Origin of the sequence: Bacillus sp. J33, from assembly GCF_000518885.1 — a bacterium.
Classification (GTDB): Bacteria; Bacillota; Bacilli; order Bacillales; family Cytobacillaceae; genus Cytobacillus.
Map to the genome: position 1 here is coordinate 1 of NZ_JAEL01000041.1, position 47457 is coordinate 47457.

The following is a 47457-nucleotide window of genomic DNA, read 5'->3' on the forward strand; positions in this document are numbered from 1 at the left end:
CTACCAGAAAAAATATAGGACAAGAGCAGAGGCAACAAAGGAAGTTTTTGAGTATATCACTTGTTTTTACAATCCAGAGAGGATTCATTCAACCATTGGATACCAATCACCGATGGAGTTTGAAAAAGCTTACTACTCAAAAATGAAAGTCGCCTAATTTAACCTTTTCCTGGACAAATNATGATGTAACGCAAGTTAGATCATCATTTGTCCAGGTTACCAAGCGATAGCGCGGTAGGAAGAAAGTAAGAAAGTGCCCAATTTAATTTGTCCGTTTTCTTGACGTAGTATCAGAAGTTGCCGATAAAGCACGCTCCCTCTACTAAATAGGTGCTTTAGAGGGAGCTGCATATACAATTTTGCTATCATTTTATCACTTATCGGTCGATATTCTTGAGAAATCGGTCACTTTTCATCATTTCTCGGTCAGATTTTAAATATATCGGCGCTTTATCAGTCACTCCGCATGAAATAACAAAAGACTCCCTAGGTGAGGTGAACCAGTTCCCGCAGCTCATCAGTAGAGAGCTCCGTAATCCAATTCTCGCTCGTAATAATCTGGTCATTCAGGGACTGCTTTTTCTCAAGCATGGCGTCAATTTTTTCTTCCAGCGTTCCGGTCGCGATCATTTTATGGACATGGACAAAGCGCTTCTGCCCAATCCGATACGCGCGGTCTGTGGCCTGGTTTTCAACAGCCGGGTTCCACCAGCGGTCATAGTGGATGACATGATTGGCAGCTGTCAGGTTCAAACCGGTTCCGCCAGCTTTTAGCGAAAGGAGGAATACAGGAAATTCGTGATTCTGGAAGCGGGCAATCATCTGGTCGCGTTCCTGCTTAGGCACGCTTCCGTTTAAAAATGGCACATCGAAGCCGAATTGCTTCTTAAGCAAGCGGGCGATGATGTTGCCCATTTCGATATATTGCGTGAAAATCAGGCAGCTTTCGCCCTGCTCGTGAACAGCGCTGACGAGCTCGCTCAGCTTTTCGAGCTTAACAGAGCGCTCCAGCACATGTTTCGGCTTCTCCTCTTTTAAATAGAGAGCCGGGTGGTTACAAAGCTGTTTCAATCGGCTTAATAATTGCAAAACCAATCCCTTGCGCTCAAAGCCGGACAGTTTTTCAATTTGCGCGAATGTATCCTGGACTAGCTGCTCGTAAAGGGATGCCTGCTCCGCTGTGAGCGGGCAGTATTCCTTTTGCTCCAGCTTTTCAGGCAAATTCAATGCAACCTCTTCATCCTTTTTCGTACGGCGGAGCAGGAATGGGCGAATATAAGCCTGCAGCTGCTTCACTTTATCTTTGTCATCTTCCTTTTCAATCGGCAGAACGAATCGTTTTTGGAATTGGCCGAGGCTGCCGAGGTAGCCATGATTCGTAAAATCGAAAATGGACCAAAGCTCGGTCAGGCGGTTTTCCATCGGCGTACCTGTCAAAGCAATATGGTGCTTGCCCTTTAATTTACGAACGGCCCGTGACTGCTTCGTCTGGGCATTTTTTATATTCTGTGCTTCGTCAATGCTGATGGAGCTCCATTCAATGGTTTCAAAGTCTGCGAGGTCCATATGGGTCAGACCGTAGGATGTCAGCACAATATCAGATTCCATTGCCTTTTCTGAAAAACTCTCGCCCTTGAGGCGGTTCGATCCATAATGGAGATACACACTCATGCTTGGTGCAAACCGCTCAATTTCCTTCTGCCAGTTTCCGAGCACAGATGTTGGACAGATAATGAGCGCAGGGCCGCTATCTTCCTGTTTTTTCACTTTTAAAAGATAGGAAATCAGCTGAATCGTTTTTCCGAGCCCCATGTCGTCTGCAAGAATTGCCCCAAAGCCATACCGGCGCAAAAATAGCAGCCAGCTCATGCCCAGCGTCTGATACGGGCGGAGGTCACCCCGGAAGCTTGCAGGCGCATCTTCAAGCGGCAGGTTTTTAATATCGCGAAGCTGTTTGACCATCTGCTTCCACTGGCGGTTAAGCTCAATTTGGATGCGGGCAAATGCTTTTGGATTGTCGAGTTCGTCCTCTTGCTGATTGTCCTCACCCATTAATTCCTGCTCGATCAGGTCCCGGACATGCAGGCCTTCTTTTTCCGCTTTTTTCATTAAATCCTGGATATGGCGGACGAAGCGAGGATCCAGCTTGATCCAGCGTCCTCTTATATAAACAAGGCGCCTTTTTTCCTCAACCATTCCGCGGAATTCTTCTTCCGTCAAATCCACTCCGTTCATGCTAAAACGCCAGTCATAATCAAGCATGGACTGCAAACCGACAAAGGACGGACGATGGCTGCCAGTTCCTTTGACCTTTGCCTTTACCTTCAGGCTTGCGTTTTTCATTGCCTGCCACCAGGAAGGAAGCAGGATTTCAACATCAAGCGCCAGCAGGGTTTCACTCGCTTCTGTCAGGAATGTCCAGGCTTCATCCTCAGTGAGCTGGGGTGCAATTTGGCCGCTTTTTCCTACAAGCCATGGAAAAAGCTCTAGCCAGCGATGAATTTCTTTTTCAATCGTGTCTTCGTAATCATGCCAGGCACGCGGGTAGTTCGAGTAATCCTTGTAGTCGACAAATACATCAGGATCCTTTTTTCCGCGCAGAAAAATGCTCAAATCCCAGCTTGTATCAATATCAGCAGGTTCCTCAAGCTTCAGGCCAATTGAAAAAGGAGCTTCATTTGATTTAACACCAATCCATTCCTGCCAGCTTTCTTCATCAAAGTAGGCGGCAAGATCGCGAGGGGAGAGATGTTCGCTCCGTAATGCTTCAAGCTTTTCGCCAAATTTGGCCTTTGTCTCACGGTTTTGGTTCATATAGCCGTCCAGGGAGTGATGAAATAAATCCCCAATAAACTCCCTGACAGGCCTGCCTTCAACGGTTTGCTCCCAAAAGCTGGAGCCGAATTCACTGACTACACTTTCAGGGAGTGCCCAGCGGAACTGGTCATTTTCCCAGGCAGTAAAGTCCGGCATCCACTCATTATCAAGAATGGAATCATAAAGGGCATGGGAAGCAGCCAGAAGGATCTGGGCAGTATCATCCCAATCCCACTCCAGAAGCCGGTTAAATTGCTCAGCGGCAAAAAGGGTGATGAGCTGCCAGCCGCTGACTGTGATGCCGTTAATTCCGTCGACATTTTCGGTATCGAGCATCGTCCCGAAGAAGCTCTCTCTATGATGGTTAAAAAGAAGCGGCTTCCATTCCTTAGGGGAAAGGAGACGGCCTTCTTCATTCACGGCAAAAATCAGATACTGATCATTGGTTATCGGTTTGACCTTTACATGGAGAAATCTCGTCTTAAGCATCGATTAGCTTACCCCTTTTGCATTCTTCCTGAAAGGCGCGGAGACGTTTTGTTTTTTCGAGCAGCATTTCAAGGAAAAACTGCCAGTCCTCCTGGCGTTTCAGCTTGTTATAGAGAGTGCGAAGCTTTTTCATTTTCTGGACTGCTTCGCGGTAATGGTCCCTGTTTTTCATATTAATGTGATCCTGGATGGCATGGTGATAGAGCGGCAGCAGGATTGCAGGCTCACTCTTGCTGATTTCTCTAATTCGGTCTTTGCCAAGCGTATCGATGTCAAAGCCAATGAATGCCTGCAAATCCGCCCATTTATCAAATTCGCCTTTTTCAAACAGCAAATACTCATAATCGCCATAGCTGTACGGCAATGTTTCCATAAGAGCCTTCTCATATAAGTCCAGTTTGCTGTTTTCCAGGCAATAAGGAGAAATCGACCTGATCGCCAGCTGTGTAAAATCCATGCAGGCATAATAGTCATCCGATCGTTTCAAGTAATCCCGTAATTTATGGATAAATGCTTCCACATAAGGCCCCATTCGATTCCAATCCTTTTGGGCTGTGAAAAGGTCAAGCCAATAGAGCATGTAAGGCGTCATGATTTCGTTCGGCACATTTAAAACACTGAGTGCCTGGTCATCATTGCGTTCAAGGATATGAAGGTGGACATAGCCTACCATGGATGGCAGATTTGGCGATTCAACTTCTTTATTATAGGAATCTAATTTATTGATCTCGGCTTCACGCCACTCTTTCTTTTTGAAAAAATGTGTCCACAATAGCCGGTATAAATGAGCCCGTTCATATTCCAAGCCAAAAGGCCCGGTAATCAGGCCGTTAGATTCGTCTTTCAGCTTTTCAATAAATTGATCGAAAGCGAAAGGAAGGGAGTGGACCGATAATTTATTCATAATCTCAACCGAATCTTCCATCAAAGACTGATAGAGATGGCGGTAATAGCGATCGATTAATTCTTCCCCATGTCCGTACTTCCTGCTGAGTGCCATCAGTTTTTTAAAAGAAAATACATAGCCGACGAGCAAATATAGCAGCTTCCATTCCTGTTCAACCGGTGCGCCTGCTTTCATTCGCCGCAGGTAAACATGAAACAGTTCTGGAAGCACATATGGGCGCGGTTCACCTTGCTTTTCCATCAGCTCAGTAAAGCTCTCCTCAAATGCTGCAATCCACTGATCATAATCCGTCTTCTGTTTCCCGGAGGATTTGAGGAGATCCTTCGCTCTTTGGATGCCCCAGCTCTTGGCTGTCTGCTTTTCCTTGATCGGCTTCCGCCATTCTTCAATCCACGTCGATACACTTCTCGCTCTGGAAAGAAGCTGCAGAAATACCGCTACCTGATGGCGGCAAAATCCTTCAGCCGGGCAGGAACACTCGCTTAAATGAATATATTCAAGGTCAAGTTCTACTTTGGCCGGTGTCACATCCTGAACTGCAGCCAATACCTTATCAGATTCAAAACGCAGCTGATACACAAGCCCCTGCCGAAAAAGCATCAGCCCCTTCTGCACAAGCCGGGCATGCTCATCATTCTCAGCCCGCAGCAATCCCTTCAGTTCATTCGCTGCAAACTCCAAAGGCTCCAAAAACCGCTCCGGAATCATCCCCATAACCTCCCTGTTGTTCCCGATTGGTACCAGACACCACTCGAGTTTTGTCGAATAATCCAGCGGCATTACCAAGTAAAATCGCCGCTTTGTGGTGGTTTGGCACCCTGTAAAGTACATTCCTTTATTATAACATTTTGTAGGATGGGAATGAAGAGCGGCTGCGAAGGGAAACGTTTTGGCCGTTTGTTCAAAGTGAAACATAATAAAATCTAGATTAGTTATCAGAAAATTTACATAGTTCATGAAACAAGTATGAAAAAATGATATCATGAATGTATTAAATTTAATGCTTTAGAGAAATTGGGTGAAAAAATGGGTGCTGTAACAGCAATAAAAAATGAAAAGCAGAAATATAGCTTCCGCGAGGCAGGCTTTAGGAGAATTATGGTCGCTTTAACCTGTGCATCCATCTTGAATTTTTCTAATTTATATTTCGTTCAGCCTATTATGCCGATGCTGGTTCGTACATATGACATATCCTCAGCAACTGCAGGTCTTTCTTTATCAATAGCTGTCATTTCCATGATCATAGGCCTCTTATTTTTTGGCTTTTTATCGGACCGCATGGGGCGGACGCGTATTATGCATATTACACTCGTTTGCACTATTTTCCCTTTAATCCTGATGCCCCTGGTTTCCAGCTTTGAATTCTTCTTGATGCTCCGGTTTTTGCAGGGATTTTTCATGGCGGGGCTGCCGGCTGCAGCTATTGCCTATATTGGGGAGGAAGTAGCACCGGGAAGCATCAATCTGGGCATCACCATGTATATTGCCGCAAACGGCATCGGCGGAATGATCGGAAGAATTTTTACTGGTTATATAGCAGATCACACAAGCTGGGAGACTTCTGTCTTTGCGCTGATGGGACTGACCCTAATATTGTTTTGTATATACTTCGTTACGCTGCCCAAATCGCACTTCTTCCAGCCAAGTAAAATCTCTATGAAAAAAGATCTTTCAGGCATGATGTCACATCTGAAAAGTCCCACGCTCTTTCCTGCTTTTGCAATGGGAATTCTTCTGCAATTCACTTTCACAGGTATATGGACATATCTTCCGTTCTATCTTGAAAATGAACCTTTTAATCTAACGGTTAAAAATATTTCCTTTACTTATCTAGCATACTGTCTTGGTTTTATAGGTCCAATAATAGCCGGCCGCATTTCGCTCTTTATGAAAAAAACGACCCTTGTATCGATAGGTACGCTGATTTTAATAGGAGGGGCATTGCTAACGAATTTTCATTCGTTAACAGTTGCAGTGCTGGGGCTTTGCCTGACATGTTTCGGCTTCTTCATAGCCCACTCCCTGATGGCGGCCATTGTTAATGAACGGGCTGCTCACCATAAAGGCGGTGCGTCCAGTATTTATCTAGTAAGCTATTACTTTGGAGTGGCAACAGGAGGGACTCTTGCCGGACTTGTTTGGGAGGCTGCTGGCTGGAGAGGAGTGACTGCAGTATCACTAGCTTTAATACCTGCAGTTTTATGGCTGACAGCATCTTACAGGAAGGTGTATCAATGGGTTCGGGGGCGTTAACCAGATAGGGAGGCACGTCCATAATAAATCCAATCAAGGATCACCAAAAGGGTGGGATTGTCTCTTTAAGAGGACAGCCCACCCTTTTGGCTTTTATTAATATTAGCGCGGATCCCTTTCCGCTCCGGTCTTAAGGTCAATAACCTTAACAGGGTTTTCAGGGGCTTTAATGAGTTTGCTGTCAGGCGCTGCTTTGCCGTTTTCCACCCAGTCGACAAGCAAGTCGAAGGACTGGTGAGCGTAAGGCAATAAAGGATGAAGCTCTTTATCCGGATCGGCGGCACCATTCCAGACAAGGCTGTCAACATGGTTGCCGTTCTCAATTGTATATAGGCGGTGAAGCTCTTGCTTTCCGGCTTTTTGAACCAGCTTCTCATATCCTTTTGCATGGATGTCCGGGAAAATCAGGGCATCAAGTGAACCTGTAAAAGAGATTAGCGGTACATCAATATCCCCCGTATTGGCCACTTCTTTAATATTATCCTTAACATCTTTTGGCCTGGTGACGTACTTATAATCTTCAAAAATATGATCATATTTGCGATCTCTCACTCCGTCTGTGAAGTTCAAATATTGGCTCCAATGCGTCCGGCCAGGTGCATCCGGGTCAAAATGATCCCGGTAAATATTCAATGAAACAAACCAGTATACCTGGTCATGATAGGACCACAGTTTTTCTGAGCCTTTTGGCAGGCCGGCTTTATATAGTTCCTTAACGGCTTTTTGCTGTTCGTTGCCGCTTCCGAATAAGGCTTCATCTGCATTATTCACAACGGTTGTCAGGGAACTGATTAAATTAGGTGTTTTTTCTGTCCATAAAACGCCTTCCCAATCGACTCCTCCATCAAACAAACGCGGTTCTCCTGTTTTTTCCGGATCATCATTTTCCAGGGCATAGCGCACCACATATCCGCCATTTGAAATTCCCATCGCATATGTAGGAACTTTGTGCTGTTCCGTAATTAAATCACTTGCTGGATTAGAGGAATCTGCCGGATCAATCAAACGGTCGGAATAATGATTAATTAAGTACTGCTGGGCCGCTTTTGTGATTTGGCGGAAGCGCTGATGCCATTCTGCAACGCTATCATCCTCATCTGCTAAAGCATTTTTAACTTTTGCATACGGGTCAGAAGCATCGGCCTCGCCCTGGGTGCCCTTGTCAATGGCCGCAAAAGCATATCCTTTTTCCAAAACATAATCGCTAAAAAGCAAGTCAGTGGACGTTTCATTTCTTGTGGCAGGGATGCCGGAAACAACAAGCTTGCCATTCCAATGATCCGGAACCCTGATCAAAAACTGCGCATCTTCAAAAACACCGTTCACCTGTGTCCCGGTTACTTCGGCTGGCTTGTACATTTGATGCCAGCCAGTGCCTTCCGCAGCATCTCCCCAAAGATAGGGGGTAAGTCCCAAGTTTCCATACAGGGTTGCCTGCTCAAACTGCTTTGGATTCTTGGTGGTCAGCCAATTGCTGTTTACTCCGTCAAAGTAGGTTTCTGTTACGGAATGTGCACCGGGGATTACCGCCTGGTTTTCCGAAACGGATTGTACAGCAAAACCACTGGCAGGAATGAGTGAAAAGCTCAAAGCAGAAGCTAAAGAGAGCGCTATCAACTTATTTTTCAGATGAATCCCTTCCCTTCTTTTAAACTCATACACTATTTATTCTACTTTTACTAACCTTTGGAATCATGGGACTTATTTATTAATTATTTGAATTTTCAGTATTTTAATGGTTGGTTATTTTCAGAAGAGCTAGCCTTAGTGATTTTATTTCAGAAGAAGGGAATAGTTTTACAAAGTAATTGTAGATTAAGAGATTTACTGAAGCTTAAATGGCTTCATTTTTTTTGAGAAAAAGCCATTTATCAGATTTTTATAGTTCTTTTTTACTGGCTCAAAAGTTATAATTTTATTATGAAATATTTTCTAATGGAGTGGAATATATGAAGAGGTTAAGCGGCAATATTGCCATTTTAATGGCAATTGGAATGATTATTGTTTTAATGGGCAACATCACTATGCTTTATTCAAGCACAAAAAATTCAGTGGAATCCTCTATTCAAAATTATAGTTTAAATTTAGCGGACAACATTGCAGGCAAAATGGATGCAGAAAAATATGGGGAATTTTTACAGAATCCAAGTAAGAATGAAATCTATTGGGACTTAAGGGAACAATTGAATGATTATAGGGAAAAAACGGGGGCATTTTACGTATATACACTAGTGGCAGATTCTAAAGAAAAAGAAGTTTTTATTTTGGTTGATGGACTGCCTAATGACTCTGATATTGCAGCAGACATTATGACACCAACTACCGCTACAACATATGAGGATGTTTCTGCAGTTCTGGATGGAAAAGCATCTAGTTCACCGATTGTCCATGACCCTGAATACGGAGACTATCTATCTGCATTTGTACCCATTAAAAAGGGCGGAGAAGTAATCGGAATATTGGGGGTTGATACCGATGCAAAGGATGTCAATGGCATTGCCGATCAAGTCCTTCTTAAAGTGCTACCATTAAACCTGCTGATTAATATCCTATTGATCTTAGCAGTGATAACTATTCTTGCATGGTCAATCAGGAAAAGGCTAAAACCGCTTCAAAATATCACCACGGCAGCACAATTAATGGCAGATGGTGATTTGCGAGGTGCAGAAGAGACAGTAAAAAGCATTCAGGTAAAAGGAAAAGACGAAATCAGTCTTGTAACAGATTCTTTCAAAAAAATGACTAACCATACAATTAAAATGGTAGAAGACATTAAGATTTCCTCTGAAGCACTTTTGGTGTCTTCAAATAAGATAGAAAACAGAATGGATGAGATCAGCCAGGCCAGTAATCTGATTGTTAAAGGGATTCAGGAAGTAGCTGGTGCTACTGAAACACAGTTGATCAGAAGCGAGGAGTCCGCAAAAGCAATTGAAGAGATGGCCATTGGAATCCAGCGTATAGCAGAAGCTTCAACAGATGTAAGTGAACAATCAAATACGGTTTCACAGCAGGTTAAGGAAGGTTTTAATGAAATTCAATCCATTATCAAGCAAATTAATGTTATTAAAAAGACTGTCAGCGAATCTTCTCTCTATATTGAAGAGTTGGGTATACAGGCAAATGAAATTAGCGAAATTGTAAATCTAATATCAGGAATAGCTGAGCAAACCAATTTGCTTGCCTTAAATGCGGCAATTGAAGCGGCCAGAGCTGGAGAGCATGGCAAAGGTTTTGCAGTTGTTTCCCAAGAAGTGAAAAAACTTGCAGAAGGTTCAAAGGCTTCAGCAGCGCAAATTGCTGAAAAGCTAAACCACTTCAGGACGGCTATCGAACAAGCAGTAGGTAATATGCAAAGCAGCTCGGTCCTAGTCGGGGAGGGAACTGCCTTAGTAAACAGTGCGGGTGAAAAGTTTAACCAGATTCTGCATGCGGTTGAGGGGGTAACTGGCGAAATACAGGAAGTCTCAGCAGTAACAGAAGAGCTGTCCGCTGGGTCGGAAGAGATTTCTGCATCAATTGATGAATTTGCAAACCTTTCAGGAGATACAGCTGAAATATCCCGCCAGGTTGCAGTGTCCACCGATCAGCAGGAAGAAGCTATAGAGAATATTGCACAATTAACGATTAACCTTAGTACTCTTGCAAAACAACTGGAACAATCAGTTGAAAAGTTTAAATTGTAATAACCAAGGCCATTCTCTCTGGAGGATGGCTTTTTCACTTTAAATTCGGGACTAAATACAAAATAATAAAGAGTTCCATTTTATGGTTAAAAATCAGCTCTTTATACCGAGTTTTTCCAAAAAATAAATGGGTAAATACAAGTTGCCAGATATTTTTTGTGTAAGGAGGATAGATTTATAAAATTAGAAAGATTATACATAAGGGAGAGATACGTTTGAAATTAGTAAAGTGGTTAGCAGCATCAATCGTAATGACATTTGTTCTGCATTTAAACGGGCCTGAAGCAGAGGCTTCAGTGCTTAAGACAGGGTCATCAGGAACTGACGTTACATATGTTCAATCATTGCTTCATAAGCTCGGTTATTTTAAAGCTGAAACTACAGGTTATTATGGTCCGATAACAAGAAATGCTGTTGAAAATTTCCAAAGAGACTTTGGATTAAAAGCAGATGGAATGGTTGGAGTAAACACATCAGCCATGCTCAGCAATGTAGATATGATGGCTCACGCAGTGCATGGGGAAGCCCGCGGAGAAAGCTATGATGGTCAGGTGGCAGTGGCAGCTGTCATCTTGAATCGTGTTCATTCCAGTGAATTCCCAAATACCATCTCGAATGTTATTTTCCAAAAAAATGCGTACACAGCAGTCAGCGATGGCCAATACTGGCTTCAGCCAAATGCTGCAGCCTATCAGGCAGTAAGAGATGCTTTTGACGGCTGGGATCCATCCGGCGGCGCTACTTACTATTACAATCCAGTAACAGCTACTGATCAGTGGATTTTTACCCGTACAGTTATTAAGCAAATCGGCAATCATCATTTTGCCTATTAATAGTGGGGCACCTTTACCGCGTTCTGTAAAGGTGCTTTTCTATTGATTATGTAAAAACTAGTAAAATACATTACAAACATATCAAAAACTTTTTAATTTGTAACAAAAAGAGAGTCTTTTTGAAACTTGTTTGTTATCTGCTGATGCTAATATGTTCCTATAAAGGGACATAAAGGAGATAACATGAAGAAACTATTAATCTTTTTCGTTACAGTAATTTTTCTATCGTTTGGATTTTCCAATGTCACTTCAGCCGCGGGAAATACGTACACAGTGAAAAATGGGGATACGCTTTGGGCCATCTCCAAAAAACATAATGTTACCGTTAATCAAATTAAATCCTGGAATAACTTAAAATCTAATACAATCAAACCCAAGCAGGTGTTAAAAGTAGCTGCACCATCAGCAAAGACGGCAGCACCGAAAAAATCATCTGTGAAAGCAGCTTCGACAAACACAGCAAAAGCTGCTCGTGCTTACAAAGAAATTACAGTAAAAGCTACTGCTTATACGGCCAGCTGCAAAGGATGCAGCGGCATAACCTATACAGGGATTAACCTGAAAAAAAACCCGAATGCCAAGGTTATTTCAGTAGATCCAAAAGTCATCCCGCTAGGTTCAAAAGTATATGTGCCCGGCTACGGTGAAGCAATTGCAGGAGATAAAGGTTCTGCAGTAAGAGGAAATAAAATTGACGTCTTCATTCCAAATAAACAGCGTGCTCTACAATGGGGCAGCAAGACAGTGACGATAAAAGTATATAAATGATAAATGAAAGAGAGTTTCCTGTATGAAGGAGACTCTCTTTTTTTATAATTATAGGCTTGACTGAACTTCTATTTGAATGGTTTATAGTCTAAAATAACTATATAAAAACAAGTCTATTTTCTTATTTTTTTAGATTAACTTAATTTTTACAAATATCAGATTGTAAGGTTAATAGAGGAGTGTTTTACTTGTATTGGAGTATTCTGTAAACGTTTTAAATACTAGTAATTGGAGAGGATAATATGATAGGAAGACGTCGGAAGAAGATGTTCAGCCTTGTGAGTATTTTTGCCTTGATTCTTAGTTTATTCGCTCCGTTTAGTTCTGCGAAGGCGGAGGGAGTGAAAACAGTTGCGGAGGCTATTGCGAATAATAGCGGCAGCGCAACGGTGGAAGGCTATATTGTAGCTTTTGCTACTGGTAATGGCATTACGCAAGACCCGACAAAGTTTGGCAATGATTATAACTTTGCCATTGCCGATTCTCCGGATGAGACAGATCAGTCAAACATGCTGGATGTCCAGATTACAGCTGCCTATAGGGCAGAGTTTGGATTAAAGACGAATCCGAATAACATTGGAAAAAAAGTTAGTGTATCCGGAAATTTAACTACATACAATTCGATGCCTGGATTAAAAGAGCCAACCAGCATGGGGTTCATAGCAGATGCGCCAGCCACTCAAGCAGGTGCAGTCAGCGCATCCCCTGAAGCAGGAGCCGTACCTGCAGGAACAGAAGTAACACTGTCAACTGCAACAGAAGACGCAACAATCTATTATGCTCTAAATGGGAATGAAACAGTGACCGAGTACAAAGGTCCTATTAAGGTTACAGAACCAACTGCGATTACAGCTTATGCTGTAAAAGAAGGCTTGGAAGACAGTGAAGTTTCAACCTTTGAATATAGCATACTTGAAGAGAAAACCATTGCTGAGGTTCGCCAGCTTACAATTGGAAGCAATGCGCTTACTACAGGGATAGTAACTGCGGTGATGGGAAAAACGACATACATCCAGGACGATACAGCGGCTATTGCATTATATGGAGCGGAGCTTGATGTAAAGCCTGGAGATGTGGTGAGGGCATCAGGTAAATTAACAGAGTTTGCCAATCTGCTTGAGCTTGAAGTAAAAGCAGAGGATGTAGCGGTAATCGATACTGAAGAGATCCCTCAAGCGGAAGTTCTGACAGCAGCTGAGCTTGGCGAAAACAAAGAAGCAAAGCTAGTTACAGTTCAAAACGTAACCATTCAGTCAAGAGATGGCTCCAATTACACAGCGGTTGATGAAAATGGAACTTCTTTTACAATCAGAACAACAGACTCATCTTTATTGGCAACAGATAAAGAATATGATTTCATTACCGGTGTGCTGGGTGTTTACTACGATAATTATCAATTATTGCCGCGCGGCGCGGCTGATGTTGTAGAGGATGCCAGCAAGGTGCGCCCGGTAACAGCAGATCCAGGCCACTCTCTTGTTGATAGCGGCACTCAAGTCAGCTTATCAACATTAACAGATGGTGCTAAGATCCATTATACAACGGATGGAACAGTACCTACAGAAGCGAGCCCAGTTTACAGCACACCAATTGAGATTACTGAAAGCACAACAATCAAAGCAGTTGCTGTAAAAGAAGGCTTAAAGAACAGCGATGTTTCTGTGTTCAGCTATACGATTAAAAAAGAAGATGCCCGCATTCATGATATTCAAGGAACTGGACATTTTTCTGCATACGAAGGTGCAACAGTAGAAAATGTTGAAGGCATTGTTACGAAGGTAAATGGGAATGAATTTTATATGCAGGACCTGCAGCCGGATAATGACCCTAGGACATCTGAAGGGATTTTAGTTTACGGTCGAAATCATGGTGCAGCCATTGGGGATACTGTTTCCGTAACAGGTGAAGTGAAAGAATACTTTATGGAAGGATATGCAGAGAGATATGATACTGACCTTCCAATGACAGAAATCAGCGCATCTGCTGTTAAAGTTATAGGAACGGGGGATCTGCCTGCACCAGTTGTGATTAATGCAGCCAATCTTCCAGCCGAGATAATCGACAATGACAGCTTCTCTGAGTTCGATCCAGAAGAAGACGGAATCGACTTTTATGAAAGTCTGGAAGGTATGCTTGTTGAGATTAACAAACCAAAAGTAGTCGCTCCGCAAAAATATGGCGAAGTGATTGTCGTGCCGGAGGATGTGCCCACAAATACAACTGCGGGCGGTCTGCGGATTTCTGAAAATGATTATAATCCTGAAAGAATTACGATTGATGTAAATAATAATCATTTTATCGCTAAAATGGGCGACAGCTTTGCAGGCCCGATTCAGGGTGTTGTAAGCTACGGCTACAGCAACTATAAGGTCTTGCCTAACGATGATCTGCCTGAACTGATTGAAGGTCCGAACGAGCGCGAAGTAACAGAGCTTACACAAAAAGAAAACAAATTGACGATTGCTTCCTATAATGTAGAGAACTTTTCTCCAAAAGTAGATGAGGAGAAAGTAGAAGGACTGGCAGAAGCCATTGTAAATAATATGAAGCAGCCAGACATCATTGGCCTGACTGAGGTTCAGGATAATGATGGCCCGACAGACAGCGGCACAACAGATGCAAGTGAAAGTGCAGCCGTATTAATTGAAAAGATCATAGAGTTAGGCGGACCGAAATACATCTATACGGATATCGCTCCGGAACATAAACAGGACGGAGGGCAGCCTGGCGGCAACATCCGTGTCGGCTTCCTTTATAACCCTGAGCGCGTATCCTTAATGGACGCTGAAAAGGGTTCAGCAACAGAAGCAGTTGACTTTGAAGATGGCAAACTCACGCTGAATCCTGGACGCATTGATCCAGCGGACGAAGCATTTGAGGATAGCCGCAAGTCCTTGGCAGCCCAGTTTGAATTCAACGGAGAAAGCGTCATTGTGGTCGCAAACCACTTTAACTCAAAAGGCGGGGACGATCCATTATTCGGACAAGTCCAGCCTCCGATTTTAAGAAGTGAAATCCAGCGAATGAAAATCGCCAATGTCATTAACGGCTTTGTCAAAGACATTAAAGAGAAAGACCCAAATGCCAATATCGTTTTGCTTGGCGACTTTAACGATTTTGAATTCTCCAAACCTTTACAAGTGCTAAAAGGTGAGGAGTTAACCAATATGATTGAAAAAGTGCCTGCTCAAGAACGCTATTCGTACAACTATCAAGGAAATGCCCAGGTGCTGGATCATATTTTAGTATCCAATAATCTGGCCAACAGAACGAAAGTGGATATTCTGCATATCAATTCAGGCTTCATGGAAGAGCATGGGCGTGCGAGTGACCATGATCCGGTTTTGATTCAGACCATCCTGAAAGGTGAGCCGAAACCGCAAAAGCCAAAGTATGACCATGTGTTCAACCTGGTTGACTATCACGCGAAAAAATATGTAGTCGGACCGCATAATGCTTTGGTGACGATGGATGAAAATTCAACGTTGACTCAGGGGCTTTGGCTGAAAAAATCTGCAGCTGTAACAGGAGAAGGCCTGAAAAACACAAGAGTTGTCATCAGTTCTGAAAATAAAGGAGCTGTAATCGATCTGACAGGTGCAGAGATTAAAGAAGTCTTGATTGAAAGTGAAAAGGTAACGGAAATCCGCGGTGCTGAAAATGTCCAAAAGTGGACCGTCGGCAAGAAAGCTGATTCTTCCCATATTATTTTTATAGATTCGGATGGAGAGGAAATGGCTTCTCCTTATGAAGAAGAGGAAGCAGCATAAAAATGAAAGCCGGAATGCAGTTAGTGCAGTTCCGGCTTATAGAACAATAGATTAATAGAATAATCTATACTCTTGAAAGGAGCTAAGTAACTATGAAATTCCCAATCAAAGTTTTATCAACAGTAGCATTGGCAGCAACATTGACAGTGTCCTCGGCTGTACCCGCAGGACTGGTGTCTGCAAACGAGGAGCCAGCAGCAAACTTTACGCTGTCACTGATGCATACAAACGATTCGCATGCCAATCTGGATAACACGGCAAAAAAAGTAACAGCTGTTAAGGAAGTAAGGTCAGCAAAGCCAGATGCGCTTCTGGTTGATGCAGGAGATGTATTCTCTGGAACATTATATTTTAATAAGTTCCAAGGACAAGCGGATCTGGAGTTTATGAATCTAATGGGTTATGATGTTATGACCTTCGGAAACCATGAATTTGATTTAGGTTCCAGTCCGGAGGGACATAAAGCGTTGGCTGATTTTGTAAAAGGTGCCCAGTTTCCATTTGTTAGTTCAAATGTAGATTTTACTGAGGATGCTAACTTACAGGGCTTATTCAGCGATGTTATTTCAAGCGAACCAGCTAATGGAAAAATATATAATGGAATTATTAAAGAAGTTAATGGAGAAAGGGTAGGATTCTTCGGACTGACTACTGCAGAAACTGCTGATATCTCAAGCCCCGGGAATGTTAAGTTTGAAAACTATATAGAGGAAGCGGAAAAAGCTGTTGCAGCATTTGAAGATATGGGTGTTAATAAAATCGTCGCTGTCACACATATTGGCTATGACGATAACCCGAATATGGATAATGACTTAGTATTGGCGGCCAATGTAGACGGTATAGACGTGATTGTCGGCGGCCATAGCCATACTCAATTAAATGAACCAGTTGTTGTAGAGAATGATGAATCAGGAGCTGTAAAAGATCCTACTGTGATTGTTCAAGCAGGCCAGTACAATAGTTATTTAGGAACACTGGATGTACAGTTTGATGAAAATGGAAAGGTGATTGGACAAGCTGGCGAGCTGATTAAAGTCTCTGATAAAGCAGAGGATCCCGAAGCTGCTGCGCTGCTTGGCAAATACTCATCCCAAATAGAAGAATTAAAGAATACTGAAATCGGGGCAGAGGCTTTAGCACCCCTTGAAAATCCTCGTACAAGCGGGGATAGCACACAGCAGAGTGTGCGTAAAAACGAAACAGCATTAGGGAACTTAATTACAGATGGTATGCTTGCAAAAGCAAAACAGTACAACAGCAATGTAATTTTGGCCCTTCAAAATGGAGGGGGTATCCGTGCCGGTATTGACGCTGGGCCAATAACAGTTGGTGAAGTGATTACCGTTCTTCCATTTGGAAACACATTAGCGACAATGGAGGTCACTGGAGCGGAACTAAAAGAAGCCTTTGAAATCAGTGTGGGACAATATCCTGAGGAAAATGGAGGATTCTTGCATGTATCGGGGGCAAAGGTGGAGTTTGATTCATCTAAGCCAGCTGGAGAAAGGGTTGTTTCGGTTGCTTATAAAAATGAAAACGGAACATACACAGAAATCAAAGATACTGAAACATATACCATTGCTACCAATGCATTCACAGCTAAAGGCGGAGATGGATATACAGTTTTCGCAAATGCTTACCAGGAAGGCCGGGTAACTGACCTTGGCCTATCTGATTGGGAGAACTTCGCAGAGCATTTAACCAGCCTGGGGGAAATAACACCAGCGACTGAAGGCCGTATTATGGACGTCGACAGTTTGCCATCAGTGCCAGAGATGGATTTTGAGAAGGAATATAACCTTGACGATGACAAAAAGAAAAAATTAGTAGTAAACGAAGTTTCATTTATAAATGTAGAAGGAACTGCAGAAGTTGAAAATGGAATTTGGCTTAAAAACTCAGCTACCCTTCAAGGGGAAGGGCTAAAGAACGTTACTGTCCGCATTACCCCAAAGAAGAATCCTATTATTGTAGACTTCAGTAATAAAGAAGTGAAAGAAGTTATAGTTGAAAAGAGCGATCTAGTGGAAATTAGAGGAGCAGAAAATATAAAGAACCTTATTTTTAAATAATAATAAAGAATGCTAAAAAATTAATAAATATCCCAATACTGGATTATACCCCGGATAACTTGCACTAAAAATGAAAGTGCCTCTTATTCGGGGGATTTTTTTTATATGGTTTTAACGAAGAGCTGTTCAAGCGAATCGTAAAGGGGATGTACTAATTCTTTAACAATTTGGTAATAGCCCGTTACTGAATTGGAATCGGCAGCAGGTTGTCCTCATAAGATAAAGAGTAAATAACAGAGTAAATAACAAAGGTTAGGAGGTGAATTCCATTGTGGAAAAAATTTAATTTTACTTGCTGCGGTTTGCTACCAGGCCAACTCACGGGTTGAGAGAAGAGGTAAATATATACGGCCAAAAGGATTTAAGGAAGTAATTCTGTTAGATAGTTCTGAGTATCCATTAGCTGGTTTTATCATTGAATCATCTGAGGAAATCATTGTTGCTTTTAGAGGAACTGAACTTCTAATTGATGTCTTAATGGACTTGGATTGGTTTCAGCGGACTTACCCGTTTGTACCTGACAGCGGAAAGGTAGACAATGGGTTCTTAAGAGATTATAGGAGAATCCGTTCAAAAGTGAATCAACACACTTAATCATCTTCCTTCAAATAAAAGGCTATTTATTACAGGACATAGCTTAGGATGCGCGGTTGCTACGCTGGCCGCGCTGGATATAGCAGCAAATACCGATTTTTAACAGCCAAGCGTTTATACTTGTGCCTCCCCGAGAGTTGGCAACCCTGAATTTGTGGATGCTTACAATAGGGCTATCGATCATAGTATACGAGTTGTCAATATTAATGATATCATCCCTCATTTGCCGCCGCCCGAAATACTTCTCCTTCTTTTTTCATACCGCCATGGCCGAAAGATACCCCCTTCAATTTCAAACGTTTAGTATTCCGCGAAATCACGAAATCGAATATTACTTTAGAAGACTTTGCAGTATGTTTGAAACCACATGCAAAAAAATCTGCGGCGAGAACCATAAACTTTGCCCGCCTTTTAGCGATGAGGATGCATTCTTTCTTATCCGAGGTGTTAAGGACTAGCTAGAGTTCTCTAAGCCAATTTTTTACTGCTTTAAAGCAGGCCGGATAATAAAGAAACCTTGGCTGCTGTCAACGAAATAGAAAAAACATTTTGATAAAATAGGTATAATTACCTATATGCACAGCTTGTTTATGTTATTATTCTCTTATGTAAAACTTTAACATTTTAATAAGATATAGTATTTAAAACTATAAATTAAATGAGGGGAGAACTCTTAGTGATTGAAGAATCATATATGAAAACCATGCGAATTTTATCCCTTTTTGAACGTCTTAGCCAAGAAGAAGTCATTATTAAGGAGAAGGAAGCTGAGCACTTTAATGTGAGCGTAAAAACCATTCAAAGAGATCTAAAAGAATTAAACGCGTATTTCTCCCACTATAAGTTTGATACTATAACGAATAGCATTGTTTATAATCGAAAGCTTAAGGGTTATATCCTTAAGTTTAACAAGGACTTAGCCCCTGGTAGAAAGGGGGAGAAGTAATGTGGATTCGGAGCTATTAAGGGCTTGACTTAGGTTCCATTAATAAATATCCCGTAAAATTAAGAAGATGGGATTGGTTTTTTGATCATGCCTATTTTGTAAACAGGGAACCTGAAAAGGCCCCTGTTTACGGACATCCTATTCCTTCAGACGATCCGGCAATCCCTGTATTGACGATACGACCACATCGAGTTTGGCTTCGATTCTGTTCAGCAGAAATAGTGTGACGACAATCGGGAAGCCAAGCTCGCTGATGAGTGTGACCATCTGTTCCATTGTCATTGCTCCTTTCCGGTGGCCAGGTCGCTTAGTGGGGCCTGGCACCCATTTATGGCATTGCTAAAAAAGGCCGGCTTCCTTGGAAATCGGCCTCTTCGCATTATGCTAATTCGTATTCGGTTACGTTACGCTCAACTAATTTAGCACCTTGAGCCTGAACAAAGTCACCGCCATTGCCGTCAAACGCGTTGGCAGCAATGATCTGGTCCATCGCTGTTTTGACAGCGATTGGATCAATTGGTTCCTTCGGGTTCTCAACGGATAGCTTCGACGTTTTCCCCATTCCAGTCAGGAAAGACATTTCCAATGTTTTCGCCATGTTTCTCACCTCCAAACAAGTTTAGAATTTTAGTAGATTAGCCGACGATTTCGAAGCTGTCGTTACGGTTAAGTGCTATTAACGGGTAGTTAGATAGCGTTCCGATGGCTTGTCCTACGGTGAAAAGCTGGTCCGCTGTAGCGGATTGCTTGACGCTGCTGTAGGTTTTGGATTTGTAGACTGGCTTGCCTAGTTCGTCCAGTCCTGTTTCAAAGACAAGGCGAAGTTTGGAATCGATGATATGTGTTTGTGCCATCTTGTTCACCTCCTTTCACCTTTATAATAGAAATGAAAGCCGGAAAAAGACATGGCAGTTAAAAATAATTTATGAGATTTTTAATTTAGTGATTTATCAATGGTGGATTTTGCTGAGGGTATATTTTAGCCTTTTTAAAGCCCCTTTTTTCCAAGCTCTAACCGCGGAGACCGTTACTCCATACTGTTCGGCAATTTGATTGGTCGTTAAATCATGGAGAAAGGTAGATATCACCCAGATCGTCTGGTTCTTGGTCAGTCCCTCACAATAGGAAAGGATCATTTTCTCTTCAAGGGGCCGGTCTGTAATAGGGTATTCGGTTATTGTCCAAAATCCTTCATCCGGAACCACACTGCGGTTCTCCTGCAGCTTGCTTTTCTTCAATTCGTCCAGTATCTTCATTTTTACATTTGAATAAGCAAAAGTTAGGAACTTCCCCTTCTCAGGGTCATATGTATTCCAGGACTCCCAGAGCCTGATTAATCCCAGCTGAAAGTATTCTTCCTGGTTTTTGTAAATGTTCAGGTTCCTTATGATCTGGTGAATCATCGGTTCAAATTGTACTGCCGCTTGCTCAAAGCTCTCCATTTGTCTATCCCTTCAGGAAAGCGCGCTCTCTAAGTATTCCCGGGTAGCTTTAAGATAGCGGAAAAAAGAGTTTGTTGCGAATTGAAAAAAAGTCGAGTTTCGGGGAGTTTACCCCCTAAACTCCCGAGTTTGGGTACCAAACTTTATGGATTAAGGGGGTAAACTCTCCAACTTACGGGGAAAATTCACTTTTTTTATTTTTTGTAAAAAAAGTTCAGGCAGACGTTCTCAGACTCTGCTGTAAAACCCATTTCCAGCAAGTCTTCGAAGTAAAGCTCCTCTAGTTTTTTATTCAAAATGCCGTAGAAATAAGCGATCGGTTTCGCTACAGAGCTTGATTTCATTTTACGGATCAGCTGCTTAAAGGAATGGATGGCTGTGTCCAGTACCTGGGCCTGATCTTGTTCGCGTTGGTTTCGATAAGCTGCAATATTGGTCATTCGCCAAAACTCCTCAATGCTTTTAGCTTCAGGGAAGAAGTACTTCACAACATCCACGAATGGTTTAGGAACACGATCACTGGTAAAGGTGTGGTCGAGCCCGGTTTCGTTACGTTTTGTATTCTTTTGATTTTTATTAGTTTTAGAAAGATTGATGGTTTTATTAGGGTGGTCCATTTTTTCTTTCTTAGGTGGCTCACTCTTGGGATAACGATTAAATACATATAAGTTACTGGATTGGGACCCATTTTTTCGTTCTGTTTCATGGACCGTGAAAATCCCCAGCTCAGCTGCCTTCACAATCATCCTTTTAAAAGTGGAGCGGGAAATTCCGTTGCCATTGTATTCTTCATGAATCGCTTTTAAAACGGTTCCGATTTTAGCATTGGATACGCCGGGAATTTTCGCTGCGAAACGTGCCAGCCTTGTAAGCCCCACCAGCTCACCTTTTGTAAACTGATCCTTATGTACCGCAAGCCACATTTCCATATGCGCATTAAATTCTTTTAGATTTGTAAACTGGGAAAACTGTTCAAACTGGTCAACACTGCCGGATTTTAAATTCATTTTATTGCACCGCCCTTTCACCTTTATTAATAGAAATGAAAGAGCGGAAACGACATGGGGGAAGGAAGGGAGTTGTGACAAAATAGTGAATTCAATCCATTGTTTGATTGAACTTGCTTAAGGAAATTTGAGGGGAAGATAGGGGATGCAGCAAGAGGAATAATAAAAATCCCCAATTTACTTGAGGGTTCTGCTAGTAAACATTAATTTAATGTAGGAGGGGAGTTTAGAATATAGTTCAGCCATTTACATGTAGTATATCTCCATTTATTAGATAGTTATATAAGCATAGTAGCCTGTTGGTTCAACTAAATTTTTATCATTGTTTATTGCTATTTCTTTTATTTATATTTGGTGAATTCGATTGAGGATTTGCCGAGGTTTTAGATCAATAATTTAAGCCCCTTAAAGAAAATTTAAGGGGCTTTTTATAAGAATTTTGATATGTGAGTAAAAACAGACGTGATTAATGGCGGACTTGCCACTTCGGACGTTTATTTGGAGAGAAGAAGCTGTCTCTTTTCTTTCTTACATTCAGTCTTTTTTCGCATATCAAGTTTGCAGCTTGTACAGTTGTAATATTTTCATTTTCTGATTGTTTTAGAACCTCAAGAATAGAACGGTAAATTGTTTTCGTTTTACTCAATACTCGGCTTTTGTTCGGCCCATATAATTCATCAGCTACCTGAATAACACCACCACTATTTACAATATAATCAGGTGCGTAGAGGATTCCTTTTTCTTTTAAACTTTTAGCATGGCTCTCATGAAGCAGCTGGTTATTTGCTGCGCCCGCAATTCCTTTTACTTTTAGTTGTTCAATGGTTTGATCATTGATAATGCCCCCAATGGCACATGGAACAAACATATCCGCATCCGTTCCATAAATATCAGTACCCTTGACAGCGATAGCTTTTCCACCCATTTGCTTTGCTTTTTCTACTAATGTTTGTACGGCTTCCTCGGAAACATCTGTAACATATAAATCGGCTCCATGTTCCAGTAGATGTTCCGCTACTTTAAAACCAACTTTACCTAATCCTTGAATAGCAAATCTTTTTCCGCTTAAATTTTCGTGTCCCCATAATGTATTGGCAACAGCCTGAATACTGTATAAAACTCCAAGAGCTGTAGGAATTGATGTTTCACCGCCTCCACCGTATTCCTCTGGCAAACCGGCAATACAGTTTGTTTCTTTATGCGCATGAACGAAATCATCTAGGACAGTCCCCATATCCGTTCCTGTATAGAACCGTCCATTTAAGGAATCAATAAATTGTCCATATGCGCGGAATAATTCCGGAGTTTTATCTTTCGCTGGATCTCCAATAATAACACCTTTACCGCCACCGAAGTCATTATCAGCTGCTGCATTTTTATATGTCATTCCTTTTGATAACCGTAAAGCATCTTCTAAGGCTTCCTCAAATGTGTGATAAGGTCTCATTCTTGTTCCGCCTAATGCTGGACCAAGGGTAGTATCATGAATCGCAATGATTGCTTTTAAGCCTGTTGTGGGATCGTTACAGAATAATACTTGTTCATGTCCTTGAATTTTTGTAAACATGTCAAATGAACCTGTTGATTGTATATTTGTATTTTCCGTTGCTAATGCCAATCTCATTTTAAATTCCTCCTAGTAAAGTAGTAAGTTATTAACCATTACATTACATTTCTTGTTGCTTCAATCGTGTCTTCAGCTGTTTCGATTTCTTGTGCTTCTTCTTGCAAAGGCGCCAAACCAATGCCGGTATAACCGTAGATAATAGCAATAACCGGTGTGATCATACTAATAAAGACATAAGGGACATATTCCATCCCTATATTTAGAGTGGTCATAATAAAGGCTCCTGTTACTCCCCATGGAATCATTGGATGGATGATTGTCCCGGCATCTTCCAAAGTTCTAGATAAATTTTTAGGGTGGAGTTTTACCTTCTTATAAGCTGATTCAAATAACTGTCCAGGTAAAATGATGGAAAGATACTGTTCACCGACAGTTAGGTTAATGCCAAGGCAAGAGAAAACAGTTGATGTAATAACATTTCCCCTGCTTTTCAACATTTTTTGAATCCCCTCAATAATCGAGTGGGCTATCCCGATTTGTTGAATAATTCCCCCAAAGGCAAGTGATATTAAAATGAGTGAAACCCCAAATAACATACTGCTTAGTCCGCCAAGTGAAAGTAATTGATCAATCGCTTCTACACCTGTTTCTGCAACATATCCATTATGTGCTGTTGCCATAATGGTTCCAATCGCTACATTCGGAACCGTATAAAAAGTGGTTAAAATTGCTGCAATTAAACCAATTACAAGTGATGGAATAGGACTCATACGTTTTACAGCTAGAATAATGATTAACAATGGTGAAATTAGTGTGATGGGTGTAATCATGAATTCATCATTTAGAACGTTGATAATTGTTTCGATTTGGTTACTGTTTGTATGGTCCCTATCCAGAAATACTCCGATAGAGGTGAATACAGCCAATGTAATGATAAAACTCGGAATTGATGTCCAAAGCATATGTTTAATATGCTCATAAATATTTACTTTTGCTGTTGCCGATGCAAGGTTAGTAGTATCCGAAAGGGGGGAGATTTTATCTCCAAAGATTGCCCCGGAAACAATGGCACCAGCTGTCATGGCTGGAGAAATGCCTAAAGCGTAGGCAACACCCATTAGGGAAACCCCGATAGTACCCATAGCGCTCCATGAACTTCCACAGAAAACCGAGACAATAGCACAGATCAGTAGTGTTGACATTAAGAAAAAATCAGGAGATAAAGTGTGTAAACCATAATAAGTTATCGTTGGAACTGTTCCATTTAGAACCCATACGCCTATTAAAATTCCAATTAAACAGAGAATTAGGATGGAGGGGATTCCGTGAAAAATCCCTTTTGCCATGGCGTTCTCTAAATCTTTCCATTTAAAACCCAATGTAAGTCCATAACAGGCAACGATAATTGTTGAGATGACAATCGGAATCTGAGGTGCGACACCATAATGAAGAATGCTTATACCTAATAAAGTAATAACGATCAGTATTACCATGATGGAGGCTGGAAATGAAGGTTTTTTCATAAATCTTCTCCTTTATATTCTTTTATAAGGGCACCTTGATACCATGGGTTTCTCTTCATAGAAAACGTTTACAATTTATCATGTATAGTCGGAACTTCCTAGTAAATCAAGATTGTTTAGTTGCTGTTTCCATTCTTTATTGATATTTTAAATATAGGGTTATTTTTTCTTGCTTTCCTTTTTGCCACCCATTTTTGGGTGGCACTTTTATCTGGGTAAAGATTATTATTTTCTATATAAAAATATATTTAAAAGGGTTAAAGAATGACCTTTACTTTGAGGCCCAGCTATATTTATATTTAAAGTCTTCCAAAGTATGCGCCTGTCTTACCACTCGTAATGGCCTGAATGTGTCTATCATAACTGCTAATTCCAAGGTTTCCTTTTTGCCTATGCTCGCTTCAATGGTTCCTGGATGCGGACCATGCGGAATACCAGAAGGATGTAGGGTGATCGAACCTTCTTTTATTCCTTTTCTGCTCATAAAATTCCCCTCTACATAATAGAGAACTTCATCACTGTCCACGTTGCTATGAAAGTAAGGCGCTGGGATCGAATCAGGATGATAATCATATAGTCTAGGAACAAAAGAGCAAATAACAAAATTATGCCCTTCAAACATTTGGTGTATTGGTGGAGGCATATGAAGTCTGCCTGTAATTGGCTCAAAATCCTCAATATTGATTTTCCATGGATACATATATCCATCCCAACCTTCAACATCCAATGGGTGATGGCCTAGAATATGAGAATGAAGGAATCCTCTTGATTTGGTTCTTACTTCAAAGTTTCCTATTTCTGAGTAAGTTTCAAGGTTTTCTGGCCCAAAAATATCTCTTTCACAGAATGGACTATGTTCAAGAAGTTGTCCATGCGCATTTCGATAACGTTTTGGTGTAGTAATCCAGTTGTTTGTTTCTATTACTAAAAACTTTGATTCCTCATCGTTAGGTACCACTCTATAAATCGTCCCAATTGGGATGATAATATAATCCCCTGGTTCATATGCAATCGTTCCAAACATGGTTTCTACTTTTCCGGTACCATAGTGCACAAAAAGTAATTCGTCTCCGTCACCATTTCGGTAATAATAGTCCATATTTTCGGTTGGTTTCACTACCCCGATTACCAAGTCGTCATTCCCCAGGATGAACTGTCTACCACTAACAGCATCGCCTCGTTTGGAATCAATCTTAGTTTGAAAATGACGGTGCGATAGATCTTTTTGTTCCTCAAACTCAAGGTGACAATCTGCATATATTTCGGATTTTACAATTTCTGTAGGAGCATGATGGTGATAAAGGATTGATTGTATACCCGAGAATCCTTTTGTACCCATGACTTGCTCACGGAAAAGAGACTCGTCTTCTTTGCGGAAAATAGTGTGTCTTTTTCTTGGAATGTTTCCTAATCTTTTATAAAAGGGCATAGTAATACCTCCTAAGTAATAAATTCTTAGACTTTAGAGTATTCTAGTGCAGGGAGAATACAACCGGTCACCTCACCAAATCCAATACGATAGCCATCTCCTTGGCACCATGCAGTTAAAGTTAATTCATCGCCATCTTCCAACCATGTACGCTGCTCACCGTTATTCATTTGAATGGGTTCTGATCCACCCCAAGTTAACTCCAGTAAGCTTCCTCGTGATTCAGGGGTTGTACCGCTAATCGTTCCCGAAGCCATCAAATCCCCAGTTCTTAAATTACAGCCGCCAACTGTATGATGAGCAAGTTGCTGTGCCATGCTCCAGTAGAGATGGCGGAAGTTACTTTGACAAATGCGCTGCGGTGACTCCATCTTTTCTCCGCAGAGATGAACTTCTAACTGAATATCAAAGGATCCTTTACCGGATTGTCTCAAATATGGAAGCTGCTTTACTTCTGGCTTAGGTCCCTCTACTCGGAAAGGCTCTAGTGCCTCTAGTGGTACCACCCAAGGTGATATTGATGTAGCAAAGTTTTTACCAAGGAAAGGTCCTAGCGGCTGGTATTCCCATGCTTGAATATCACGTGCGCTCCAATCATTAACAAGAACGAGACCGAAGATATGATTCTCTGCATCATCAACTGGAATCGACTTTCCAAGCTCATTGCCCGGACCGATGAACCATCCCATTTCAAGTTCAAAATCAAAGCGAAGACAAGGACCAAAAATAGGAGTATCACTATTTGGCAATTTCATTTGACCAAGAGGCCGGCGTATATCAGTACCACTTAATACGACTGAGCTAGCACGACCATGATATCCAACGGGTAAATTTAACCAATTTTGCATTAGTGCATTCTCTTTTCCACGGAACATCATCCCGACATTCATCGCATGTTCTTTTGAGGCATAAAAGTCTGTGTAATCACCAATATCTACTGGTAAAAGCATTTCAACGTCTTTTTGTTTATAAAATGCTTGATCGCGAAGAGTAGAATTGTCACGAAGAACTGGTTCATCAGAACTTAATAGATTTTGAAGCCTGTTACGAACTGCGCTCCATACTTTCCGGTTCGTCCCCATAAAGGCATTAAGTGTGGATTGTTTAAAAACTTCTTTACCTTGTAATTCCGGAATATTTAAAAGCCCTGATTCTTCTAGAACAGAAAGATCTAATACGTATTTCCCGATGGCTACACCAACCCGAGGTGACCCTCCATATTTGGGCTGAAAAACCCCATAAGGAAGGTTTTGGATTGGAAAGTGGGAGTCTGCTTTTACATCAATAAAAGACCGAATCATTTATATCCTCCTTTAATTTATAAAATACCCAATGCTCTCATATCTTCGCGTGGTTCAATAAAACTGCAGCATCCATACGAACGTAATGCTGAACCTCGAAGTCTATTTATTTCGCTACTGGTTATTTTTAAATCGCGCCAAGATGTTTCTTTGGAGTTAAAACTAAAATTACTGGCCTTTTCATCAGCGAGTATGTTTTCGGTAGTCTCCAAATCAAGCTGATAACGATGAGCCAGCATGCCTGCTGCAAATACATTGATAAACCCATGCATTTTTCCGCCAATTTCCTCCCGATACATTCGAATCGGATGATGTAATCCAGCTGTAAATTTCATCATTAACTCTCGATCTTGGCAGCCCTTAATAGCTGCTGCAACCTGTCTTGGGGTCGGAAATGCATCAGCTGTGACACCGCCAGTACGGAGTTTAAATCCTAAAGCTATTAAACTATTTTTATTGTGGGAAGCAATGACATCTAATGATTTAAATATGGTTTCTTCCCAATTATTATCTAAAGGCAGAGGAACCTCACAATAAGTTTGTAATCCTCTTTTTTCCGTTTCTTTAGAAGTCAAAGTTAATAGACTTATATCCGGTACTTTAGGCGGCAATGGCATCTCTAAAGTATTTGCTTGTACAATTTGGCCATGTCTCTCCCGAAATGAATCAATTTTTTTCAAATTATCAAGTAAGTTTGTATGAAATTCTGTTGAGTTGCTGGACCTTGTTCCTACTACTGAAATGGTTAAAGGCCGTTCGTTGGAAAACAAAGTAATATATGGATCCAGTTCATCTAAACGGGATGCTTGGATGATAAATGGTCCAAGCATCCAAGCATCCTTATCCAGCTGATATGAAGCATAGTTACGAATGGCTTCGTCTAGGGTAAGGCTTGTTGGTGGAAATATACCTGCATAATCGATTAGCTGATTCAAAAAGGGATATAAACTAGTATTTTGAGTGAGTCCTAGTCCTTCCTCCAATTTCATCTTGTTTCTCCCCTTTATCGACCAAGATAGATCTCTTACAAGTTTCCTCTGCGAGCTTGTTCTCTTTCGATGGACTCGAATAAAGCTTTAAAGTTCCCTTCTCCAAAGCCCCGGGATCCTTTTCGCTGAATAATTTCAAAAAATACAGTTGGACGGTCCATAATTGGCTTTGTAAAAATCTGCAATAGGTATCCTTCATCATCACGATCTACGAGGATTTTTAGCTCACGTAATTTTTCAATACTTTCATCAATTTCGCCTACCCGATCTGTCAGCATATCGTAGTAGGTGTCAGGAGTATCAAGGAATTCTACTCCATTGGCCTTTAATGCATTTACCGTTGCAACGATATCGTTCGTAAGTACAGCAACATGTTGAACTCCTGCTCCGTTATAATAATCAAGATATTCTTCGATTTGGGACTTGCGTTTGCTATCCGCTGGCTCGTTAATAGGGAATTTAATTCTTCCACCGTTATGCATAACTTTTGACATAAGCGCAGAGTATTCAGTGCTGATATCTTCATCATCAAAATGAATCATTTGTTTAAAGCCCATTACCTTTTCGTAATAGGAAACCCATTCTTCCATATGTTCGACATTTCCAACGATATGGTCGATTCCAATTAATCCTGTCTCAGCAACGGGGTAATCAAAATCTGCTTTTTGATATCCAGGTAAAAACTCACCCTTATAATCATCTCTTTCAATCAATGTGTGAATGGTATCCCCATATGTACCGATAATCGCTTTTTTAACTGATCCATTTTCATCGTCTAGCACATGAGGTTCCATGATTGAAATACCACCACGTGAAATTGCTTCATTGTAAGCACTTTCAACATCATCCACACGTAAAGCAATATCTTTTACACCATCACCATGCAGCTTTACAAACTCAGCAACCGGATGATCGGATTGAAGGGAACCAGTTATAACAAAACGGATATTTTTTTGTTGAAGAACATAAGAAACTTTATCCCTTTGACCTGTCTCTAATCCTGAATAAGCAAGGGGACGAAAACCAAATCCGTTGCATAAGTAATAAGTTGTTTGTTTTGCATTTCCAACGTAAAACTCAACATAATCAATATTTTTAATTGTGAAAAATTCCTTTTCCTGCACTTTTTCTTTTAACCCAGTTTGATTTCGCATAATAGATCCTCCCTTTAATTTGTTTCCACTATATACACAGTTGGAAACTTTTAAAATTTTCTTACAATGACGCCATTATAATCTAAGGAATATTTTTGCGCAAAAACTTCCATTAAAACAAAAAAACACCAAAGCGTTGCTAGATTAAAGCGTTTTTCCTTTGATGTGTGTGTTTGCGTTAACAGATTTTTCTGAATATAATTGACTCCACATTCACCTAAAAAAGGAGGAAAAATTATGGGGTGTATAGTGAAATTTTGTACCTCAAATTACATCAATGGATCCTATGAAATCAAGGAAATGGCGGAACAAAACCCTAAAATAACAATTGAAGAAGATTACTGTCTGGGTAATTGTGGGCAATGTATGACAGAGAGTTTTGCAATCATTAATCAAACACCTATAGTGTTAGAAAAATATGAAGAACTCTTAGAAAAGATAGGGGCAAAATGAGGTATTGAGGAATTTTGTCGAAAAATTTTTTTAGAAATTTTTGAGTGAAAAGATAGGAGACATAAAAAAAGTTGGGTTTTTTATCGCAGCCCAACTTTTCATTTTTTTTAATGATTTAATTGTTTTATAGATTAAATTCATGGATTGTTGATTATAAGAATTGTAAAGAGTATTTAGATGAATACTTTAACCTCTCAGGCATTGACCGAATTACTCTTGATGAGTGGCTTGTACCAATATTCGCATCTCGAATAAGCGAGTTAAAGGGCGAAGATTAGCTGGAAATAGTAAATAATTTAAAATCAGCTATAAAGAATAATAAGTATTGCTGCATTATAACTACTTGATTTCACTAATGGAAACGTTGTGATTTTAAGAATGAGGCCGATTACAGTTATTCCATTAGAGGGCGCTTTTGTTTAATATACAAAATTATCAATAAGCCGAAAATATGCAAGTTTTTATTCATTTCTTGCATATTTTCGGCTTTCTTACATTCAAAAAATATACGGCCATAAACGGCAGTTTTTAATTACATGGTAAGGCTAAAGTCACCAGTTCCTGATGTTAAATTCATGAATTTGCATACTTATTCTCGTGTGTGAATGGATACAAGGATTCAATCAAACGTTGATTGAACTTACTTCATTGAAGTTTAAAATGTAAAAACCCCCAATTTACCTGAGTTCCTGCTAAAAGAATCAGTTTAATGTCCCACGACCCACTGAGAAAAGAGCCTTGAATAAAAACTTGAAATTTTGTTCCCTATTCATTTATTGCTCATCGCTAGAATTCATAAATATTCAGTAGTTCTTGTTTTTAAATTTAAAAATCTAATTTGAATTTTCTAATAACATGTGTGTAATGTATTTAAGGTAATTAAACGGAAAATTTCCGAAATAAATAATTATGGTTATTGGGATGTTTGGACATTGCGATATTTTTACTAGCTATGAGGGGGGATTTTTAATGGCCGGTGACTTTATAAAGGAGATAGCTCCCCAATTGATCGAATGGCGGCGTTCTTTGCATGCTTTGCCTGAATTGGGGTTTATGGAGTATATCACTACATATCGGATCGGAAAAGAACTCGAAAAGATGGGGTTCAGCATTTATATAGGGAAAGAAGCGCTTAAAGAGGATTCCCGTCTGGGAGTGCCTGCGGAAGTCGATCTTGAGGTGCATGAGAAAAAAGCTAGGGACTGGGGTGTTGAAGAGTCTTGGCTGCAAAAAATGCACGGCGGAAATACGGGGCTTGCAGCGATATGGAATACAGGCAAGAAAGGGGACCATGTTGGCTTTCGCTTTGATATTGACGCGTTGCCGATAAACGAATCAACTGATTCATCACATCTGCCGTCAAAGCTTGAATTTGTTTCTAAAGAAGAGAATGTTATGCATGCTTGCGGCCATGACGGGCATACCGCCATTGGATTAGGTGTTGCCAAGTATATCTCGACACATAGTAACAATCTAAAGGGCCGCTTTACCCTCCTTTTCCAGCCGGCTGAAGAAGGGGGCCGGGGGGCTAGAGCTATGACAGATAAAGGCTGGCTCGATGATATCGATTATTTTTATTCCGGCCACATTGGCATACATTCCCTGCCCATTGGAACGGTTGCGGCAACAACGCCGGGATTCCTTGCTTCAACAAAATTCAATGTCCATTTCAAGGGAGTTTCCTCTCATGCCGGCATGAATCCCGAACTCGGAAAAAATGCTTTACTGGCAGCAACGACTGCTGCTAACAATCTGTATGGAATCCCGCGCCACCATGATGGCGTGACCCGGGTGAATGTTGGGAAGCTAATTGCCGGAAGCGGCCGGAACATTATTCCGGAAGACAGCTATATGGAAATGGAAGTGCGGGGTGAGACACCAGAGATTGCGGAGTATATGGCTGAAAAAGCCACACGGATGATTCAAGCGGCAGCAGATATGCATGATGTATCCTGCACGATTGAACCAGTAGGCGTTACGGAAGTGGTTGTCTGTGACGAGGCGCTCATCCCGAAAATTACAGAGTGGTGTGCATCAAGCAAGTATATTAAAGAGGTATTGCCTGCAGTGCCTGTCTCAGGATCGGAGGATGTCAGCTTTATGATGAATCGGGTTCAGAAGCATGGCGGCAAAGCCACCTATATGCTGTTTGGAACGCAGCTTGATTATCCTCACCATCACCCTAAGTTTGATTTCCAGGAAGAAGTTTTACTGGCAGCGGCCGATGCATATATACATATTTTAAATGGGGGATCGGCCATTTAATGAGCAACAAATAGACTTTTTAAAGGAGGAAATAATGACGAACAACTTTGCGAAAACATTTCTGGCAGAAAACAAAGAGACTTTTGAAAAAATCAGCGAGTATGTATTCTATCATCCTGAAACTAGATTTGAAGAGTATTCATCGGCAGAATTTTTGGCCTCTGAGTGTGAAAAAGCAGGATTTCAGGTTGAAAGAAAAGCGGGAGGCATTGAAACCGCCTTTGTTGCTTCATATGGGAAGGGATCTCCTGTTATCGGTTTCCTGGGAGAATTTGATGCACTGTCCGGTTTGGGGCAGGTGCCCAATAAAACATCTTTTGAGCCAACAGAGCTGAATGTCGGCCACGGATGCGGTCATAACCTGCTTGGGACTGGCGCTTTTGCCGCAGCATACGCAGCAAAGAAATACTTAGAAGAAAACAATCTGCCGGGGACCGTTAAGTTCTTTGGATGTCCCGGTGAAGAAGGCGGCTCCGGAAAGACCTTTATGGTCAGGGAAGGTGTGTTCAATGGGGTGGACGCAGCCTTAACCTGGCATCCGTCTCCAGGGAACAGCATAATGAGTCTCTCCAGTCTGGCAAACTATCAGGTTTATTTCAGATTCAAAGGCTTATCCTCTCATGCGGCAAATTCGCCGCACCTTGGACGAAGCGCCCTTGATGCTGTTGAGCTGATGAACGTGGGAGTAAATTTTCTTCGGGAGCATATTGTGCCGGAAGCGAGAATACACTATGCCATTACCAATACAGGGGGCATTTCGCCAAATGTCGTACAAGCTGATGCTGAAGTGCTGTACTTAATCCGGGCGCCAAAGGTTCAGCAGGTGGATGAAATCTACAAACGGGTATGCAAGATTGCAGAAGGGGCAGCATTGATGACGGAAACAGAGCTTGCCATTGAGTTTGACAAGGCTTGTTCGAACTATATTCCAAACCGCAGCCTCGAAAAGATTCTCTATAAAAGCCTTCAGGAAGCTGGCATCGAAAAACCGGATAAAGATGAAATCTCTTTTGCTGAAAAGCTTTGGTCCACGCTGTCAGATGGGGAAAAAGAAAGCTATTTAGATATTTTAAGAGGGTTTGGCTATATGGGGGATGGAAGCGAGTTTGAAGGAAAATACCTATCCGAAACCATCTCGCCATATGAACCTTCTAATGAAGTTCTGGCAGGGTCCACGGATGTCTCTGATGTAAGCTGGGTTGTTCCAGCCGCACAGCTGACAGCCTCGACTTCAACCCTGGGGACACCGCTTCATACATGGCAAATGACCGCACAAGGCATTAGCAGCTACGCTCATAAAGGCATGCTCCGTGCAGCAGAGGCCATGGCGATAACAGCTGTTAAACTTCTGACGGACAAGGGTGAATTGGAAGCTGTTAAACAGGAATTCAATGAGTTCAAAAAGGCTAATCCTTACACATGTCCAATCCCTAAAGGTGTAAAGCCATCAGCTTTAAAATAAAGCACCATTAGTTATGACGTGATGTTGATTGGAGCAATAGGGAACAAGTGCATTCGTATTTTCTGCGTGCGGTGAGTATACGGGAAAGTTTATTCAAAGTCCTGCGCCAGACCTGCAAAAGGGAAACCTCACAGGCGCGCCGGACCGCCCGCCGTAAGCTTGAGTGCCTGGAGCGGCAATCAGCAGACAAGCATAACAGAGCCAAAAATTAAAAAACGGAAAAGCGAGGGGCGAAAATGAAAACGGAAAAGCAAGGGGAGAAAATTGTAACAGAAAATAAGAAAGCAGGGATTGCACAGCGGTTCCTCAATGGGGTTGAAATTGTCGGCAACAAGCTCCCGGATCCATTTATATTGTTTGCCGGACTAGCCGTTCTTGTCATTATTGTTTCAGCAATCTTTAGCGCCTTTGGTGCCACCGTTATTCACCCGGGCTCCGGTGAAGAACTGCCGGTCAAGAATTTGGCATCTGCAGAAGGTTTACAGTTCATTTTAACATCGATGCTCGATAACTTTACAGGATTTGCGCCTCTTGGCCTTGTTCTTTCCATGATGCTTGGTATCGGCCTTGCCGAAAAAGTTGGGATGCTTGATTACGCGATTAAAAAAACGATTTTAAAATCACCGCCTGCATTAATCACTTACACAGTTGTTTTTGTGGGAATCATGGGAAATATCGCATCAGATGCAGCGATGGTTCTGGTACCGCCGCTGGCAGCGATGGTCTTTTATAAAATTGGCCGCAACCCGATTGCCGGTTTAGCAGCAGGGTATGCATCAGCCGGTGCCGGCTTTACGGCAAACCTGTTGATTGCAGGCACAGACGCATTACTGGCAGGCATTTCTACAGAAGCGGCGCAAATCATTAATGAAGATATGGTCGTGACGCCTGTAGACAACTGGTACTTCAATATTGTTTCCGTATTTGTTCTAACTGTCGTCGGCGGACTTGTCACAACGAAATTCATTGAACCGCGCCTTGGAGAATACAAAGGCGAAGAGGTAAAAGAAGCTGTAAAAGAAGATCCTCCTAATGCGGGCAAAGCTTTGCGAAATGCTGTTATTGCAGGCGGGGTATATATTGCGATAATCCTGGGAGCCATCCTTATGCCAAATAGCCCGCTAACCAATGAAGATGGCGGCATTGTTCCATCCCCATTCCTGGATGGCATTATCCCGATCATTCTGTTCTTCTTTATCATCATCGGTACTGTTTACGGAATAACGGTTGGAAACATTAAGAGCAGTAAAGATGTTGCCCATTTTATGGCTGAATCGATGAAGGATATGGCATCTTATATTGTCTTAATATTCGCAATTGCTCAATTCATCGCCTTCTTCAGCTGGTCCAACATTGCAACCTGGGTTGCTGTAAACGGGGCGGAGGTACTGAAAGACATAGAGTTTACCGGTATCGGATTGATCATTGGCTATATTCTCTTTACAGCATCGCTGAACTTCCTGATCACTTCAGGTTCAGCCAAGTGGGCCCTTGAAGCGCCTGTATTCGTGCCGATGTTTATGCAGCTCGGCTATCACCCGGCCTTTACGCAAGTGGCATACCGGGTGGCGGATTCGTCAACAAATATTGTGACCCCGATGATGCCGTACATGGTTATAGCGCTCTCGTTCATGCAGAAATATGACAAAAAAGCCGGAATCGGAACATTTATTTCGCTAATGCTTCCTTACTCGATTTGTTTCTTGCTGACATGGATTGTGATGATCTTAATTTTCATTTTCTTTAATATTCCATTTGGTCCTGGAATTGGTCCTTATCTCTAATAGAAAACGAGGATGTGTGTAAAAGATGAGCAATCTCGAAAATCAATTAATAGAGTGGCGCCGTGATTTTCACCGCTACCCAGAAACCGGATTTCTTGAAATGCGGACAGCTTCCATTGTTGCATCTATTCTCGATGAACTTGGCTTTCAGCTGGAAATGGGAAAAGAAGTGATGTCTCCCGGCTATTGTATGGGCAAGCCCAGCAAGGAAGACACAGAGGCACATGTTCTATGGGCACTCGAAAATGGAGCAAAAAAAGAATATATCAAACCATTTTCAGAGGGCTATACAGGTATAGTGGCCACAATGGACACGAAAAAGGAAGGTCCGACTATCGCATTTCGCGTTGATATGGATGCCCTGCCTATACATGAATCCCAGGAAGACAGCCATTTTCCGCAAAAAGAAGGATTCAGGTCTACTCTTCCTGACAAAATGCATGCTTGCGGCCATGATGCCCATACAGCGATCGGGCTTGGGTTGGCTTCCTTGATTGCTGAGAATAAGGATAGCCTCAAGGGGAAAATCAAACTGATTTTCCAGCCGGCCGAGGAGGGGACCCGGGGTGCGCGTTCGATGGCTGAAGCCAAGGTTGTGGATGATGTCGATTACTTTATTGCCACTCATGTTGGCACTGGTATTCCGGATGGTCACTTTGTTGCATCAAAGAACGGGTTTTTGGCCACTTCCAAACTAGATATTACGTTTAAAGGGGTAGCATCCCATGCCGGCGGAAATCCTGAACAAGGAAAAAATGCACTGCTGGCAGCTGCTTCTGCTGCATTGAATATTTATGCCATTCCCCGCCATTCAGAAGGGGCAACCCGCATTAATGTGGGGGAATTGCATGCCGGCTCAGGACGTAATATCATCGCCGACCGGGCCGTTTTAAAAGTTGAAACGCGCGGGGAAAACACGAAAATCAACGAGTACGTCAAGGCCCAGGCAGAGGCTGTGATTGCAGGTTCGGCACAAATGTATGGAGTAGATTACGAGATACAGACTGTAGGCGAGGCAGTAAGTGTCCAGGGATCAGCCGGGCTGGCAGCCGTATTGCAAGCTTGCGCGGAAGAATCTCCGCTTATTAAGGAGAGCGTGCTTGAAGACAATTCACCTGCAGGTTCTGAGGACGCTACTTTCTTTATGGAAAGGGTTCAGCAGAACGGAGGACAGGCGACCTACTGTATTTTTGGCACCAAGCTTGCGGCAGGCCATCATAATGAAAAGTTTGATATAAACGAAAGCACGATGCTGTCAGCCGTTAAGGTGCTCTTTGAGTCTATTAAGAAATTAAACTAAGTCTACTAGTGAGTCCAAAAAAGAGGCAGAGGGATTTCTGCCTCTTTTCAGCATTTTTCATCATATTGGAAAAGGGAAGGAATGTTGAGAATGAAAGATTGGCTAGAAAAGCATCTGAAAGAGCTGAATTTGACCACCTCCATGGACCGGCCGGAAGGATTCTGCCGTTTAGGATACACGGAAGAGGAGTGGCAAGCAATTGATGTATTTATTGCGATTGCTGAAGAGATCGGTTTGAAGGTCCGGAGAGATGAAGCAGGGAATGCCATTGCCCGCTGGGAAACAAAGGGGAAAGGAACAGCAGATTCTCCGGCAGTTGCCGTAGGTTCCCATGTGGATACGGTAAAAGGCGACGGAGGATATGATGGAGTAGCGGGTGTTCTTTGCGGTCTGGCCGCCCTCAAAAAATTAAAGGAGGAAGGGTTCAATCCTGCTTCTCCAATTGAAGTCATTTGCTTTGCCTCGGAAGAATCTTCGCGCTTCGGGGTATCTACGATCGGCAGCAAAGCGATGAGCGGTTTATTAAATAAGAACGAACTGGCAGATGTGCCAGACGAAAATGGCATCACCATCCGTCAGGCAGTAGAGCAAATGGGGATTTCCTGGAATACCATTGACCAGGCTGAACGGCCGAAAACCGCGCTAAAAAGTTTTATTGAGCTTCACATCGAGCAGGGGACAAGGATTGAAGATGCTGGGGCGGACTTTGGAGCCGTTACGGCAGTTGCTTGCCCAATCCGGCTGAAGGTAACCATAAAGGGGCAAATGGGCCATACGGGAACGACTCCAATGGGGAACAGGAAGGATGCCCTCGTAGCTGCGTCACCTCTTATTTCATATATATCAGAGACAGCAGCTTCTTTATCCGGCTCAAGTGCAGTTCCCATTGTCGCTACAGCGAGCACCATTGAACTGAAGCCAAATGCCATGAATGTGATTCCAGGCATCGTCGAGCTTGGGGTGGATATCCGCAGTGTGGATGATTCGCTAAAAAGGGAAATGGAAAGGCTCATTCGCCAAAAATGCAGTCAGCTTTCAAGTTCTTTTGGTGTTACAATGGAAGTGAATACCCTTGTTCATAACCCATCCATCCAGTTGGATGATTATGTGAGGAACAAATTGCAGCAGTCAGGAGAATCTTTGGGATACCAGGCACTGGTACTGGAGAGCGGCGCAGGCCACGATGTCATGAACATGGCAGCCAAATGGCCATCCGGGCTGCTATTTATCCCATGCAAAAATGGGCTAAGCCATCATCCTGAGGAATTTGCCTCACTTGAAGACCTGGAAATGGGAACAGAAATTATCGCACACTATTTAAAGACTGAAGCTAGTATATAAAGTAAGAAAAGCAGGTGGAAAAGGATGAAGATCCGCGTTGGGGTAGTGGGACCAGAAGACTCCGTCGGTCATATTCTCGCTTTAGCGCGTGAATATAGCGAACTCGAGATGATTCCATACATCTATAAAGAAACAAAAGAAACAGAAAACATCATTAGGGAATTTCAAACAAATATTGATTTATGGTTTTTTTCAGGGCAGGCTCCTTATTATTATGCACGTTCAAAAGGGCTTATCCAGGAAGAAAATGCTCACTATCCCCCATTGTACGGTTCGAGTTTGCTTGGTACCCTTCTTGAAGCACAGATCAGGGAAGGCGGGTTCCGAAATGCCAGCCTGGATACCATTCAGCAATCAGAACTGGATACGCTGCGCAATACATACTTTCTAGGAGATTTGCACATTCATTCCTTCTCTTATAACGAGTATGAACCAGCTGAGGAAATCATCCGTTTCCATAAAAAGCTTTATGAGGAAGGAAAAGCAGAGATAGCCTTGACATGTGTCCTGGAGGTTTATGACCGGCTAAAAGAATATGGAATCCCCTGTTACCGGGTGGTCCCTTCTCCCGTTGCCATCAACCTGGCTTTACGGTATTTAAAGGAAAGAGGCCAATCCAATTGGTATAAGCGGTCACAGATTGCCATCGTGGGGCTTGAAGTGATGCACTCCGCCAGTTCACTGGAAGAGCAGCATTTTACCTATGAAATGAAGCGCCATGAGCTGGAGTTTAAGCAAGTCCTGCTTGATTATGCAGAAAAAGTCCAAGGCTCATTCGTGCAAATAGGGGACGGCCTATTCTTTATCTATACGACCAGAGGCGAAATGGACATGCATTTTCAGGAGTCCTCCATGTATTCCTTGATTGAAGAAGCGAGAGTACACAGCAAGCTGAAAGTCAGAATCGGGATTGGCTATGGATTGACGGCATATGATGCGGAGCAGAATGTCCGGAGTGCCCTTCAGTATGCCCGAAACAAGGAAACGTCGCCTGTGATTAGTGTAGATGAAAACAAACAGATTCAGGAACACCTGCCGGACAGCGGAGATGAGGCCATTTCCTACCAGCAGCGCAAATGGGGAGAGGAATGGGAAGAACGCTTTAAAGATGCTAAAATCAGCCCGGTTATCGTATCAAAAATTGAGTACCTTTCAAAGCATTATCAGAAAAATATCGTCACTGCACAGGAAATCTCAAGGTGGCTGAAAAACACCGAACGCAATTCAAGAAGAATCATGGCCGAACTCGAGCGGCTCGGGCTTGCCAAAGTGACCGGAGAAGAACAGCCCGGCCAGCGCGGCAGGCCGCGGAAGCTTTATGAATTGAGGCTGACGAGAACAAAAGATACGGAAAAGGAAAAATTGCGTTAAGCCCTGAAGGTGCAAAAATATTGCTGCAAGAGATTGAAAAGCAAAATAATGCGTGTTCTTAAATTTTAGCCGCCTTAAGGTGTGGATTTAAAGTTTGAGCATTTATAAAAAAGTCTGATCAAAACCCTGTATTCATTTATACAGGGTTTTTCATATGAACCTTAAACTCCAGCAGATATTCCGAGTGTTGTTAAATGGAAATTTTTGTATCGTTATTTGTACTAAATGTTTAGAAAATACAGAAATAAAAAGCACTTTTTGCTGTATTTTTTAATTTTAAAAAAATTTAAACTTAATAAAAGAAAGCGGTTTCAATTCGTGATTTTAAGAGAAAGGAAGGTTTTGATTTATGAGCATTAATTCAGGAAAATGGACACCCGAAGCAATCCATTCCCTTATCGATGAAGAGCAAGGAAAGATAGATCCACGCATTTATACGGATCAGGAACTGTATGAGTTGGAATTGGAGAGGGTTTTTGGCCGTTCATGGCTGCTTCTTGGCCATGAGAGCCACGTTCCCAAACGGGGAGATTATTTGACCACCTATATGGGAGAAGATCCTGTAGTGATGGTGCGGCAGAGAGATGGAAGCATCAAGGTGTTCCATAATCAATGCCGGCATCGTGGGATGAGGATTTGCCGGGCGGATTGCGGGAATGCCAAAGCGTTCACGTGCACCTATCATGGCTGGGCGTATGATACAGCAGGCAATCTGGTCAATGTGCCGTTTGAAGAAGAAGCATTCTCCGGCGAATTCAAGAAAGAAGAATGGGGGCCGTTGCAGGCTCGTGTGGAGATATACAAGGGGTTAGTATTTGCCAACTGGGATCCGGAAGCGCCGGATTTGCTGACTTATTTGAGTGATGCAACCCCTTACATGGACACCATGCTGGATCGTTCCGAGGCAGGGACAGAAGTCATCGGGGCCATGCAAAAGTGGGTAATTCCTTGTAACTGGAAGTTTGCTGCGGAGCAATTTGCCGGGGACATGTACCATGCTGCCACGACATCTCATTTGGCTGCTGTAGTTGCAGGGTTGCCACCCGAGCAAGATTTATCCAATTTTGAGCCTCATATGAAAGGACATCAGTTCCGAGCCAAATGGGGCGGTCATGGATGCGGCTTTTATATTGATACAGCAAGAGGTTCAGTACGTGTAGGACCTATAGTTGACAAATATTATAGCGAAGGCCCAGCTTTTGAAAAGGCGAAAGAACGTCTGGAGCATCTTCTGCCATACCATAGAATGGGGGCAAGCCACATGACGATCTTCCCAAACTGCTCATTCTTGCCGTATGGTATGAACACTGTGCGTACCTGGCATCCGAAGGGACCGGATCAGATTGAGGTATGGGCATTCGTCGTCGTTGATAAGGACGCGCCGCAGGAAATCAAGGACGAACTGGCTCGTCAAAATGTCCGCACGTTCAGTGCCGGTGGAGTGTACGAGCAAGATGACGGGGAGAACTGGGTTGAAATTCAGAACGCACTTCGTGGGTACAAATCCAAAACGGCACCGCTGGCCATGCAAATGGGGCTGAATGTTTCGGGAAAAAACAATCCTGAATTTCCGGGTAAAACCTCCTATGTTTTTTCTGAAGACGTAGCTAGAGGATTTTATTCCCATTGGGTCCGTATGATGACGGAACCGAGTTGGGATACATTGAAGCCTCAACCTTAAGTTGGGGGCGTTGCCTACACATAAGAGGATTGGATGACAAACGATTTAAGGATTAAAACAAGGGGAGATAAAGGGCATGGAAATAATGGAGTTAGTCAAACCGTTTAAATGGGCGGAAAGCAGCTCAAGTCTGGAACTGCAACATGAAATTGAGCAGTTTTACTACAAGGAAGCGCAGCTGCTGGACCACTCGGAGTTTGAAGCGTGGTTAGAGCTGATGGACAAGGATATTCATTATTGGATGCCGATTCGCATGAACCGCTTAGGTAGAGAAATGTCGCAGGAATATACGCCTAAAGGAAAAGGAGGGCACTACGACGATACCTATGAAACGATGCGCGGACGTATTCGAGCGAGAGTATCGGGGGTGAACTGGGCGGAGAATCCGGTGTCGCGTACACGGCACATTATTTCGAACGTCATGATTCGTGAAATGGAGGAACCGAACACGTATGAGGTGGCATCGTCATTTATCGTGTATCGCAACCGTTCAGAATCTCAGGCAGATATTTTTCCTGGCGAGCGCCGGGATGTACTGCGGCGTTCGGAGGGAGGATTGGGCTTTAAAATTGCCCGCCGAACCATTTTGATTGATCAAAGTACGCTTTTGTCCAATAACTTGTCAGTCTTTTTTTAAACATTACTACAATGGAAAGGAAATGCATTATGAAATTTACAAAGGTTTGCACGTTATCTGATCTACCGGATGATGAGGGGTTAAAGGTAGTGGAAGGAGACACAGCAGTAGCGTTGTTTAATGTCAATGGCGAAGTATTTGCAACACAAGACCGCTGTTCTCACGCCAAATGGTCGCTGTCTGAAGGCGGCTATCTAGAGGGAGATGTCATCGTGTGCTCCTTGCATATGGGAAAGTTTTGTGCTCGCTCGGGAGAAGTAAAGATGGCCCCTCCTTGGAAGCCTTTGAAAAAGTATCCGGTACAGGTTGATGGAGACGATGTATATGTGGCTTTTGAAGATGGGTACTTTGAAACAAAAGAGTAACCAGCCTATGATCATGCTACATGTGACTATTTATACGAGTGGGGAGCTGCAATTATGAAATTGACCAATGAAGTGGTCTTTATTACAGGCGGTGCATCCGGCGTCGGCCGTGCCATTGTGGAACGATTTGTGTCTGAAGGCGCCAAAGTTGCAGTGTTTGACAAGTCGGCAGATCGTCTGAATCAGCTTGAACGAGAGTATGGGGAAAATATCATTGGAATGGTTGGAGACGTACGTCGGTTCAGTGACCTCGAGTCAGCAGTAAGCCGGTGTAGTGAACATTTCGGAAAAATTGACACGCTAATTGCAAATGTCGGTATTTGGGATTATAACATGTCGCTGGTGGATCTTCCGGAAGATAAGATTGATCAAGCATTTGATGAATTGTTCCATATCAATGTGAAGGGTTACTTGATTGCGGCAAAGGCGTGTCTGCCGCAATTGGCTGCAACTCGGGGGAATATGATCTTTACGGTTTCTAATGCAGGATTTTACACAAACGGAGGCGGACCGCTTTATACATCCACCAAGCATGCCGTTGTTGGCTTGGTTCGTCAGCTGGCATTTGAATTAGCACCTTATATCCGTGTGAATGGCATTGCCATTGGCGGTGCAAGAACGGATTTGAGGGGGCCGGCCTCACTGGAAATGGACAATAGGTCCATAACGAGCATGTATAAAGAATGGTACAAGGACGATGACTTGGAACCGGGTAAGGAGTATGTAGAGTCAGCCGCTCCGATCGGTCGTATCTTGTACGGAGAAGATTATGCTGGAGCTTACGTATTTTTTGCCTCGCGAAATGACAATATTCCGGCTACAGGAGAGGTATTGAATTTCGATGGAGGCTGGGGCATTCGAGGTCTTCGCAGAAAAACGGGAAGTCAGGGGTTGCTGGAGAAATTAAGGATTAGAGATTGAAAAAGTATTTTTCATTCCATTTCACCAATCAGAGCGTTTTAAGTGAAGGATAAGATAGCATGGCAATTGGAAACATGGGATATTTGGGTTGTTCTGTGAAGGATGTGCCCACATTGAGAAGTTGCATGCCACCTACCCTAGTGATAGTAGAAGTTGATGGTCCAGATCATTCAGTGTTGTATCGCATGGATTCCATGTGCTAACGATGGGGTGGTCCGATGGACGCTCTTTCATCCCTATGGACTTTGCCTTGCTTAGTCCTTCAAAGTCCATAGGGATGTTTGTAAGGAATCGACAAGCGCACTCAGGAGAAGTAGAATTATCTTAAAATGCTAAATTTTCAGGAGTTAATTCAGCTTGTAACTTTCTTAAGTGGGTGAATATATTGCAAAAAAAGGTCCAATATCCTAAAGCATTGGAAATGTTAGTTCAAATGTCGTCGCATTTTGGAAACTATAACTTCACAGAGAAGGAGTTCGAATCGGGACTGCCACAAATGCTTCTGAACTGCCTAGATACAGTTTTAACTGAAAAAAATAACTTGCAGGCTGCCATGGATTTCAATAACCAAGCCATAGGGCAGTTTCTAAATGGCATTGGGGAAACACGATTGGCTGACGTATGCTATCAGCTTACAAACATCCCTATCATTCTTGAAGATCTAAGATTTAACTATCTTTATTCAATAGGCTTAGATCCAGAACTGGCTAGACAGTATAGCAGGAACTTAGAGGAAATCGTTAAAAATAATCTCTCTGGAGATAATCAGGTCAAACTGACTGAACTCATTGAAAAGCAACAAATTGTCGAACTGGTCCAATCTGATGAACAAAAGAGATTAATTGGTCCGATGGTATCCAGAGGCAAGATTGTGGGTTATTGCTCCTTTATTAACACTTCTTTTAATGAAGTTGATTGGTTGAAAATGAAGCAAATGTGTCTCATCGGATCTGTGAGTAACTATAACAAGGAAACAATCCTGGATACAGAATTGAAGTTAAACATCAAAGGCGGATTGTTAGAAGATATGATCCATAATCGTTTAAACCCTGTAGTATTATTCAAAAGGGCCAGATATTTTGGAGTGGATTTGGGCAAAGAGTATCAATTTTTAGTTTTGAAAGGGGATTCAAATTTTTATCCGAATGAAAAGGATCCAATCGGCGGTATGAATTTGATTGAAGTTCTTTCAAGATATTTTATGGAGCGTAATTTGAATATCTTAATCTCGGAAGACTCTCAAAACATAGCTGCGTTGTTGCCTGTTGACTTGTTCTCGAAACATTTTATAAACGCGGATGAATTTATCAGAAAATTACTTTGTTTTCTGAAAGAAAAATACCCTGATATACCTTTTAAAATTGGCATGAGCTCAAGATCAAAGTCTCTTGAAGATATACCGATTCTGTACAATGAAGCTCTCATTTCATTGAATGTGAACAATCAGCAAAAGGAAATTATGTACTTTGATGATTTAGGAGCGGTGGGGATTTTATTTCGCGCAGGAAAAATGGATGATATCCGGCATTTCTGCAACAAAATGCTTTCAAAATTACTTGAATACGATCGAGGGAAAGAATCAGAGTTAACCAAAACTCTATATTACTACATTAAAAGTGGCCAAAATATAGGTAAAGCAGCAAGAATAATGAATTTGTCGATTGGTGGATTACGATATCGCGTGCAAAAAATATGTGAAATTTTAGATGCTGATATCAATGATCTACAAACCAGTAGTCAGCTTTTCTTGGCACTGCAAGCGGGTATCATTTTGGGGGATCTGAAAATTGAGTAAATAAATTCACCGTTTGGTTGCCGTAATGGGGGCTGTTTTCATTTGAGTTGACAAAACAAATAAAAAAACAGTTACTTCTTAGATCACTCAATAAACCGGATTACCGCGCAAAATTGAAATAAGCGATAAGATTACTGGGCAATTTTGTTTGATTTGTTATGAAATTACTGGTAAAGGTACTGGATCCGTGACACTTAAAGGCATGATCAAATATAGAGTGGGCAGTGTGTATGTGTAATCCGTCAACGGCATCATGTTTTATGGAGGCAAAGTGGGATTTTCACCAACCTATGAGAAAACGTATGATTTAGCACTGGCCAAAAGATCGATGATGAGATTTGCGAGCAGTTAACATTGAAAAACAGCTCATTTCCGTAAAAGAGATTCCGACAATCATGCAAGGGAAACTATCTATTGTTTGGAACGATCGAATTTTTAACAAATGTATTAAAACGGGGTAATGCCCCCGCCCGGATCGTAAAAAAATATTCAGATTAGTGGGGTGGAAGACATGGCTGAAATAGTAGCAGGAGTAGCAATGTCACATAGTCCGATGATCATGACAAATGAAGCTGGCGGCGGAGAAAAAGGGCAGCGTTTTCTAAATACCGTTGCCGATATGAAAAAATGGCTGGAGGATATTGGAACAGATGTAATCGTCTTAATTTCGGATGATCATTTTAATAGTTATTTTTATGATCATATGCCTTCCTTCACGATTGGAATTGATCGATGTGAAGGATGGGGCGACTGGCAAATTCCTGAGTATCAAATTCCTGTCCAACAGGAATTAGCGAAGCATGTTCTTGATACAGGTTTGGCGAACAATGTGGATTTTGCTTTTTCGATGAGAATGAAAGTGGATCATGGCCACACTCAAGCCGTCCACTTTTTAAACCCTGATCTAAAGATACCGGTTGTGCCGATTGCCGTGAATACAGCAGCACCGCCGCTGCCTACAATGGACCGCTGTTTCCAAGTCGGAGAAGTCGTCCGCAAAGCAATTGAATCATGGGAAAGCGATAAAAAGGTAGCGATTGTCGCTTCAGGAGGGATCTCTCACTGGGTTCCAATTCCAAAGATTGATAGTGAAAAGCCTGAAGATCAAGAGCTAATTAAAGTCCTGACAAATGGCCGTCAAGAAATTGAGCAGCTTGACGAATATTTGAACACGCGCAAAACACGTGTGACAAGTTTGAAATCCGGACCGGTCAATGAAGAGTGGGATCGTGAATTTTTACGATTGATTACAGAAAAAGACTATCAGGCACTAAGACAATGGGGCCCTGATTTTATCGAGGAAAATGGCGGCAATGGCGGTCAGGAAATTCATAACTGGCTTGTACTGCTAGGAATTCTTCAAGGGCTTGAACCAGAGGTTGCTTGTTATGAGCCAATTCCAGAATGGGTGACGGGAATGGGCGTTGTCAAGTTCCATAAAGTATAAGACTTTCAAAAAACGGAGGAGGAGAACGAGATGACAATTTGGACAGATTTAGCCGATTTAGAGTTTAAAAATTATTATGTGGATGCAAATGGAATCAAAACGAGAGTACTAGAAGCAGGAACTGGGGAACCGCTTATTTTGCTCCATGGTACTGGCGGTCATATTGAGGCTTACGCCCGGAACATTAGAGGATTGAGTGAGCATTTCCGTGTAATCTGCATTGATATGCTCGGGCATGGTTACACAGAAAAGCCAGATCGCCCTTACGGAATTGATTCCTATAGTGATCATCTATTATGGGTCATCCAGGCTTTAGACTTGAAAGAAATCTATCTATCTGGTGAATCACTAGGCGGTTGGGTCGCAGCATGGTTCGCTGCCCATCACCCTGGAATTGCCAAAGCATTAGTTTTAAATACTCCGGGAAATGTTAACAACAAGGCTGAAGTTATGAAAAAGCTGAAGGAATCCACCGTTAAGGCTGTTCTGGAAGCAAACTATGAAAATGTAAAAACCAGACTTGAATGGTTAATGTACGATAAGAGTCAAGTCACCGATGAGCTTATTGAAGCTCGTTACAAAATTTATACACAGCCATCGTACCAAGAAGCTGTTCATTACATTGTTGCCCTTCAAGACCTTGAATTTAGACAAAATTATAGCTGGGATCCATCCTGGTGCGGAAAGATTGATGTTCCAACCTTATTAGCATGGACGGATCATGACCCAACCTCTACAGTCGAGGAAGCAAAACCCATTCAAGACATGATTCCTGGCAGTGAATTAACCGTCATTAACGATGCCGGACACTGGCCGCAATGGGAAAAAGTTGAAGATTTTAACAAGGTGATTATTGACTTTTTTAGTAAAATTCCCGTGAAATAAGTTTTGATATTTCCACCCAACTTTGATAGTGCAAGTGTTAAACCTGTACTATCAAAGTTCTTTTTATCATTTAGGCTGTGTTAAAGCTTATTGTTGATTTTAGCACCCTGTTGATTGGAGCGGAAGGTGCGAGACTCCTGCGGGAGAAGCGTGTCAGCGGGAGACCCCGCAGGTGCGAATGCACCGAGGAGCGTCGGACCGCC

Annotated in this window: 37 protein-coding genes and 1 pseudogene; 24 read left to right on the forward strand and 14 right to left on the reverse strand. The window is 42.2% G+C overall.

The features are described 5' to 3' along the window. Window positions 1-157, forward strand: a 157-nt coding sequence (locus L634_RS32685) for an IS3 family transposase (protein ID WP_157452346.1), incomplete at its 5' end; no start/stop codon positions are given. Window positions 158-486: 329 nt separating this feature from the next. Here L634_RS32685 and L634_RS0113060 read toward each other — a convergent pair. After that, window positions 487-3306: a DEAD/DEAH box helicase gene (locus tag L634_RS0113060; protein ID WP_026582835.1), complete on the reverse strand. Its 2820-nt coding sequence runs from the start codon at window positions 3304-3306 to the stop codon at window positions 487-489. Next, window positions 3299-4921: an SWIM zinc finger family protein gene (locus L634_RS0113065; RefSeq protein ID WP_034262656.1), complete on the reverse strand. Its 1623-nt coding sequence runs from the start codon at window positions 4919-4921 to the stop codon at window positions 3299-3301. Before L634_RS0113065 ends, L634_RS0113060 begins: the two co-directional genes overlap by 8 nt. A 318-nt stretch (window positions 4922-5239) precedes the next feature. Between L634_RS0113065 and L634_RS0113070 the strand changes: the two genes are divergently transcribed. Continuing rightward, window positions 5240-6466: an MFS transporter gene (locus L634_RS0113070; protein ID WP_026582837.1), complete on the forward strand. Its 1227-nt coding sequence runs from the start codon at window positions 5240-5242 to the stop codon at window positions 6464-6466. Window positions 6467-6568: 102 nt separating this feature from the next. Here the strand turns inward: L634_RS0113070 and L634_RS0113075 are convergent, their stop codons facing one another. Beyond that, complete coding sequence (locus L634_RS0113075; RefSeq protein ID WP_026582838.1) at window positions 6569-8095, reverse strand: peptide chain release factor 2; 1527 nt, start codon at window positions 8093-8095, stop codon at window positions 6569-6571. A 320-nt stretch (window positions 8096-8415) separates the two neighbouring features. Between L634_RS0113075 and L634_RS0113080 the strand changes: the two genes are divergently transcribed. The 7 genes and pseudogenes from L634_RS0113080 (at window position 8416) to L634_RS0113110 (ending at window position 19135) form a co-directional block, all read left to right on the forward strand. Then, complete coding sequence (locus L634_RS0113080; RefSeq protein WP_026582839.1) at window positions 8416-10152, forward strand: methyl-accepting chemotaxis protein; 1737 nt, start codon at window positions 8416-8418, stop codon at window positions 10150-10152. A 251-nt stretch (window positions 10153-10403) separates the two neighbouring features. After that, window positions 10404-10985, forward strand: a complete 582-nt coding sequence (locus L634_RS0113085) for a cell wall hydrolase (RefSeq protein WP_051428326.1) — start codon at window positions 10404-10406, stop codon at window positions 10983-10985. 183 nt (window positions 10986-11168) lie between these two features. After that, on the forward strand, window positions 11169-11753 hold the full coding sequence (locus L634_RS0113090; RefSeq protein ID WP_026582841.1) for a 3D domain-containing protein: 585 nt from the start codon (window positions 11169-11171) through the stop codon (window positions 11751-11753). A gap of 242 nt (window positions 11754-11995) precedes the next feature. Then, a complete protein-coding gene (locus tag L634_RS31100; protein ID WP_051428324.1) occupies window positions 11996-15523 on the forward strand; it encodes a chitobiase/beta-hexosaminidase C-terminal domain-containing protein in 3528 nt (1175 codons plus the stop codon). 92 nt (window positions 15524-15615) lie between these two features. After that, complete coding sequence (locus L634_RS31105; RefSeq protein WP_034262660.1) at window positions 15616-17595, forward strand: bifunctional metallophosphatase/5'-nucleotidase; 1980 nt, start codon at window positions 15616-15618, stop codon at window positions 17593-17595. A gap of 580 nt (window positions 17596-18175) precedes the next feature. Then, window positions 18176-18493: pseudogene (locus tag L634_RS34915) on the forward strand (lipase family protein). Window positions 18494-18865: 372 nt separating this feature from the next. Further along, entirely contained in the window at window positions 18866-19135 is a 270-nt protein-coding gene (locus tag L634_RS0113110) for a DeoR family transcriptional regulator (protein ID WP_026582843.1), read from the forward strand. A 138-nt stretch (window positions 19136-19273) separates the two neighbouring features. Here L634_RS0113110 and L634_RS0113115 read toward each other — a convergent pair whose 3' ends face one another. The 11 genes from L634_RS0113115 to hppD all read right to left on the reverse strand — a co-directional run bounded on the left by L634_RS0113115 (window position 19274) and on the right by hppD (window position 29547). Further along, window positions 19274-19411 (reverse strand): YvrJ family protein, encoded by a 138-nt coding sequence (locus L634_RS0113115; RefSeq protein ID WP_019380521.1) that lies wholly within the window; start codon window positions 19409-19411, stop codon window positions 19274-19276. 103 nt (window positions 19412-19514) lie between these two features. Next, window positions 19515-19733 carry a DUF2922 domain-containing protein gene (locus tag L634_RS0113120; protein ID WP_026582844.1) on the reverse strand — a complete coding sequence of 73 codons (219 nt, stop codon included), beginning with the start codon at window positions 19731-19733 and terminating at the stop codon, window positions 19515-19517. Window positions 19734-19770: 37 nt separating this feature from the next. After that, entirely contained in the window at window positions 19771-19989 is a 219-nt protein-coding gene (locus L634_RS0113125; protein WP_026582845.1) for a DUF1659 domain-containing protein, read from the reverse strand. A 96-nt stretch (window positions 19990-20085) separates the two neighbouring features. After that, window positions 20086-20577 carry a sigma-70 family RNA polymerase sigma factor gene (locus tag L634_RS0113130; RefSeq protein WP_026582846.1) on the reverse strand — a complete coding sequence of 164 codons (492 nt, stop codon included), beginning with the start codon at window positions 20575-20577 and terminating at the stop codon, window positions 20086-20088. Between the two features lie 194 nt (window positions 20578-20771). After that, the gene (locus tag L634_RS0113135) at window positions 20772-21584 is read right to left on the reverse strand and encodes a hypothetical protein (RefSeq protein WP_026582847.1); all 813 of its coding nucleotides are present in this window, start codon (window positions 21582-21584) and stop codon (window positions 20772-20774) included. Window positions 21585-22050: 466 nt separating this feature from the next. Then, complete coding sequence (locus tag L634_RS0113140; RefSeq protein WP_051428325.1) at window positions 22051-23208, reverse strand: Glu/Leu/Phe/Val dehydrogenase dimerization domain-containing protein; 1158 nt, start codon at window positions 23206-23208, stop codon at window positions 22051-22053. Between the two features lie 38 nt (window positions 23209-23246). Further along, window positions 23247-24674, reverse strand: a complete 1428-nt coding sequence (gene nhaC, locus L634_RS0113145) for a Na+/H+ antiporter NhaC (RefSeq protein ID WP_026582849.1) — start codon at window positions 24672-24674, stop codon at window positions 23247-23249. Window positions 24675-24945: 271 nt separating this feature from the next. Next, window positions 24946-26103 carry a homogentisate 1,2-dioxygenase gene (locus L634_RS0113150; protein ID WP_026582850.1) on the reverse strand — a complete coding sequence of 386 codons (1158 nt, stop codon included), beginning with the start codon at window positions 26101-26103 and terminating at the stop codon, window positions 24946-24948. A 26-nt stretch (window positions 26104-26129) separates the two neighbouring features. Next, window positions 26130-27404, reverse strand: a complete 1275-nt coding sequence (gene fahA / locus L634_RS0113155) for a fumarylacetoacetase (RefSeq protein ID WP_026582851.1) — start codon at window positions 27402-27404, stop codon at window positions 26130-26132. 17 nt (window positions 27405-27421) lie between these two features. Next, window positions 27422-28393: a hypothetical protein gene (locus tag L634_RS0113160; protein ID WP_026582852.1), complete on the reverse strand. Its 972-nt coding sequence runs from the start codon at window positions 28391-28393 to the stop codon at window positions 27422-27424. Window positions 28394-28428: 35 nt separating this feature from the next. Then, complete coding sequence (gene hppD / locus L634_RS0113165) at window positions 28429-29547, reverse strand: 4-hydroxyphenylpyruvate dioxygenase (protein WP_026582853.1); 1119 nt, start codon at window positions 29545-29547, stop codon at window positions 28429-28431. A 237-nt stretch (window positions 29548-29784) separates the two neighbouring features. Between hppD and L634_RS0113170 the strand changes: the two genes are divergently transcribed. The 15 genes from L634_RS0113170 (at window position 29785) to L634_RS0113235 (ending at window position 47254) form a co-directional block, all read left to right on the forward strand. Beyond that, a complete protein-coding gene (locus L634_RS0113170) occupies window positions 29785-30000 on the forward strand; it encodes a DUF1450 domain-containing protein (RefSeq protein ID WP_026582854.1) in 216 nt (71 codons plus the stop codon). 969 nt (window positions 30001-30969) lie between these two features. Further along, the gene (locus tag L634_RS0113175; RefSeq protein ID WP_026582855.1) at window positions 30970-32265 is read left to right on the forward strand and encodes an amidohydrolase; all 1296 of its coding nucleotides are present in this window, start codon (window positions 30970-30972) and stop codon (window positions 32263-32265) included. 34 nt (window positions 32266-32299) lie between these two features. After that, the gene (locus L634_RS0113180; RefSeq protein WP_026582856.1) at window positions 32300-33727 is read left to right on the forward strand and encodes a M20 family metallopeptidase; all 1428 of its coding nucleotides are present in this window, start codon (window positions 32300-32302) and stop codon (window positions 33725-33727) included. 236 nt (window positions 33728-33963) lie between these two features. Further along, window positions 33964-35511 carry an AbgT family transporter gene (locus L634_RS0113185; RefSeq protein WP_034262663.1) on the forward strand — a complete coding sequence of 516 codons (1548 nt, stop codon included), beginning with the start codon at window positions 33964-33966 and terminating at the stop codon, window positions 35509-35511. A gap of 25 nt (window positions 35512-35536) precedes the next feature. Beyond that, window positions 35537-36811, forward strand: a complete 1275-nt coding sequence (locus tag L634_RS0113190; RefSeq protein ID WP_026582858.1) for a M20 family metallo-hydrolase — start codon at window positions 35537-35539, stop codon at window positions 36809-36811. Window positions 36812-36901: 90 nt separating this feature from the next. Further along, a complete protein-coding gene (locus L634_RS0113195) occupies window positions 36902-38152 on the forward strand; it encodes a M20 family metallo-hydrolase (RefSeq protein WP_034262666.1) in 1251 nt (416 codons plus the stop codon). Between the two features lie 24 nt (window positions 38153-38176). After that, window positions 38177-39523, forward strand: coding sequence for a hypothetical protein (locus L634_RS0113200; RefSeq protein WP_026582860.1), 1347 nt, complete (start codon window positions 38177-38179; stop codon window positions 39521-39523). Beyond that, a complete protein-coding gene (locus L634_RS34920) occupies window positions 39514-39585 on the forward strand; it encodes a hypothetical protein (protein ID WP_442852700.1) in 72 nt (23 codons plus the stop codon). The genes L634_RS0113200 and L634_RS34920 overlap by 10 nt, the downstream gene beginning before the upstream one ends. Window positions 39586-39872: 287 nt before the next feature. Further along, window positions 39873-41204 (forward strand): aromatic ring-hydroxylating dioxygenase subunit alpha, encoded by a 1332-nt coding sequence (locus L634_RS0113205; protein WP_026582861.1) that lies wholly within the window; start codon window positions 39873-39875, stop codon window positions 41202-41204. Between the two features lie 76 nt (window positions 41205-41280). Next, window positions 41281-41841, forward strand: a complete 561-nt coding sequence (locus L634_RS0113210) for an aromatic-ring-hydroxylating dioxygenase subunit beta (RefSeq protein ID WP_026582862.1) — start codon at window positions 41281-41283, stop codon at window positions 41839-41841. Window positions 41842-41870: 29 nt separating this feature from the next. Continuing rightward, window positions 41871-42206 carry a non-heme iron oxygenase ferredoxin subunit gene (locus L634_RS0113215; RefSeq protein ID WP_026582863.1) on the forward strand — a complete coding sequence of 112 codons (336 nt, stop codon included), beginning with the start codon at window positions 41871-41873 and terminating at the stop codon, window positions 42204-42206. A gap of 54 nt (window positions 42207-42260) precedes the next feature. Beyond that, window positions 42261-43127, forward strand: coding sequence for a 3-(cis-5,6-dihydroxycyclohexa-1,3-dien-1-yl)propanoate dehydrogenase (gene hcaB / locus L634_RS0113220; protein ID WP_026582864.1), 867 nt, complete (start codon window positions 42261-42263; stop codon window positions 43125-43127). Window positions 43128-43512: 385 nt separating this feature from the next. Continuing rightward, window positions 43513-44922, forward strand: coding sequence for a PucR family transcriptional regulator (locus tag L634_RS0113225; protein ID WP_026582865.1), 1410 nt, complete (start codon window positions 43513-43515; stop codon window positions 44920-44922). Between the two features lie 511 nt (window positions 44923-45433). After that, complete coding sequence (locus L634_RS0113230) at window positions 45434-46369, forward strand: hypothetical protein (RefSeq protein WP_026582866.1); 936 nt, start codon at window positions 45434-45436, stop codon at window positions 46367-46369. Window positions 46370-46399: 30 nt separating this feature from the next. After that, a complete protein-coding gene (locus tag L634_RS0113235; RefSeq protein WP_026582867.1) occupies window positions 46400-47254 on the forward strand; it encodes an alpha/beta fold hydrolase in 855 nt (284 codons plus the stop codon). The last annotated feature ends 203 nt before the right edge of the window (window positions 47255-47457 follow it).

Bases quoted from the DNA above. Each gene is read 5' to 3' on its own strand.
- L634_RS0113060 (WP_026582835.1), bottom strand. From the start codon at position 3,306: ATGCTTAAGACGAGATTTCTCCATGTAAAGGTCAAACCGATAACCAAT.
- L634_RS0113065 (WP_034262656.1), bottom strand. From the start codon at position 4,921: ATGATTCCGGAGCGGTTTTTGGAGCCTTTGGAGTTTGCAGCGAATGAA.
- L634_RS0113070 (WP_026582837.1), top strand. From the start codon at position 5,240: ATGGGTGCTGTAACAGCAATAAAAAATGAAAAGCAGAAATATAGCTTC.
- L634_RS0113080 (WP_026582839.1), top strand. From the start codon at position 8,416: ATGAAGAGGTTAAGCGGCAATATTGCCATTTTAATGGCAATTGGAATG.
- L634_RS0113085 (WP_051428326.1), top strand. From the start codon at position 10,404: ATGACATTTGTTCTGCATTTAAACGGGCCTGAAGCAGAGGCTTCAGTG.
- L634_RS0113090 (WP_026582841.1), top strand. From the start codon at position 11,169: ATGAAGAAACTATTAATCTTTTTCGTTACAGTAATTTTTCTATCGTTT.
- L634_RS31100 (WP_051428324.1), top strand. From the start codon at position 11,996: ATGATAGGAAGACGTCGGAAGAAGATGTTCAGCCTTGTGAGTATTTTT.
- L634_RS31105 (WP_034262660.1), top strand. From the start codon at position 15,616: ATGAAATTCCCAATCAAAGTTTTATCAACAGTAGCATTGGCAGCAACA.
- L634_RS0113115 (WP_019380521.1), bottom strand. From the start codon at position 19,411: ATGGAACAGATGGTCACACTCATCAGCGAGCTTGGCTTCCCGATTGTC.
- L634_RS0113120 (WP_026582844.1), bottom strand. From the start codon at position 19,733: ATGGCGAAAACATTGGAAATGTCTTTCCTGACTGGAATGGGGAAAACG.
- L634_RS0113125 (WP_026582845.1), bottom strand. From the start codon at position 19,989: ATGGCACAAACACATATCATCGATTCCAAACTTCGCCTTGTCTTTGAA.
- L634_RS0113130 (WP_026582846.1), bottom strand. From the start codon at position 20,577: ATGGAGAGCTTTGAGCAAGCGGCAGTACAATTTGAACCGATGATTCAC.
- L634_RS0113135 (WP_026582847.1), bottom strand. From the start codon at position 21,584: ATGAATTTAAAATCCGGCAGTGTTGACCAGTTTGAACAGTTTTCCCAG.
- L634_RS0113140 (WP_051428325.1), bottom strand. From the start codon at position 23,208: ATGAGATTGGCATTAGCAACGGAAAATACAAATATACAATCAACAGGT.
- nhaC (WP_026582849.1), bottom strand. From the start codon at position 24,674: ATGAAAAAACCTTCATTTCCAGCCTCCATCATGGTAATACTGATCGTT.
- L634_RS0113150 (WP_026582850.1), bottom strand. From the start codon at position 26,103: ATGCCCTTTTATAAAAGATTAGGAAACATTCCAAGAAAAAGACACACT.
- fahA (WP_026582851.1), bottom strand. From the start codon at position 27,404: ATGATTCGGTCTTTTATTGATGTAAAAGCAGACTCCCACTTTCCAATC.
- L634_RS0113160 (WP_026582852.1), bottom strand. From the start codon at position 28,393: ATGAAATTGGAGGAAGGACTAGGACTCACTCAAAATACTAGTTTATAT.
- hppD (WP_026582853.1), bottom strand. From the start codon at position 29,547: ATGCGAAATCAAACTGGGTTAAAAGAAAAAGTGCAGGAAAAGGAATTT.
- L634_RS0113170 (WP_026582854.1), top strand. From the start codon at position 29,785: ATGGGGTGTATAGTGAAATTTTGTACCTCAAATTACATCAATGGATCC.
- L634_RS0113175 (WP_026582855.1), top strand. From the start codon at position 30,970: ATGGCCGGTGACTTTATAAAGGAGATAGCTCCCCAATTGATCGAATGG.
- L634_RS0113180 (WP_026582856.1), top strand. From the start codon at position 32,300: ATGACGAACAACTTTGCGAAAACATTTCTGGCAGAAAACAAAGAGACT.
- L634_RS0113185 (WP_034262663.1), top strand. From the start codon at position 33,964: ATGAAAACGGAAAAGCAAGGGGAGAAAATTGTAACAGAAAATAAGAAA.
- L634_RS0113190 (WP_026582858.1), top strand. From the start codon at position 35,537: ATGAGCAATCTCGAAAATCAATTAATAGAGTGGCGCCGTGATTTTCAC.
- L634_RS0113195 (WP_034262666.1), top strand. From the start codon at position 36,902: ATGAAAGATTGGCTAGAAAAGCATCTGAAAGAGCTGAATTTGACCACC.
- L634_RS0113200 (WP_026582860.1), top strand. From the start codon at position 38,177: ATGAAGATCCGCGTTGGGGTAGTGGGACCAGAAGACTCCGTCGGTCAT.
- L634_RS0113205 (WP_026582861.1), top strand. From the start codon at position 39,873: ATGAGCATTAATTCAGGAAAATGGACACCCGAAGCAATCCATTCCCTT.
- L634_RS0113210 (WP_026582862.1), top strand. From the start codon at position 41,281: ATGGAAATAATGGAGTTAGTCAAACCGTTTAAATGGGCGGAAAGCAGC.
- L634_RS0113215 (WP_026582863.1), top strand. From the start codon at position 41,871: ATGAAATTTACAAAGGTTTGCACGTTATCTGATCTACCGGATGATGAG.
- hcaB (WP_026582864.1), top strand. From the start codon at position 42,261: ATGAAATTGACCAATGAAGTGGTCTTTATTACAGGCGGTGCATCCGGC.
- L634_RS0113230 (WP_026582866.1), top strand. From the start codon at position 45,434: ATGGCTGAAATAGTAGCAGGAGTAGCAATGTCACATAGTCCGATGATC.
- L634_RS0113235 (WP_026582867.1), top strand. From the start codon at position 46,400: ATGACAATTTGGACAGATTTAGCCGATTTAGAGTTTAAAAATTATTAT.